General features: G+C 61.8%; 58 protein-coding genes and 1 tRNA gene (2 of these 59 cut by a window edge). 31 read left to right on the plus strand and 28 right to left on the minus strand.

The genetic code is table 11. The features are described 5' to 3' along the window. The 8 genes from HWE04_RS13005 to HWE04_RS13040 all read left to right on the plus strand — a co-directional run. Positions 1 to 125, plus strand: the 3' end of a protein-coding gene (locus HWE04_RS13005; protein ID WP_006462648.1) for a flagellin N-terminal helical domain-containing protein. 964 nt of this gene lie to the left of the window's left edge; the window shows 125 of its 1,089 coding nt (coding positions 965–1,089); the start codon falls outside the window, past its left edge; it ends in the stop codon at positions 123 to 125. A 78-nt stretch (positions 126 to 203) separates the two neighbouring features. Next, positions 204 to 563 (plus strand): flagellar protein FlaG, encoded by a 360-nt coding sequence (locus HWE04_RS13010; RefSeq protein ID WP_039874823.1) that lies wholly within the window; start codon positions 204 to 206, stop codon positions 561 to 563. A 229-nt stretch (positions 564 to 792) separates the two neighbouring features. Next, the gene (fliD, locus tag HWE04_RS13015) at positions 793 to 2,862 is read left to right on the plus strand and encodes a flagellar filament capping protein FliD (protein ID WP_241812651.1); all 2,070 of its coding nucleotides are present in this window, start codon (positions 793 to 795) and stop codon (positions 2,860 to 2,862) included. 29 nt (positions 2,863 to 2,891) lie between these two features. Further along, positions 2,892 to 3,350: a flagellar export chaperone FliS gene (fliS, locus tag HWE04_RS13020; RefSeq protein WP_077237057.1), complete on the plus strand. Its 459-nt coding sequence runs from the start codon at positions 2,892 to 2,894 to the stop codon at positions 3,348 to 3,350. A 5-nt stretch (positions 3,351 to 3,355) separates the two neighbouring features. Next, entirely contained in the window at positions 3,356 to 3,685 is a 330-nt protein-coding gene (locus tag HWE04_RS13025) for a flagellar protein FliT (RefSeq protein WP_077237056.1), read from the plus strand. Between the two features lie 2 nt (positions 3,686 to 3,687). Then, entirely contained in the window at positions 3,688 to 4,872 is a 1,185-nt protein-coding gene (gene fliK, locus HWE04_RS13030) for a flagellar hook-length control protein FliK (RefSeq protein ID WP_241812703.1), read from the plus strand. Continuing rightward, the gene (locus tag HWE04_RS13035) at positions 4,859 to 5,203 is read left to right on the plus strand and encodes an EscU/YscU/HrcU family type III secretion system export apparatus switch protein (protein ID WP_077237054.1); all 345 of its coding nucleotides are present in this window, start codon (positions 4,859 to 4,861) and stop codon (positions 5,201 to 5,203) included. Before fliK ends, HWE04_RS13035 begins: the two co-directional genes overlap by 14 nt. 36 nt (positions 5,204 to 5,239) lie before the next feature. Beyond that, complete coding sequence (locus HWE04_RS13040; RefSeq protein WP_006462654.1) at positions 5,240 to 5,995, plus strand: flagellar brake protein; 756 nt, start codon at positions 5,240 to 5,242, stop codon at positions 5,993 to 5,995. A 152-nt stretch (positions 5,996 to 6,147) separates the two neighbouring features. On the opposite strand, the gene fliE is transcribed toward HWE04_RS13040, so the two are convergent. Further along, entirely contained in the window at positions 6,148 to 6,504 is a 357-nt protein-coding gene (gene fliE / locus HWE04_RS13045; RefSeq protein WP_006462655.1) for a flagellar hook-basal body complex protein FliE, read from the minus strand. Between the two features lie 249 nt (positions 6,505 to 6,753). Between fliE and fliF the strand changes: the two genes are divergently transcribed. From fliF to HWE04_RS13125, 16 genes are all read left to right on the plus strand, one after another. Beyond that, entirely contained in the window at positions 6,754 to 8,538 is a 1,785-nt protein-coding gene (gene fliF, locus HWE04_RS13050; RefSeq protein ID WP_006462656.1) for a flagellar basal-body MS-ring/collar protein FliF, read from the plus strand. Continuing rightward, positions 8,531 to 9,526 carry a flagellar motor switch protein FliG gene (gene fliG, locus HWE04_RS13055; RefSeq protein WP_006462657.1) on the plus strand — a complete coding sequence of 332 codons (996 nt, stop codon included), beginning with the start codon at positions 8,531 to 8,533 and terminating at the stop codon, positions 9,524 to 9,526. Before fliF ends, fliG begins: the two co-directional genes overlap by 8 nt. A 62-nt stretch (positions 9,527 to 9,588) precedes the next feature. Continuing rightward, positions 9,589 to 10,290, plus strand: a complete 702-nt coding sequence (fliH, locus tag HWE04_RS13060; protein ID WP_102662967.1) for a flagellar assembly protein FliH — start codon at positions 9,589 to 9,591, stop codon at positions 10,288 to 10,290. A 38-nt stretch (positions 10,291 to 10,328) separates the two neighbouring features. Next, positions 10,329 to 11,735 carry a flagellar protein export ATPase FliI gene (gene fliI / locus HWE04_RS13065; protein WP_102662968.1) on the plus strand — a complete coding sequence of 469 codons (1,407 nt, stop codon included), beginning with the start codon at positions 10,329 to 10,331 and terminating at the stop codon, positions 11,733 to 11,735. A gap of 37 nt (positions 11,736 to 11,772) precedes the next feature. Next, complete coding sequence (gene fliJ, locus HWE04_RS13070; protein ID WP_077237051.1) at positions 11,773 to 12,213, plus strand: flagellar export protein FliJ; 441 nt, start codon at positions 11,773 to 11,775, stop codon at positions 12,211 to 12,213. Between the two features lie 93 nt (positions 12,214 to 12,306). Further along, positions 12,307 to 13,599, plus strand: coding sequence for a flagellar hook-length control protein FliK (locus HWE04_RS13075; protein ID WP_241812652.1), 1,293 nt, complete (start codon positions 12,307 to 12,309; stop codon positions 13,597 to 13,599). A 126-nt stretch (positions 13,600 to 13,725) separates the two neighbouring features. Beyond that, on the plus strand, positions 13,726 to 14,241 hold the full coding sequence (gene fliL, locus HWE04_RS13080) for a flagellar basal body-associated protein FliL (protein ID WP_241812653.1): 516 nt from the start codon (positions 13,726 to 13,728) through the stop codon (positions 14,239 to 14,241). 29 nt (positions 14,242 to 14,270) lie between these two features. Continuing rightward, entirely contained in the window at positions 14,271 to 15,275 is a 1,005-nt protein-coding gene (fliM, locus tag HWE04_RS13085; protein WP_241812654.1) for a flagellar motor switch protein FliM, read from the plus strand. Positions 15,276 to 15,277: 2 nt separating this feature from the next. Beyond that, positions 15,278 to 15,733, plus strand: coding sequence for a flagellar motor switch protein FliN (gene fliN / locus HWE04_RS13090; RefSeq protein ID WP_006462664.1), 456 nt, complete (start codon positions 15,278 to 15,280; stop codon positions 15,731 to 15,733). A gap of 100 nt (positions 15,734 to 15,833) precedes the next feature. Further along, entirely contained in the window at positions 15,834 to 16,370 is a 537-nt protein-coding gene (gene fliO / locus HWE04_RS13095; RefSeq protein ID WP_241812655.1) for a flagellar biosynthetic protein FliO, read from the plus strand. Continuing rightward, positions 16,354 to 17,151, plus strand: a complete 798-nt coding sequence (fliP, locus tag HWE04_RS13100; RefSeq protein ID WP_006462667.1) for a flagellar type III secretion system pore protein FliP — start codon at positions 16,354 to 16,356, stop codon at positions 17,149 to 17,151. Before fliO ends, fliP begins: the two co-directional genes overlap by 17 nt. A 19-nt stretch (positions 17,152 to 17,170) precedes the next feature. Next, entirely contained in the window at positions 17,171 to 17,440 is a 270-nt protein-coding gene (gene fliQ, locus HWE04_RS13105; protein WP_006462668.1) for a flagellar biosynthesis protein FliQ, read from the plus strand. A gap of 38 nt (positions 17,441 to 17,478) precedes the next feature. After that, positions 17,479 to 18,282 (plus strand): flagellar biosynthetic protein FliR, encoded by an 804-nt coding sequence (fliR, locus tag HWE04_RS13110; RefSeq protein ID WP_241812656.1) that lies wholly within the window; start codon positions 17,479 to 17,481, stop codon positions 18,280 to 18,282. A 136-nt stretch (positions 18,283 to 18,418) separates the two neighbouring features. Next, on the plus strand, positions 18,419 to 19,639 hold the full coding sequence (locus tag HWE04_RS13115) for an efflux RND transporter periplasmic adaptor subunit (RefSeq protein WP_241812657.1): 1,221 nt from the start codon (positions 18,419 to 18,421) through the stop codon (positions 19,637 to 19,639). A gap of 7 nt (positions 19,640 to 19,646) precedes the next feature. Further along, positions 19,647 to 21,626 (plus strand): MacB family efflux pump subunit, encoded by a 1,980-nt coding sequence (locus HWE04_RS13120; RefSeq protein WP_241812658.1) that lies wholly within the window; start codon positions 19,647 to 19,649, stop codon positions 21,624 to 21,626. 10 nt (positions 21,627 to 21,636) lie between these two features. Beyond that, positions 21,637 to 23,040 (plus strand): efflux transporter outer membrane subunit, encoded by a 1,404-nt coding sequence (locus tag HWE04_RS13125; RefSeq protein ID WP_241812659.1) that lies wholly within the window; start codon positions 21,637 to 21,639, stop codon positions 23,038 to 23,040. A gap of 106 nt (positions 23,041 to 23,146) precedes the next feature. Here HWE04_RS13125 and flgL read toward each other — a convergent pair whose 3' ends face one another. The 11 genes from flgL to flgB all read right to left on the minus strand — a co-directional run bounded on the left by flgL (position 23,147) and on the right by flgB (position 34,333). Beyond that, entirely contained in the window at positions 23,147 to 24,277 is a 1,131-nt protein-coding gene (gene flgL, locus HWE04_RS13130; protein WP_241812660.1) for a flagellar hook-associated protein FlgL, read from the minus strand. Positions 24,278 to 24,300: 23 nt separating this feature from the next. Then, the gene (gene flgK / locus HWE04_RS13135) at positions 24,301 to 26,643 is read right to left on the minus strand and encodes a flagellar hook-associated protein FlgK (protein WP_241812661.1); all 2,343 of its coding nucleotides are present in this window, start codon (positions 26,641 to 26,643) and stop codon (positions 24,301 to 24,303) included. Positions 26,644 to 26,802: 159 nt separating this feature from the next. After that, positions 26,803 to 27,777, minus strand: coding sequence for a flagellar assembly peptidoglycan hydrolase FlgJ (gene flgJ / locus HWE04_RS13140; protein ID WP_241812662.1), 975 nt, complete (start codon positions 27,775 to 27,777; stop codon positions 26,803 to 26,805). Positions 27,778 to 27,839: 62 nt separating this feature from the next. Next, positions 27,840 to 28,943, minus strand: a complete 1,104-nt coding sequence (locus HWE04_RS13145; protein ID WP_174616869.1) for a flagellar basal body P-ring protein FlgI — start codon at positions 28,941 to 28,943, stop codon at positions 27,840 to 27,842. A 71-nt stretch (positions 28,944 to 29,014) separates the two neighbouring features. Then, positions 29,015 to 29,674, minus strand: coding sequence for a flagellar basal body L-ring protein FlgH (locus HWE04_RS13150; RefSeq protein ID WP_006462677.1), 660 nt, complete (start codon positions 29,672 to 29,674; stop codon positions 29,015 to 29,017). 70 nt (positions 29,675 to 29,744) lie between these two features. Beyond that, on the minus strand, positions 29,745 to 30,527 hold the full coding sequence (gene flgG, locus HWE04_RS13155) for a flagellar basal-body rod protein FlgG (protein ID WP_006462678.1): 783 nt from the start codon (positions 30,525 to 30,527) through the stop codon (positions 29,745 to 29,747). A gap of 35 nt (positions 30,528 to 30,562) precedes the next feature. Next, positions 30,563 to 31,300, minus strand: coding sequence for a flagellar basal-body rod protein FlgF (flgF, locus tag HWE04_RS13160; RefSeq protein WP_006462679.1), 738 nt, complete (start codon positions 31,298 to 31,300; stop codon positions 30,563 to 30,565). A 111-nt stretch (positions 31,301 to 31,411) separates the two neighbouring features. Next, positions 31,412 to 32,713 carry a flagellar hook protein FlgE gene (flgE, locus tag HWE04_RS13165; protein WP_006462680.1) on the minus strand — a complete coding sequence of 434 codons (1,302 nt, stop codon included), beginning with the start codon at positions 32,711 to 32,713 and terminating at the stop codon, positions 31,412 to 31,414. A gap of 39 nt (positions 32,714 to 32,752) precedes the next feature. Next, on the minus strand, positions 32,753 to 33,475 hold the full coding sequence (locus HWE04_RS13170) for a flagellar hook assembly protein FlgD (protein ID WP_006462681.1): 723 nt from the start codon (positions 33,473 to 33,475) through the stop codon (positions 32,753 to 32,755). 18 nt (positions 33,476 to 33,493) lie between these two features. Beyond that, a complete protein-coding gene (flgC, locus tag HWE04_RS13175) occupies positions 33,494 to 33,898 on the minus strand; it encodes a flagellar basal body rod protein FlgC (protein WP_006462682.1) in 405 nt (134 codons plus the stop codon). 6 nt (positions 33,899 to 33,904) lie between these two features. Continuing rightward, entirely contained in the window at positions 33,905 to 34,333 is a 429-nt protein-coding gene (gene flgB, locus HWE04_RS13180) for a flagellar basal body rod protein FlgB (RefSeq protein ID WP_006462683.1), read from the minus strand. Positions 34,334 to 34,565: 232 nt separating this feature from the next. Here flgB and flgA point away from each other — a divergent pair, with 232 nt between their 5' ends. From flgA to HWE04_RS13195, 3 genes are all read left to right on the plus strand, one after another. After that, positions 34,566 to 35,312 (plus strand): flagellar basal body P-ring formation chaperone FlgA, encoded by a 747-nt coding sequence (flgA, locus tag HWE04_RS13185; protein ID WP_241812663.1) that lies wholly within the window; start codon positions 34,566 to 34,568, stop codon positions 35,310 to 35,312. Positions 35,313 to 35,495: 183 nt separating this feature from the next. Further along, a complete protein-coding gene (gene flgM / locus HWE04_RS13190) occupies positions 35,496 to 35,816 on the plus strand; it encodes a flagellar biosynthesis anti-sigma factor FlgM (protein ID WP_241812664.1) in 321 nt (106 codons plus the stop codon). Between the two features lie 30 nt (positions 35,817 to 35,846). Next, on the plus strand, positions 35,847 to 36,305 hold the full coding sequence (locus HWE04_RS13195; RefSeq protein ID WP_077237035.1) for a flagella synthesis protein FlgN: 459 nt from the start codon (positions 35,847 to 35,849) through the stop codon (positions 36,303 to 36,305). Positions 36,306 to 36,534: 229 nt separating this feature from the next. Here the strand turns inward: HWE04_RS13195 and HWE04_RS13200 are convergent, their stop codons facing one another. The 11 genes from HWE04_RS13200 to HWE04_RS13250 all read right to left on the minus strand — a co-directional run bounded on the left by HWE04_RS13200 (position 36,535) and on the right by HWE04_RS13250 (position 48,911). After that, entirely contained in the window at positions 36,535 to 37,272 is a 738-nt protein-coding gene (locus tag HWE04_RS13200; RefSeq protein ID WP_006462687.1) for an RNA polymerase sigma factor FliA, read from the minus strand. 5 nt (positions 37,273 to 37,277) lie between these two features. Further along, a complete protein-coding gene (locus tag HWE04_RS13205) occupies positions 37,278 to 38,078 on the minus strand; it encodes a MinD/ParA family ATP-binding protein (protein ID WP_077237254.1) in 801 nt (266 codons plus the stop codon). 34 nt (positions 38,079 to 38,112) lie between these two features. After that, positions 38,113 to 39,597 (minus strand): flagellar biosynthesis protein FlhF, encoded by a 1,485-nt coding sequence (gene flhF, locus HWE04_RS13210; protein WP_241812666.1) that lies wholly within the window; start codon positions 39,595 to 39,597, stop codon positions 38,113 to 38,115. Continuing rightward, on the minus strand, positions 39,594 to 41,702 hold the full coding sequence (flhA, locus tag HWE04_RS13215; protein WP_006712755.1) for a flagellar biosynthesis protein FlhA: 2,109 nt from the start codon (positions 41,700 to 41,702) through the stop codon (positions 39,594 to 39,596). Before flhA ends, flhF begins: the two co-directional genes overlap by 4 nt. Positions 41,703 to 41,704: 2 nt before the next feature. Continuing rightward, complete coding sequence (gene flhB / locus HWE04_RS13220) at positions 41,705 to 42,880, minus strand: flagellar biosynthesis protein FlhB (RefSeq protein ID WP_039876338.1); 1,176 nt, start codon at positions 42,878 to 42,880, stop codon at positions 41,705 to 41,707. Positions 42,881 to 43,243: 363 nt separating this feature from the next. Next, positions 43,244 to 43,903, minus strand: coding sequence for a protein phosphatase CheZ (cheZ, locus tag HWE04_RS13225; RefSeq protein ID WP_241812667.1), 660 nt, complete (start codon positions 43,901 to 43,903; stop codon positions 43,244 to 43,246). Next, positions 43,896 to 44,291 (minus strand): chemotaxis response regulator CheY, encoded by a 396-nt coding sequence (gene cheY, locus HWE04_RS13230; RefSeq protein WP_006712751.1) that lies wholly within the window; start codon positions 44,289 to 44,291, stop codon positions 43,896 to 43,898. The genes cheZ and cheY overlap by 8 nt, the downstream gene beginning before the upstream one ends. A gap of 177 nt (positions 44,292 to 44,468) precedes the next feature. Beyond that, positions 44,469 to 45,545 carry a protein-glutamate methylesterase/protein-glutamine glutaminase gene (locus HWE04_RS13235; RefSeq protein ID WP_039876336.1) on the minus strand — a complete coding sequence of 359 codons (1,077 nt, stop codon included), beginning with the start codon at positions 45,543 to 45,545 and terminating at the stop codon, positions 44,469 to 44,471. A 49-nt stretch (positions 45,546 to 45,594) separates the two neighbouring features. Beyond that, positions 45,595 to 46,200, minus strand: a complete 606-nt coding sequence (gene cheD / locus HWE04_RS13240) for a chemoreceptor glutamine deamidase CheD (protein ID WP_241812668.1) — start codon at positions 46,198 to 46,200, stop codon at positions 45,595 to 45,597. Then, positions 46,197 to 47,069 carry a CheR family methyltransferase gene (locus HWE04_RS13245; protein ID WP_241812669.1) on the minus strand — a complete coding sequence of 291 codons (873 nt, stop codon included), beginning with the start codon at positions 47,067 to 47,069 and terminating at the stop codon, positions 46,197 to 46,199. The genes cheD and HWE04_RS13245 overlap by 4 nt, the downstream gene beginning before the upstream one ends. Positions 47,070 to 47,264: 195 nt before the next feature. Beyond that, on the minus strand, positions 47,265 to 48,911 hold the full coding sequence (locus tag HWE04_RS13250) for a methyl-accepting chemotaxis protein (RefSeq protein ID WP_241812704.1): 1,647 nt from the start codon (positions 48,909 to 48,911) through the stop codon (positions 47,265 to 47,267). A gap of 331 nt (positions 48,912 to 49,242) precedes the next feature. Here HWE04_RS13250 and HWE04_RS13255 point away from each other — a divergent pair, with 331 nt between their 5' ends. Both HWE04_RS13255 and dmeF read left to right on the plus strand, forming a co-directional pair. Beyond that, on the plus strand, positions 49,243 to 49,518 hold the full coding sequence (locus HWE04_RS13255) for a metal/formaldehyde-sensitive transcriptional repressor (protein WP_006712746.1): 276 nt from the start codon (positions 49,243 to 49,245) through the stop codon (positions 49,516 to 49,518). Between the two features lie 9 nt (positions 49,519 to 49,527). After that, entirely contained in the window at positions 49,528 to 50,520 is a 993-nt protein-coding gene (dmeF, locus tag HWE04_RS13260) for a CDF family Co(II)/Ni(II) efflux transporter DmeF (RefSeq protein ID WP_241812670.1), read from the plus strand. Positions 50,521 to 50,633: 113 nt separating this feature from the next. On the opposite strand, the gene HWE04_RS13265 is transcribed toward dmeF, so the two are convergent. The 5 genes from HWE04_RS13265 to HWE04_RS13285 all read right to left on the minus strand — a co-directional run bounded on the left by HWE04_RS13265 (position 50,634) and on the right by HWE04_RS13285 (position 53,889). Then, positions 50,634 to 50,876, minus strand: coding sequence for a hypothetical protein (locus HWE04_RS13265; protein WP_241812671.1), 243 nt, complete (start codon positions 50,874 to 50,876; stop codon positions 50,634 to 50,636). A gap of 172 nt (positions 50,877 to 51,048) precedes the next feature. Beyond that, a complete protein-coding gene (locus HWE04_RS13270) occupies positions 51,049 to 52,146 on the minus strand; it encodes an acyltransferase family protein (protein WP_241812672.1) in 1,098 nt (365 codons plus the stop codon). A 218-nt stretch (positions 52,147 to 52,364) separates the two neighbouring features. After that, a tRNA-Pro gene (locus HWE04_RS13275) sits at positions 52,365 to 52,441 on the minus strand. Between the two features lie 155 nt (positions 52,442 to 52,596). Then, positions 52,597 to 53,451, minus strand: coding sequence for a hypothetical protein (locus HWE04_RS13280; protein ID WP_241812673.1), 855 nt, complete (start codon positions 53,449 to 53,451; stop codon positions 52,597 to 52,599). Positions 53,452 to 53,634: 183 nt separating this feature from the next. Continuing rightward, positions 53,635 to 53,889: a hypothetical protein gene (locus HWE04_RS13285; protein ID WP_077237027.1), complete on the minus strand. Its 255-nt coding sequence runs from the start codon at positions 53,887 to 53,889 to the stop codon at positions 53,635 to 53,637. A 312-nt stretch (positions 53,890 to 54,201) separates the two neighbouring features. Between HWE04_RS13285 and HWE04_RS13290 the strand changes: the two genes are divergently transcribed. Further along, a complete protein-coding gene (locus HWE04_RS13290) occupies positions 54,202 to 55,362 on the plus strand; it encodes a glycerate kinase (protein WP_241812674.1) in 1,161 nt (386 codons plus the stop codon). Positions 55,363 to 56,031: 669 nt separating this feature from the next. Beyond that, on the plus strand, positions 56,032 to 56,057 hold the start of the coding sequence (locus HWE04_RS13295) for an FxDxF family PEP-CTERM protein (RefSeq protein WP_006712738.1). It continues 529 nt past the right edge of the window; the window shows 26 of its 555 coding nt (coding positions 1–26); its start codon is at positions 56,032 to 56,034; the stop codon falls past the right edge of the window.

Raw genomic sequence — 56,057 nt, forward strand, 5'->3', positions numbered from 1 at the left:
TGGATACCGACTACGCTGCAGAAACTGCCAACCTGACCCGTGCGCAGATCCTGCAACAGGCTGGTAACGCGATGCTGTCGCAGGCCAACTCGGCACCGCAGCAAGTCCTGTCGCTGTTGAAATAAGCCTGATAGCTAGGTAGGATGACGTGCGGAGGATAGGCCTTATTCTCCGCACGTTCCTTTAAGGAAGGGAGTAGTAACATGTCGATTGCCCCACTTAATATCACAGCTGCTGGCGATTCCGGTACGGCGTATGCCTTGCCGCAAAGCGCTGTCAAGCCCGATCCCGTGGTATCGACCGTTGCCCCGGCAGCGACTTCGGAAGCACGTCGCGCGACGGAAAGCGATGTCAACGATGCCGTCGGCAAACTCAACGACTTCGCCAAGACCAGCGCCTCGGCACTGAACTTCTCCAAGGACGAAGAGACCGGCCGCACCATCGTCAAAGTCGTGGATACCGCGACCGACACCGTGATCCGCCAGATTCCCAGCGAAGAAGCGATCTCCATCGCCAAGTCCATCGACAAGATGCAAGGCCTGTTGATCAACCACAAGGTCTGATTTGAACTTGAGTCTGGTACGAACTGCAGTGGCTCGAAAGACCGCGTGCGCCCATGATCCTTCATGGCGCATGACGGGTTCGGCTACCCCAGTTCATAATGGATTCGCATAACACCCGCACAGCGTCCCTCCTGCACCGACGCCGTACTTGAGAGCCACTCTCCTGTTGACCGCGCGCGCAGCTCCCCCTTAAAGCGCTGTGCTTACGCAAAGATTCAGGAGTTGAACCATGGCCACTTCCACCGGCACTATCTCCACCTCGGCAGGCCCACTTGACGTTGCGACCCTGGTCAGCCAGCTGATCTCGGCGGAGAGCCAGTCTCAACTGACTCCGCTGACCACCCAGGCCAGCAGCTACAACACCCTGATCTCGGCGTACGGCAGCCTCAAGAGCGCGCTGTCGACCTATCAGTCGGCCATCAAGGGGCTCAGTGCAGCCAGCTTCAGCTCCCAGAAAAGCAGCGTCAGCAATGCCGGCACCGGTAGCAACCTGACCACCGATCCGTTCACCGCCGACGTCAATAGCGACGATTCGACCAAGATCCTGGCGCAGAAGATCAAATCCGAGGGCGTCACCAGCGGCACCACCTTCAGTGCTGGCGACTCGCTGGCGATCAAGATCGGCACCAACTCGCCCACCTTTATCACGCTCAAGGCCAACTCCACCCTGGCAGGCGTTCGCGACGCCATCAATGCCTCCAAGGCTGGCGTTACTGCCTCCATCGTCACCGATGGCAGCGGCGATCACCTGGTGCTGGAGTCGAATACCGGCGGCACTGCCAATACCATCAAGGTCACTGCCAACAACAGCCTGTCCCGCTTCGCCTACGATCCATCGAGCTCGACGCCCAGCACCACCACCCAGATCCAGGCGCCGCGCGATGCGACCAAGGCTGCCTCGGGCACCTATTCGGTTGGCGTGACGCAATTGGCGCAGACCGCCAAGCTCAGCTCGGCCAGCATCACCCCGGGCAGCACGTTTGAAAATGGTCTGCTGGCCATCAAGACCGGCACCGGCTCGACGACCATCATCAAGCCGTCCACCAATAGTCTGGCCGGCATTCGCGATGCCATCAACAGCAGCGATGCCGGCGTGAACGCCACCATCGTCAGCGACGGCACTAACGACCACCTGGTGCTCACCGCCAAGGACAGCGGCGCCACCAATACCATCAAGGTCACCGGCACAGCGGACTTTGCCGTATTCAATTCGGATCCGAGCGGTACGGTCACTACCCCCAATGTCAGCAATAGCCAGCTCTATACCACTGGTACGCTGAACCTGAAAGTGGGGGACAGCACCATCGCCATCAACCCGACGGCCAATGGCAGTGGCGACATCGACCTGACCCAGGTCATGACCGCCATCAATGGTGCGGGTGCCGGCGTGACCGCCTCCATCACCAACGACGGCACCAATAGCCGCCTGGTACTGACGCCGAACGCCGCGAACGCCACGGCTGCCATTTCCCTCGCGGGCAGTGGTGATTATTCGGGTCTCAGCGCCAGCGGCATGGGACAGTTGCTCAAGGCGCAGGACGCCAAGCTGTCCATCGACGGCGTGACTGTCACCAGTCCCAGCAACAAGGTAGAAAACGTGATTTCGGGTGTAACCCTGAATCTCTCCAAGGTCACCACCTCGGCAGACGATTTCACGCTCAACATCAGCAACGACACCACCGGCCTGACCAGTGCGGCCAACACTTTCGTCTCCGCCTACAATACCCTGGCCAAGGCGATCGCCAGCATGACCGCACAGACGCCTTCGACCACGCTGGGCCAGGCCAATACCTCGGCCCCCCTGGCCAGCGAGTCGTCCGTTCAGACCATCATGACCCAGTTGCGCAACACCCTGTTCTCCACGGTGGACGGTGGCAATGGCATCAACACGCTTTCCGACATCGGCATCGGGTTCCAGAAGGACGGCACGCTGGCACTGGACGCCACCAAATTGTCGACCGCGGCCACCAACAATTTTGCCGGCATCGCCAACCTGTTTGCCGGCACCGACCCGGATACGACCAACACCACGTCCTCCAAAAATGGTATCGTCACCAAGTTGACGACGCTGATGACGAACCTGTTGAGTGACACCGGCATCATCGCCACCAAGACCAACGGCCTGCAGGCCAGCCTGAAGATCAACCAGGATCGCCAGACCGCAGTGCAGACCCGTTTGTCCAACATGAAAGATGCCTACACCAATCAGTTCAACCAGCTCAACATCACGCTGGCCAGCATGCAATCCACGCAAAGCTACCTGACCCAGCAACTGGCCAGTCTGGCCAAGAGCAGTTGAGTCTGAGTCCGCGAACATAGGAGAACGTCATGTTCGGAAGCATGAAACGCGGGGCCAACGCCTACGCCAATATCGGGGTGGAAACCGGCGTGGTCGCCGCCAGCCCGCACAAGCTCATCACCATGCTCTTCGATGGCGCACTGGTTGCCATTGCGCTGGGCAAGAAGCACATGGGCGAAGGCAATATCAAGGACAAGGGTGAATCCATCACCAAGGCCATCCTGATCGTCGACAACGGTCTGCGTGCCAGCCTCAACAAGGAAGTCGGCGGCGAACTGGCGTTGAACCTGGATTCGCTGTACGAGTACATGAGCCGACGCCTGTTCGAAGCCAATGCCACCAACAATCCTGCCATCCTCGATGAGATCCACGGTTTGCTCAATGACATCCGTTCGGCATGGGAACAGATTGGCCCCAACGCCGTGCAGTCCGCACCGCAAATGGCAGTTGTCCAGGATCATTCCCAACCCAGCTTCGCAAAGGCCTGACTGATATGAACGGTGACGAAGTCATCGCCATTTACGAGTCGATTTCGCAATTGACTGACGAAATGCTGGCTGCCGCGCGGGCAGCAGACTGGGACCTGCTGGCCGGGCTGGAAGCGCAATGCGGCAAGCACATCGCCAACCTGCGCAATTGCGAGGACCATGTTGCCCTGCCTGAAGCCTTGCGCAACCGCAAGGTTGATATCATCAAGAAGATCCTCGAAGACGATCGCCACATCCGCAACCTGACCGAACCGGGATTGCGCAAACTGTCGGCGCTCATCCAAAGCAACCAGACCGAACAGAAGCTGCTCAATACCTACGGCATGGGTAGTTGAACATGCTGCCGCGGGCCGATATCGCCAGCGCCGTCCAGCCTGTCCATGCAGTTGACGCGGCTACCGCCGTTGTCTCGGTTGCCGATACCCGCCAGGAGGCCTTCAGCCGCCTGGCCCAGATTGCCATCGGCCAGCAGATGTCTGGCCGCATCCTCTCCAACTTCAGCGACGGCACTTTCCTGGTGCGCATTGCCAATACGGCCGCGCGCATGGTATTGCCCAACAACGCCAAGGTCGGCGATTCGCTGATCCTCACCCTGGTCTCGAAGGACCCTCGTCCCACGTTCTCGGTCAACGAAGGCAGTATCCGCTCCGACGAAGACAGTGCCTCGGTGGCGCTGAGCAATGCCGGCCGCGCCATGCAGAAGGACCTGAAGTCCTTGCAGTTCGTCACCCGCGACGAGAGCGGCGCCGGCCAGATCGGGCAGAACGAGGAAGTCCCCGTAGATGCCCGTGCCAAGGGCCCCGGCCAGGGCGATTCAGGCACCCCCTCCAGCACCACGACCACGCTCAGCAATGCCGGCCGCCTCATCGGCAGCCTGCTGCAGGCTTCCCAGCAAGGCGACATGGCCGATCACGTCAGTGCAGCTGCCCCGCTGCTGACCAAGCCCAATGTCCCCACTGAACAGATGGCAGGCGCCCTCAAGGACGCCATCGCCTACAGCGGCGTTTTCTACGAATCCCACGTCTCGGCATGGGCCGCCGGCCAGCGTCCCGCCGAAGAACTGATGAAGGAACCGCAGGCCCAGGTGGCTGCCCAGAAAGGCGGCGACATCAATCTGCTGAGCCAGAGTGATCCCGCCCAGAACCAACTCGGACAGTTGATCAACCTGCAACTCAACGCCCTGGAGCAGCAACGGGTCGTCTGGCATGGGCAAGTCTGGCCGGGGCAGCAGATGGAATGGGAAATCGGCCAGGAACATGACCAGTCCGCCCCTGGCGGACGCGACGACGACGCCTCGGCCCCGACCTGGCACAGCGTCGTGCGCTTCAACTTCGCCCAGCTGGGCAGCGTTTCCGCCTCGATCCGCCTGATCGGACAGCAGATCCACGTACAGGTCAAGGCCGACAACGAAGCTGCCGCGGCCGCCCTGCGTGGTCATAGCGGCCTGTTTGCCAATGCCATGGCAGCCGCAGGCACCTCCCTCGACTCCCTCACCGTCAAGCAAGCCGATGGAGAAACCTAATATCCCGCTGCAAAACGCCGTCGCGCTGGCCTACAATGCCAGCCAGGGGGCGCCCCAGGTCGTGGCCAAGGGCCGTGGCCTGGTGGCCGAAGCCATCATCGCGCGGGCCAAGGAAAGTGGCGTCTACGTGCACGAATCGAAGGAACTGGTTTCCCTGCTGATGCAGGTCGAACTCGACCAGCAAATCCCCCCCGTCCTCTACCGCACCGTGGCCGAACTGCTTGCGTGGCTATATCGTATTGAAAATATGCAATTAAGTGAGTCTGTGATGTATGATACTGGGTTAAATTATTCCAATAATTTCCCCGGGGAAAGCGAGCCCACTCGCTGATTTCAGACGCACAAGACGCAAAAGACGCACAGATAGATGGCTAATCACGACGAGATCGACGACGACAGTCCCTACCGGGTTCATTCACGGCGGGAAATCATCGCCCTGCTGACCAGCATGATGGAAAAGAACCAGCTCCTGAGCCTGCTGATCAAGGGTGGCTCCGAGTCCGTGATCACCTCCATCCTCGAAGTCGATGCCGATGATGATTCTCTGATCATCGATGCCGCGCCCAGCGCCATGCTCAATGAGAGCATCGTTTCCAGCAAGCGCATCAATTTCGAAGCCCTGTACAACAGCATCCGCATCACCTTCGCCGTCGACGGCGCCACCCAGATCGAATACCAGAATCGCCCTGCCCTCAAGGTCGACATCCCGGAAAGCCTGGTTCGCCTGCAACGTCGCGAGTATTTCCGTATCCCGACGCCGATCGCCAAGCCGCTGCGCTGCACCTTCCGCATCACCCAGGCCGATGGCTCCTTCGCCACGGTGATCACCCTGCTCAACAACATCAGCGCAGGTGGTGTGGGTATCACGGACGAAAAGAAGATCCTCCCCGCCACACCAGGCGTGATCTATGAAGATTGCCAACTGGAACTGGGCGACAACACCCTGGTCTCGGTAAAGCTGCAGGTGCGCGACTGCAAGGAATTCAAGATGACCAACGGCAAGGTGGTCAACCGCTTCGGCTGCCAGTTCGTGGACATTCCCCGCACCGTACTGGCGGCGATCCAGCGCTTCATCACCAAGCTGGAACGGGAACAGAACGCCAAGGCATCCGGCATGATGTAAGAACGGGCGGGGCTAACCCTCCCCTCCTGCCATCCCCGCACAAAACAGAACACCCCGAGACCGGATCGACCGGTTTCGGGGTGTTTTTGCATGCAGACCGTATTGCCACGGTGCGGTAGTCGCTGCGCCGTGGCACCATCAGCGCGAATCGATCACAACTGCATGGTCATGATGTCGCGGTAGGCCGAGACCAGCTTGTTGCGCACCTGAATACTTGTCTGGAAAGAAATGCTTGCCTTCTGTGAAGCAATCATCACGTCCGAAAGGTTCACACTATCATCGCCCATGGCGAAGGCTTGCGACATCTTGGCCGCCGTCTGCTGGGAACTGTTGACCTGATCGATCGCGCCCTTGAGCACATCGGCGAAATCGACGCGCTGCGCCGGCTTTTCCGCCTTCAGGCTGCTCTGGACCGGGTCGGTCACACCCTGCGCCCGCGCCGCGGCGGCCTTCAACTGGGCCACCATCGCCTCGATCTTGCTGGTATCAATCACGCTTTCGATTGCCATTTCCCACCCCTTGAGTTCATCTTGCAGGCCTTACGGGAGCGCAGCACGCACCCCTGCCATCTACAGCAGCACCTTAACACTGCTGCATTGACAAATCGCACTAATAAGCGGGGAATTTGCCATTCTGTTCGGGCGATCAAATTCCCGCTTCCAACGGACAATCCACACTGAGCAAAAAACCTCACAAAGGTAGGCAGTGAATAAAGTCTTTATCAAGCTGGCAATCGCGGGGACGCCAGAGGGGAAATCATGGCGGTAGCAGCCGACGGCACGATGACCGGCGAAACCAATACCACGGGCGACATCAGCAACGCTGAGGGCATGCCCCAGGGGCAACCCGCCCAGGGTGGCATGGTTGGCTATGCCCGCTCGCCGCAAGGCAAACGCATCCTGCTCATCATCGCCGCAGCTGCCACCCTGGCGCTGATGGCCGGTATCTGGCTGTGGAGCCAGAAGGTCGAGTATCGCGTCCTGTTCTCCAACTTCAATGACCGCGACGGCGGCGCCATCGTGGCCTCGCTGCAGCAGATGAACGTGCCCTACAAGTATTCCGAGGGCGGCACGGCCATTCTGGTGCCCGAGAACATGGTGCACGACGCCCGCCTGAAGCTGGCCGCACAAGGCCTGCCCAAGGGCGGCAATGTCGGCTTCGAACTGATGGAAAACCAGAAGCTGGGCATCTCCCAGTTCCTGGAACAGGTCAACTTCCAGCGCGCCCTCGAAGGCGAATTGGCGCGCTCGGTACAATCCCTGTCATCGGTACAGACTGCCCGCGTGCACCTGGCCTTGCCCAAGGCTTCGGTCTTCGTGCGCGACCAGCAGAAACCCACTGCCTCCGTAGTGCTGAGCCTCTATCCCGGCCGCTACCTCGACCAGCAACAGGTCAGCGCCATCGTCCACCTGGTGGCCAGCAGCGTCCCTGAACTGTCTCCCAAGTCGGTCACCATCGTCGACCAGAACGGCAACCTGCTCTCCGACACCACCAAGCAAACGCAGACCAATACCCTGGACCCGACGCAGCTGAAGTATGTCCAGGACCTGCAGCAGGACATCGTCAAGCGCGTCGAGTCGATCATCGCGCCCATCGTCGGCAATGGCAACGTGCGTGCCGAAGCGACCGCCGATGTCGACTTCTCCCGCACCGAACAGGCTTCCGAAGCCTACAAGCCCAACCAGACCAAGGATACCGCCGCCGTTCGCAGCAAACAGAGCAGCGAAGCCAATAGCGCGACCTCCGGCACCTCCGGCGTCCCCGGCGCACTCACCAACCAGCCGCCGGCCCCGGCCACCGCGCCTATCGTCAATCCGGCGGTTGCCAATGGTGCTGCCAACCAGAACGGTACCGCCGCCACGCCCAATGGCGCAGCACCCACCCCCACGGCCAGCGGCAATTCGCGCAAGGACGAGACCATCAACTACGAGGTCGACAAGACCGTGCGCTACACCCAGCAACCCATGGGTGGCGTGCGTCGCCTGACGGTGGCCGTGGTGGTGAACTACAAGCGCACCATGGACAACACCGGCAAGATCGTGATGCGTCCGCTGACCGAAGCCGAACGCAACCAGATCACCGACCTGGTCCGTGAAGCCATGGGCTACAACAAGGATCGCGGCGACTCGCTCAACGTGGTCAACACCCAGTTCAGCACCGACATGGAACCGGAAGTGCCGCTCTGGAAGCAGCCGGGCATGATCGAGCTGGCCAAGGAAATCGGCAAGTACGTGCTGGTGGCTGCAGTCCTGCTGTTCCTCTACTTCCGCGTACTGCGCCCCATCGTCTGGAAGCTCTCCGGCCGCGAAGAGCGCGAACGCCTGGCCAAGGAAAAGGCCGAGGCCGAAGCCGCCGCAGCCGCTGCCGCCGTGGCCGCCGGCTTCGACCCGGACGATCCGGATGCCATCGTCAACCTCTCGGGCGAACCCGAGGTCGACGAACGCGCGGCCTACAAGGCCAACCTCGAAACCGCCAAGCAGTGGGCCAAGAACGATCCGAAACTGGTGGCAAGCATCATCAAGTCATGGGTGAACAATGAGTAACGACGGCGTTCAGAAAGGTGCCATCCTCATGCTCGCCCTGGGCGAGGATGAGGCCGCCGAAGTCATGAAGTACCTGGGCCCGAAAGAGGTCCAGAAGCTGGGCGCGGCCATGTCGGCCCTGCGCAACGTCAGCTTCGAGGAAATCAATGAAGTGCTGGAAGCCTTCGTGGCCGAGACCGGCCAGGCCTCTTCGCTGGGCCTGGATTCGGACGAGTACATCCGCAGCGTCCTGACCAAGGCCCTGGGCGACGACAAGGCCACCTCCCTGCTCAACCGCATCCTGGGTGGCCGCGACGCATCCGGTATCGAAAGCCTCAAGTGGATGGACGCCCAGTCGGTCGCCGAACTCATCCGCAACGAGCACCCGCAGATCATCGCCACCATCCTGGTTCACCTGGAGCGCGACCATGCCTGCGGCATCATCAACAATTTCACGGAACGTTTGCGCAACGATGTCATCCTTCGTATTGCAACCCTGGACGGCGTGCAGCCGGCTGCGTTGCGCGAACTCAATGATGTGCTGACCAAGCTGCTGACCGGCAACGAAAGCCTGAAGAAGCAACAGATGGGCGGTATCCGTACCGCGGCCGAGATCCTCAACTTCATGTCCGGCGAGAACGAGACCTCGGTGATGAACAACCTGCGCTCCTACGACGAGGACATGGCGCAGAAGATCATGGACGAAATGTTCGTCTTCGAGAATATCATCGACATCGACGGCCGCGGCATCCAGCTGCTGCTGCGCGAAGTCCAGTCCGAGTCGCTGATCGTGGCCCTGAAGGGTGCCTCGCAAGGCCTGCGCGACAAGATCTTCGCCAACATGTCGCAACGTGCGGCCGAGATGATGAAGGAAGACCTGGAATCCAAGGGGCCGGTACGCCTGTCCGAAGTGGATGCTCAGCAAAAGGCCATCCTGCAGATCGTGCGTCGCCTGGCCGACGAAGGCCAGATCGTCCTGGGCGCCAAGGGCGAGGACGCGTTCATCTGATGCGCTTGATGCCCATCGTGCAGTTTGCTGTCGGCATGCCGGCCTGAGGAGTCAAAGAAGCCATGCGTGCAAAGATCATTCCCAAGGAAGAGATGACGCCTTACCAGCGCTGGGAGCTGGCGTCCTTCCACGACGAACCCGAACCGGAGCCCGAACCGCTGCCGGTAGAGGAAGAATTCCTCGAAGAACCGCCGCCGGTGCCGCAACTGACGGCCGAACAGCTCGACGCCATCCGCGAAGCAGCGCGCCAGGAAGGCTTCGCCGAAGGTCGCCAGCACGGCCTGCAGGCGGGGCGCTCGGAAGGCTACATGGCCGGTCTGCAGCAAGGTCAGCAGGAAATCAACGAAGTCATCCAGCATTTCCGCCAGATCGCGGTCAACTTCAGCACCGAAGTCTCCCAGTGCAGCGAACGCATGGCCCCCGAAATGCTGGACCTGGCGCTGGACCTGGCCAAGTCCATGCTCAAGACCGCCCTGCGCGCACGCCCGGAGCTGGTCCTGCCCACCGTCAGCGCTGCCATCCACGCCCTGCCGGTGCTGCAACTGCCGGCCAGCCTGACCCTGCACCCGGAAGACGCCGCCCTGGTGCGCGAGCACATGGGTGCCGAGCTGGCCCAGCAAGGCTGGAAGATCGACGAAGATGCCCAGATGGACCGCGGCGGTTGCCGCGTCGAAACCCGCACCAACCAGATCGATGCCACCACCGAGACCCGCTGGAAGCGCCTGGGCGAATCACTGTCCAAGCAGCTCGACTGGCTGGAATGACGTTTTACAAGTGATACCGACCTGAACGGGAGCCCCGCATGAACTCCCCGATGCCATCCCATAGCAGCCTGTGGCAAGCCTATCTGCACAACTGTCGCAGCCTGGTTGCCATGGCTGAGCCGACCATGACCGCCGGCCGCATCACCCGCGTCGCCGGGCTGGTGATGGAAGCGGTCGGACTGAAGCTGCCCGTGGGCAGCCCCTGCAACGTGCCCCTGCCCAATGGCACCATGATCGAAGCAGAAGTCGTCGGATTCCAGGACGATCGCCTCTTCCTGATGCCGCAGAGTGACGTCGAAGGCATCGTTCCGGGCACCCGCGTCTACCCCGTCGAACCCGTACGCCCGCCGCCGCGCACCGGCCCCATCAGCTTTACCCCGCGCCGCATCGATGAACACAGCCGGCGCCTGCCGGTCGGCGACGAACTGCTGGGTCGCGTGCTCGATGGTGCCGGCCGCCCGCTGGACAACCTCGGCCCGCTGCATACCGAAAGCTCGGCACCCCTGGGCGTACGTGCCGCCAATCCGCTGGGACGCGCGCCCATCCGCGACATCCTCGACACCGGCATTCGCGCCATCAACACCATGCTCACCGTCGGCCGTGGCCAGCGCATGGGCCTGTTCGCCGGCTCAGGCGTGGGCAAGAGCGTGCTGCTGGGCATGATGGCGCGCTACACCAGCGCCGACGTGATCGTGGTCGGCCTGATCGGAGAACGTGGTCGTGAGGTCAAGGAATTCATCGAACAGATCCTGGGACCGGAAGGCCTGGCGCGCTCGGTAGTGGTGGCCGCTCCCGCCGATACCCCACCCCTGATGCGCCTGCAGGGCGCGGCCTATTGCACCTCGATTGCCGAGTATTTCCGCGACCAGGGCAAGGATGTGCTGCTGATCATGGATTCGCTCACCCGCTATGCCATGGCCCAGCGCGAGATCGCCCTGGCCATCGGCGAGCCGCCTGCCACCAAGGGCTATCCACCTTCCGTGTTCGCCAAGCTGCCGGCACTGGTGGAACGCGCCGGCAATGGCGACGAAGGTGGCGGCTCCATCACCGCCTTCTACACCGTGCTGACCGAAGGCGATGACCAGCAGGACCCCATCGCCGACGCCGCCCGCGCCATCCTGGACGGCCACATCGTGCTCAACCGCCAATTGGCCGAAGCCGGCCATTACCCGGCCATCGATATCGAGCAATCCATCAGCCGTGCCATGCACAGCATCACCGATGCCGATCACCAGCGCCGCTCCCGCCACTTGAAGCAGTTGTACTCACGCTTCCAGCGTAACCGCGACCTCATCAGCGTGGGCGCCTACGCGGCCGGCAGCGACCCCATTCTGGACGAAGCCATTGCCTTATTGCCAAGAATGGAAGCCTTTTTGCAGCAAGGCATCCACGAACAGGCCGATGTATCAGAGAGCTTGAGGCAACTTACCGCTCTATTCGGGTGATTGAGCGGGCAGGGCCAAAAATATAATCGGAGCGATCATGGCTACTCCCTCCGCACTTGATACGCTGATTGAATTGGCGACCAAAGAGACCGACGATGCGACCAAACGCCTCGGCCGGGCTATTCGCGTGAGTGAAGAAGCACAGCAGAAGCTGGGCATCCTGCAGCAGTACCGCGACGACTACGCGGCCCGTTTCCAGGAAACCCTGACCAATGGCTTGACCGCGCTGGCCTATCGGAACTTCCAGTTGTTCCTGGAGAAGATCGACAACGCCATCGACGGCCAGCAGGACGTGGTGCGCAGCAGCCAGCAACGCGTGGCCGAGGCGCGTGCCGCCTGGCAGGCCTGCGAGCGCAAGCGCATGTCCTACGACACCCTGGCCACGCGTGCCCGGGACAAGGAAATGCGCAAGGAAAGCAAGCGCGACCAGAAGTCCATGGATGAGCACGCCGCACGCATCAGCTTCTACAAGCGCTGATCGAACGGATGACAGGCAAGCAATACCCGACGACGACCGCAACGCAAAGAGCACGCAGAGCACCGAGTAGCAAGTAACCGACAGGCCACCACCATGAATACTTCCCTGCCGCTGTTGAACGTCATTACCGGCTCGCAAGCCGCCACCGGTTCGCGTTCCGGCAATCCTGCCGACAGCTTCACGGCCGACGCCCCCTTCAACCAGGTGCTCAACAGCCAGGTGAACTCGCGCAATCAGGAACAGCAGTCGCAAGCCAAGCCGCAAGCTCCGCAGCCACCGGCCGCGACCAACCAGGCTGCACAGAATGATGCTGCCAAGCAGGCAGCGGCCACCAAGGCCGAATCAAAGCAGGACGTTGCCGACCAGAGCAAGGAAAAGGACGAGGACAGCGACGACACCACCACTGCCGCCTCCGCCGAGCTGCTGGCGCTGGTGGCCAACATCGCCCAGAACGCCGTCAAGCCGGTCGGCGAAGGCAAGAGCGAAAACACCGAGGCCGATCTGCTGGCCCAATCCAGGCGTGGCGGCGCCACGCTGTCACTGGCCGACCAGCAAGCCCTGATGGCGGACGGCAAGCAAGGCAAGATCGACCTGGCCGGCCTGCAGGACGCCATGGCTGCCAACAAGCTGAAACAGGAAGGCCGCGACCTGAGCCGCAATGCCAGCGGAACCGAAGCCAATCCCTTGGGCCAGGAAAGCGCCAACAATGGCAAGAGCGACAAGCCGGCCCTGGACCTAGGCGCCGACACCAAGGCGGCTACCAAGGAAGATGCCAGTGCCTTGGCCGCTGCCCGCGCCCAGACTGGCAAGGTCACCGCCGAAGCCGTGGCGACCGCCAAGCAGGACCTGCCGCAAACGACACCGGCCCCAATCGTCGTGCCTGCCATCCAGCAGACCCTGGCCGCCAGCCAGCCGCAAGCCGTCTTCGCCAGCTATACCGACAAGGTGCAGCCCAATGTCGGCAGCGCCGGCTGGGACCAGGCCGTCGGCAGCAAGATCACGTGGATGGTCAGCGCCGGTATGCAAAGCGCCTCCCTGAGCCTGAATCCGCCCGACCTGGGCCCCATGCAGGTGGTGCTGAACGTACACAACCAGCAGGCTGACGCCACCTTCATCACTGCCCAGCCCGAAGTGAAGCAGGCGCTGGAAGCGGCCATGCCCAAGCTGCGCGAAATGATGGACCAGGCTGGCATCCAGCTGGGTCAGGCGACCGTCAATACCGGCATGCCCAATCAGCAGCAGGGCAACACCGGCCAGCAGCAGGGCCGCTCTGCATCCGCCTCGGGCAGCTTCGGCAAGGATCAGGAAGGCGAACTGGCCGTCAACGCCACCACCACCACGACCGCCACCACCAGCGGCCTGGGCCTGGTAGACACCTTCGCCTGAGGCACGCCGCTTCGGTCACGCTTACAAAAAATGCAATTTCGTCCGCGCAGGGCTCAACAATGGGATTTCCTTGCCGATAAGCAGATATCCTCGCATTGTGCGCAGACGAACTGAAAGGACTAGTAGATGGCAACAAAAGGAAAAGCACCTGCCAAGGGCGCTGAAGCAGACGCAGCACCGGCCAAATCCAGCAAGAAGATGCTGTTCATCATCATCGGTGCCGTGCTGGTACTGGTCATCGGTGGTGCCGGCGCCTTCTTCATGATGGGTGGCAAGGGCAAAAAAGGCGAGGAGCATGCCGAGGAAAAGACCGAGGCCAAGGCACCGACCTTCGTGGTCATCGAACCCTTCGTGGTCAACCTGCAGCAGGAAAGCGGCGACCAGTATCTGCAAGTGGCGATGACCCTGCAGGTGCCGGACGGCCAGACCGCCGAAGCCCTGAAGCTTTACATGCCCCAAGTGCGCAGCCGGCTGCTGATGGTACTGTCCAGCAAGAAGGCTTCCGAACTGCTCACCAGTGAAGGCAAGCGCAAGCTCACCGACGAGATCATCGACCAACTGGGCGAACCGTTCTCCGGCAAGGGCAAGGGTCCGCAGATCACCGACGTGTTCTACACCTCGTTCGTGATCCAACAGCAGTAACACCGCATCGCAGTCAGAGATTTTCGACCATGGCCGAGCATTTTCTATCACAGGAAGAAGTCGATGCCCTTTTGAAGGGTGTGACGGGAGACGAAGACGAAGAAAAGATCGTCGAAGAAGCTCCTGGTACGGTACGTACCTACAACCTGGCCACGCAGGAACGCATCGTGCGCGGGCGTATGCCCACGCTCGAAATCATCAACGAGCGCTTCGCCCGGCTGTTCCGCATCGGCTTGTTCAACTTCATCCACCGTACCGCCGAGATTTCGGTCGGTCCGGTGAAGGTGTCCAAGTACAGCGAATTCATCCGCAACCTGGTGGTGCCGACCAACCTGAACCTGGTCCACATCAAGCCCTTCCGGGGCATCGGTCTGGTGGTGTTCGACCCGCAGTTCGTGTTCATGCTGGTGGACAACATGTTCGGTGGCGATGGCCGCTTCCATACCCGCATCGAAGGTCGCGAATTCACGCCCACCGAGCAACGCATCATCATGCGCGTGCTGGAGATCACCTTCGAGACCTACGCCAAGTCGTGGGAACCGATCTATCCGATCGAGTTCGAGTTCATCCGATCGGAAATGAACACCCAGTTCGCCAACATCGCCACCCCCAACGAAGTGGTGGTTTCCACCACCTTCACCGTTGAACTGGGGCCGGTGTCGGGCGAAATTCATATCTGCACGCCCTACTCGATGATCGAGCCGGTGCGTGACCGCCTCACCAGCAGCATGCAGGGTGAGGCACTGGAAGTCGACAAGCGCTGGATCCGCCTGATGAAGCAGCAGATCCAGACCGCCGAAGTCGAACTGATCGTCAATTTTGGCACCGCCCGCGTCAACTTTACCGACCTGCTCAACATGCAGGTGGGTGACGTGATCCCGCTGCAGACCAACGAGACCGTCGAGGCGCAGGTCGATGGCGTGCCGGTGATGGAATGCAGCTATGGCCAGTTCAATGGTCAATACGCCTTGCGCGTGGAAAAACTGCTGTCCATCACCCATCAAGAAACACCGGAAAGCTTTCAAGGAGATTAGTAATGGCTGATGAGAACGTAGCAGGCGCTGGCGCGGCGGAAGACGATCCGTGGGGCGCGGCCATGGCCGAGCAGACCCAGGCCGAAGAAGAACAGAAAAAAGGTCAGATGGAAGACGAGAAGGGCATCACGGCCGCACCGGCTGCCGCCACCGTCTTCAAGGACCTGAGTGCCCAGGACATCAAGACCAACACCCCCAACGATATCGACTTCATCCTCGATATCCCGGTGCAGTTGACCGTGGAACTGGGTCGCACCAAGATCGCCATCAAGAACCTGCTGCAACTGGCACAGGGCTCGGTGGTGGAACTGGACGGCATGGCCGGCGAACCGATGGACGTGCTGGTCAACGGCTGCCTGATCGCCCAGGGCGAAGTGGTGGTGGTGAACGACAAGTTCGGTATCCGCCTGACCGACATCATCACGCCCGCCGAACGCATCCGCAAGCTCAACCGCTAGGCAGGACGGCTTGAGTTTGATGAAACGCATTTCCGCTGCATCCCCCGCCTCACCTGCCACACGCTCGTCGGGCAGATTGCATCAGCACCGGGTGGGCCTTGTGTCCGCCCGGCTTCTCATCGGTGGCACGCTTGTCGCCTGCGCCCAGGCCTGGGCTGACAACGCCCCCGCCGCTGCCACTGCGACCAGCACCGCTCCCGTCGCAAGCGCTCCTGCTGCCACCATCCCTGCCGTCACCGGCAGCGCCCTGCCCTCGTCCGGTGGCAGCATCTTCACGATGCTCTTCGGCCTGGTGGCAGTCCTGGCTGTGATGGCAGGCATTGCCTGGCTCCTGAAACGCTTCGGACTGAGCCAAAACCTGAGCGGTAATGCCGCCGCCAAGGTAGTCGGTGGTGTCTCCGTGGGGAGCCGCGAACGCGTGATGGTCATCGAAGTCGGCGAACAGTGGATCGTGGTCGGCGTGGCGCCGGGACGCGTGAACGCCCTGGCCACCCTGCCGCGCCAGGAACTGACGGCACAGCAAAGCAGCCAGGCCAGTGCACCGGCCTTCGCCACCTGGCTCAAGCACACCATGGACAAACGAAATGGCGGCGCCGGCAACGGCAGCCGCCCGGGTAATGATGGCAGCACAAGCTAAGCCGCAAGGCCTCCTCCGTATCCTGGCCGCGCGCGCGGCCACGCTGCTGCGCAGCCGCTACTGGTGGCTGGCACTGATCTGCCTGCCGCTGGCCGCCTCGGCCCAGCAAGGCATCCCCGCATTGAACAGCATGCCCGCGCCGGGCGGTGGCACGAATTATTCGCTGCCGATCCAGACCATGCTGTTGCTCACTTCGCTGTCGTTCATTCCGGCGGCGTTGCTGATGATGACCTGCTTCACGCGCATCGTGATCGTGCTGTCGCTGCTGCGCCAGGCGCTGGGCACGCAATCGACGCCACCCACCCAGGTGCTGATCGGCCTGTCGCTGTTCCTGACCTTCTTCGTCATGAGCCCGGTGTTCGACCGTATCTACACCGAGGCCTACCAGCCCTTCGCGGAAAACCGGATCCAGATGATGGAGGCGCTCGACAAGGGTGCTGCCCCGCTCAAGGAATTCATGCTCAAGCAGACCCGCCAGTCCGACCTGGCGCTGTACGTCAAGCTCTCGCGCGGCCCGGCCCTGCAGGGACCGGAAGACGTGCCGCTGCGCCTGCTGGTGCCGGCCTTCGTCACCAGCGAATTGAAGACGGCCTTCCAGATCGGTTTTGCCATCTTCATCCCCTTCCTCATCATCGACATGGTGGTGGCCAGTATCCTGATGTCGATGGGCATGATGATGATGTCGCCGGCCATCGTCTCGTTGCCCTTCAAGCTGATGCTGTTCGTGCTGGTGGATGGATGGCAGTTGTTGATCGGGTCTCTGGCCCAGAGTTTCTACTAGCCGCCGGCGAGGACCGACAATGACTCCCGAAACCGTCATGACCATGGGCCGCCAGGCCATCGAAGTCACCCTCCTGATCGCCGCGCCGATGCTGCTCACGGCACTGGCCATCGGGCTGCTGGTGAGCATCTTCCAGGCCGCCACCCAGATCAACGAACAGACCCTGGCCTTCATTCCCAAGCTGGTGGGCGTGTTCCTGGCCATGATCATCGCCGGTCCCTGGATGCTGAGCATCATCATGGACTACATGCACAACATGCTCACCGGCATTCCCGCCATGGTCCAGTAGCGCGCTTGCAGGACCGCGTGTCCGGCAACTCCTGATTCATGCTCACCTTCTCCAGCCAGCAACTCTACGCCTGGGTCGCCATGTTCATCTGGCCGACCACCCGCATCCTCGGGCTGCTGTCCATTGCACCGCCTTTCGGCAGCGCCAGCGTGCCGATGCTGGTGAAGGTCCTGCTGGGTATCGCCATCGGCGCGGTGCTGGCACCGGACGTGCCGGTGCCACCGGCGATCGACCCGATGTCGATGACCGGCCTCCTGATCCTGCTGCAGCAGTTGCTGATCGGCCTGTCCATGGGCCTTGCCATGCGGGTGGTGTTTGCCGCCGTCGAAGCGGCCGGCGAACTGACCAGTTCCACCATGGGCCTGTCCTTTGCCGCCTTCTTCGATCCGCAAAGCCAGGGCCGCACGGCCGTCATCAGCCAGGTCCTGTCACTGCTGGCCACCATGGTCTTCCTGAGCCTGAACGGCCACCTGCTGTTGCTGCAGGTGATGGCCGAAAGCTTCCACACCCTGCCCATCACCGGCCAGCCGATCACCACCGAGGGCTTCCACCAGCTTGTCCTTTGGGGTGCCAAGGTGTTCAGCATGGGAGTGCAATTGTCGCTGCCGCTGCTGATCGCCCTGCTGATCACCAACTTCGCGCTAGGCATCCTGACCCGCGCCGCGCCTCAATTGAACCTGTTCGGGATCGGTTTTTCGATTACCATGCTGTCCGGTTTCATCCTGATCGCCTTTGCCCTGCCCTACATGCTCACCCCCCTGCAACGTTTTCTCTCGGATGGCATCGAGATGGTGCGCCTGCTGGGTAGTGTGCCGCCGGTCAATGCATTGCCAAAACCGTGAGCAGGCAAGTTTGCTTCGAGCGGGGTGATCGCCAGCGCGCGATGGCTCCACATTTACTTCTTCTGACGATCCGGCAGCCCGCCTTGCGACACACTGGCGGCTATCCGGTACTGACTACAGCGCGCCCATTTTTCGCATGAATATTGCCTCCCTTCGCCGTCCCAAGATCATCGTCCTGGCACTCGCCGTCCTGCTCGTGGGCGGCTACGTCGTCCATCGCATGCTCACACCGCCGCCACCGCCCACCTACCTGAGCGCCACTGCCACCGTGGCCGATATCCAGGACGTAGTACTGGCCAGCGGCACCGTCAAGGCCTACAAGCAGGTCAGCGTGGGTGCCCAGGTCTCGGGCCAGATCAAATCGCTCAAGGTGGTGCTGGGCGAGCGCGTCAAGAAGGGCCAGCTGGTCGCCGAGATCGATTCCATGACCCAGGCCAATACCCTGGCCAGCAGCGAATTCACGCTACAAAACCTGCAGGCCCAGTTGCGCTCCAAGGAAGCCACCCTGAAGCAGGCGCAACTGGCCTACGAGCGCCAGAAGACGATGCTGGCCGGTGACGCCAGTTCGCGCGAGAACTTCGAGACCGCCGAAGCCACCCTCAATGCCACCCGCGCCGACATCACCGGCCTGCAGGCGCAGATCAGGGATGGCGCCATCAAGGTGGACAATGCCCGCGTCAACCTGGGCTATACCCGCATCACCGCCCCCATCGACGGCGAAGTGGTGGCCATCGTGGCGCAGGAAGGACAGACCGTGAACGCCAACCAGTCCACGCCGACCATCATCAAGGTGGCGCGCATGGATACGGTCACCGTCAAGGCGCAGATCTCCGAAGCCGACGTGGTCCGCGTCAAGCCGGGCCTGCCGGTCTACTTCACCATCCTGGGCGACCCCGATCACCGCTACCGCACCACCCTGCGTGCCATCGAGCCGGCACCGGACTCCATCCTGCAGGACGAGACCTCCGCCAGCAGTCTGAGCACCAGCAGCTCCAGCGCCACGTCCACGGCGATCTACTACAACGGCTTGCTGGACGTGCCCAATCCCGAAGGCAAGTTGCGCATCTCCATGACCACCCAGGTCAACATCGTCCTGTCCGAAGCCAAGAACGCCGTGCTGGTACCCTCGACCGCACTGGGCGAGAAGGATGCCCAGGGCAGCTACCTCGTGCGCGTACTCGATGAACAGGGCCTGGCGCATGATCGGCGCGTCAAGATCGGCATCAACACCAATGCCCAGGTACAGATCACCGAGGGCCTGAAGGCCGGTGAGCGTGTCGTGACCGGCACCGCCGTGGCCGGCGCCACCGACAGCAGCAACAGCAGCGAACGCCGCGGTCCGCCGCCGCGCATGTAAGGCCGCCATGACCACAGCCCTGCTGCAGCTGCGCGGCCTGCGCCGCGATTTCCCGGCCGGTGACGACAGCATCACCGTGCTCAATGACGTCAACCTCGACATCGAGGCCGGCGAGCTGGTGGCCATCGTCGGCGCCTCCGGCTCCGGCAAGTCGACCCTGATGAACATCCTCGGCTGCCTGGACAAGCCCAGTGCCGGCAGCTACCTGGTGGCCGGGCGCGAGACCGGCAAGCTCGATGCCGACGAACTGGCGCAATTGCGTCGCGAACATTTCGGCTTCATCTTCCAGCGCTACCACCTGCTCTCGGACCTGGACGCCACCTCCAACGTTGAAGTGCCCTCGGTCTATGCCGGTCTGGACCCGGCGCAACGACGCCAGCGTGCCGCACAACTGCTCGCCCGCCTGGGCCTGGCCGAACGCAGCCACCACAAGCCGGGGCAATTGTCGGGTGGTCAGCAGCAGCGCGTGTCCATCGCGCGCGCCTTGATGAATGGCGGCGACGTCATCCTCGCCGACGAACCCACCGGCGCCCTGGACAGCCACAGCGGTCACGAGGTGATGAACATCCTCAAGGAACTGCATGCCGAAGGCCACACCATCATCATCGTCACCCACGATATGCAGGTGGCCAGCAATGCCCAGCGCATCATCGAGATCAAGGATGGCGTGATCATCGCCGACCGCCGCAATCTGCCGGCCGGGACCGATGCCACCACCCCCACGGGCAGCGGCAACCCCTCCCGCCAACGCAGCGACCGCCAGCAGCAGGCCAGCCCCTGGCGCGCCACGCTGGACCGTCTGGGCGAGGCGCTGCGCATGTCACTGCTGGCCATGAACGCTCACCGCCTGCGCAGCTTCCTGACCATGCTGGGCATCATCATCGGCATTGCCTCGGTGGTCTCGGTGGTGGCACTGGGCAGTGGCTCGCGCGAGCAGATCCTCTCCGACATCAGTGCCATGGGCACCAATACCATCGACATCTTCCCCGGCACCGACTTCGGCGACATGAAGTCGGCCGCCATCCGCACCCTCACCCCGGCCGATGCCGCCGCCCTGGCCGAGCAGAACTTCGTCGACAGCGTCACTCCCAGCGTGGCCACGGCCTCCTCGGCGCGCTACGGCAACATCTCGGTGACCGCCACCATCAACGGCGTGGGCGAGCAGTATTTCCGCGTGCGCGGCCTGAAGATGGCGCAGGGCATGGGCTTCAACGACGAGAGCATCCGCCGCTATGCGCAGGAAGTGGTGATCGATGCCAATACCTACAAGAAGCTCTTCCCCAACGGTGGCAATGCCCTGGGCGAAGTGATCTTCCTGGGCAGCGTGCCCTGCCGCGTGATCGGCGTAACGCAAAAGCGCGAGAACGGGTTCGGCAACAACAGTGCGCTCAACGTCTGGGTGCCCTACACCACGGCGATGAGCCGGGTGATCGGGCAACGCTATCTGAGCGGCATCACCGTGCGGGTGAGCGACAACGTCCCCAGCGCCGCCGCCGAGGAAGGCATCACGCGGCTGATGACGCTGCGTCACCGGACCAAGGACTTCTACATCTTCAACACCGACAGCATCCGCCAGACCATCGAAAAGGCCACTGCCACCCTCACCCTGCTGGTGTCGATGATCGCGCTGATCTCGCTGGTGGTGGGCGGCATCGGGGTGATGAACATCATGCTGGTGTCGGTCACCGAGCGCACCCGCGAGATCGGCGTGCGCATGGCGGTGGGCGCGCGCCAGAGCGACATCATGCAGCAGTTCCTGATCGAGGCGGTGCTGGTTTGCCTGGCCGGCGGGCTGCTGGGCGTGTTGCTGGCACTATCCTTCGGCGCCATCTTCGCGCACTTCGTCAGTAGCTTCCGGATGATCTATTCCACCGCCTCCATCGTCAGCGCCTTTGCCTGCTCCACCCTGATCGGCGTGGTCTTCGGCTTCCTGCCGGCGCGCAATGCAGCGCGCCTGAACCCGGTGGATGCCCTTGCACGCGAATGATTCCATAGCCATGTCCAAGCCTCTTCTCTCCCCACTTCCGCTGCTGCTGGCACTGGCCCTGCTGGGCGGCTGCAGTTCCCTGACGCGCACACCCTACGCGCCGCCGGTGACCCAGGCGCCGCCGGCCTGGCAACAGGCGCCTGCGGCCGGCACGGTCGATGCCCAGCGCTGGTGGCAAGGTTTCGGCGACGCCGAACTGACCCGCCTGATCGATGAAGTTCTGCGCAAGAACAATAATCTGGCTGCCGCCACCATCAAGGTAAGACGCGCCCAACTGGTGGCCGGACTGGCGGACGATGCCTTCGTCCCGGCGCTTGGTGGCCAGCTCGGCACCAGCGCCAGCAAGCCCCTGAGCGGCAACCGCTCGACCACGCGCCAAAGCCAGAATTCGATCACCCTGTCTTATGAAGTGGATCTCTGGGGCCGCCTGGGCGCCAACTATGACGCAGCCCGCTGGGAGGCCCTGGCGACCGAACAGGATCGCGCCGCCACCGCGCTGACCATGGTCGGCACCACCGCGAGCCTTTACTGGACCGGCGCCTTCCTGAACCAGCGCATCCGCACCGCCGAGCAGAGCATAGCTTACGCCCGCAAGACGCTGGAACTGGTCAACACGCAATACGGTGCCGGCGCCGTCTCTTCGCTGGAAGTGCTGACGGCGCAGCAGAACCTGCTGAGCCAGCAGTCCAGCTATACCGACCTGATACGGCAGCGGGTGGAAAACGACAACGCCCTGGCGATTCTTTTCGACAGCCCGCCGGGCCAGGCCTTCACGCTACCACCCAGCCTGCCTGAGCAGCCACTGCCGGCGCTTGAAGCCGGCCTGCCGGCCGACCTGCTGGGGCGCCGCCCGGACCTGCGCGCGGCCGAACTGCGCCTGCGCGGCTCGCTGGCCAATGTCGACCTCACACGACTGGGCTTCTATCCGCAACTGAACCTCACCGGCACGCTCGGTACCAGCAGTGACGCCCTGCTGCGTCTGGTACAGAATCCCTTGGCCACGCTGGGCGCCCAACTGACCCTGCCCTTCCTGCAGCAGACGCAGATGAAGCTCAAGGTCGGCGTCTCGCAGGCCGACTATGACACCGCCGTCACCAACTTCCGTCAGACCCTGTATTCGGCCTTCAGCGAGGTCGAAAATGCCCTCGCGGCACGCCAGCAATATGCCAACCAGCAAGCCCTGCTGGTACGTAACCTGGAAGTGGCGCAGGCCGCCGAGCGACTGTTCGAGCTGCGTTACCGCGCCGGTTCGGTCACCTTGCAGGCCTGGCTGGATCAGCAGGACAAACGGCGTACCGCCGAGACTTCACTGGCCCAGACGCGGCTGAACCAGCTCAAGAACCAGATGACGCTATACCAGGCTCTGGGCGGCGACGCCAGGGCAACCCCACCCGCCATGCCGCCAGCGCAGTAGCAAGCGCAATAGCAAGCGCAGTGCCAAAGCAAAAAAGGCGAACCCGCGGGTTCGCCTTTCTTTTGGCTGGCGACCGCTGCCGAAAGCAGACGGTCTGCATCAGAAATTACTTCAGATAGTTCAGCAGGGTCAGGCCGCTGGTGGTGACGAACACCTTCTGCGCCGCCGACAGGTAGGTCTGCTTGAGCGTCAGGTCACTGATGAGCTCGCTGGTGTCGGACAGGTTGCGGCCCAGCAGATTGTTGATGGTCTGGGTGTAGTTTTCCTTGTTGACTTCACCGGCGGCATCGAGATTGTCCAGTTCATTCTGGCGTGCACCGATGGAGGCCTTGGCAGTGGACACGCTGCTGGAAATGGAATCGATCTGGGTATTGAACGCGGCCAGGTTGCGGTTCAGCGCGGCCTGGCTGCCCGGGATCGGCGTACGGGCAGCATCGGCGGCGTCGGCCTTGAGCTTGGCGGCGGCCGTGGCAGTGAACTGGGCCTGGTAGCCCGGATCGTCGGGCTTCATGCCATCCAGGGTCGCCTGTTGTGTCTTGTAGTCCTGGATCGGAAACTGACCCGCGGTAGGATACGCAAAGTTATTGGCTGCGATTTCGTCGGCCTTGTTGGCTGCCTCGGTCACCGGCACCGACAAGGTGTTGATCAGGTTGGTCATGGTCTTGAAGATATCCTGACCACCGCCCTGGAAGATCGCCTGTCCGGACGCGCTGATGTCCATCTGGCGGGTCGAATCGACCTGCAGGGTGATGGCGCCCTGATCACCGTTGTAGGTCACGCCACCGCTGCCGTCCAGGGTGAACGGCTGGGTCGTGCTCTTGAAGCCGGCGAAGATGTAGTTGCCCTGGCCGTCCTGGGCGTTGGCATAGCCCATCACTTCGTTCAGATTGCCCTTGATCTCGGAAGCCATGTTGCTGCGTTCGGCATTGGAGTAGGAGGCATTGCCGGCTGCGATCACGTTGGACTTCAGCTTGGTCAGCATGTTGGTCAGGCTGTCCAGGGTACCCTGCACGCTCGACAGTGCGCTATTGGCGTTCTGCCGATTGGTCTTGTACTGATCGTTCAGCGCCGACGTCTGGGCCATGTCCAGGGCGCGAGCGGCGGCCACCGGATCGTCCGACGGCAGCAAGACCTTCTGCTGCGCCGTCACCTGCTGGTTCAGCTTGAGGATCTGGCTTTGCAAAGCGGTCAGATCGTTGTTGCTCGTCTGATAGAGCATCTGGGTGCTAATACGCATATCGTCTTCCTCTATCTAACTGTTCAACCGCCCAGGGTGAGCAGCACATTGATCATGTCGCTGGCGGCCTGGATGATCTTGGCAGCCGCCTGGTATTGCTGCTGGTTGCGGATCATCTGCGCCAGTTCCTCATCCTGGTTGACCCCGGACTCGGATTGCTGCTGGGTCTGGATCGCCGTCAGCCTTGCCTTCTCGGCGGTGTTGGTGACATTGATCTCATTGGTCTTGTTGCCGATGGTGGCCACCAACTGCGAGTACGAACCCTGGAAGTTGGTGCCGTTGATGGTCTTGGCCGTCTGCAGGTTGCCCATGGCCAGCATGTTGCGATTGTCCGAGGCGGCATTGGTATTGGCCGCGATGGTGAACTGGTCGCCATCAGAAGGCTGCCCGGAAATCTGGAACGATACCCCGCTGATCTCGTAGGTATCCCCCGCCGTGTAAGGCAGAACCGTGACACCGGCACCGATGGTGGTGGTGGTGCCATCCTTGTGGGTGATGGTACCGCCACCGGCCGGAACCGCCGGAGAAATCGAAAAGTTCGGCGGCGTGGCGGTAGCGTCGTACTCCAGCGTGGTCGGCTTGGTCAGCGGCGTGGTCGTGGTCAGATAGGCTGGGGTGACCGATCCGGTGCTGATGGTGGCGGTACCCTTGTTGGCCGCGACCGGCGCGAAGTTGAACTTGTCACCGGCCCCCGACGTGCTGGGCGTGCCGGTCAGCGTGAAGGACACGCCACCGCTGGTGATGGTCATGCCCGACTGGTAAGGGAATGCCGCGCCGCCGGCGACGGTGCCGCCGGTGCCATCCGGATTGGAATAGGTCACGTCCGGAACCGGAGTCGCATTGCTCCAGGCGCCCGTCAACTGCAACACTGGCGGCACTGCCGCGCTCATCGAAGCAGTGAACGACACCGACGAACCCTGCTGGAACTTGGTCCCATCCAGCGAGGTGCTGGAGATGAGGGCATTGCCGGTATTGGCGGCCCCCGTGCTGGCGTTGACGTTGTTGGTGGCGTTGATCGACGTCGAGATCGGCGCTGCCGTGGCCAGCAGCTGGGTGTTGTTCAGTGCCAGCGAGAACCCGGCTGCGCCATTGGCGGTCGGCTGAATCTTGTAGATATTGCCGTTCGGGATGGCCGGTGCGTAAGGACCGGGCGCGGCCGCACCGTTGGAGTAGGTCACCCCATCCAGCGTCACCGGGAAATCGCCCGCCGCCTTGACGGTCTTGGTATTGTCCGACAGGCGGGTGAAGGTGTAATTGGTGCCGTCGTAGGTCAGCGTGTAGTCGCTGGTGCTCAAGGCCGACGGATCGGTAATCGTCGCCTTCAGGTCAGTCGTGCCGGTATTGGTCGGATAACCGATCAGGTTGGGCGAGCTGACATTGAACATGTTGGTGCCGGGATTGCCGTTCTGGTCCAGGCCCAGCTGTTGCTGCTGGTTGAAGGCGGTACCCAGGGCAATGGCGATACGGCCCAGCGCGTTTTGGGTCGGATCCAGGGTTTCACTGCGGTACTTCAGCAGGCCACCAAGGCTGCCGCCGTCGTAGAAGAAGCTGTCCGGAATGGTCGAGGTGGTGCCACCGTTGACCTGGCCGATCTGCAGGCGCGATACGTCGGTGGGTGAATTGGTCACTGCCAGCTGGGTCACGTTCTCGCCCGTCACCAGCGCCTGGCCCGTACCAATGAACACGCTCACGGCACCGGTATCCTGTGGCACGGTGGTGATCTTGACGTACTTGTTGAGCTCGGCCACCAACTGGTCACGCTGGTCCAGCAAGTCGTTGGGCTGCTGACCGCCACCGGTACCGATGGCATTGACGATGGCCTTGTTGAGCTGCGCCAGTTGCTGCGCGTAGGAGTTGATCGTGGTGACGGTAGATGTGATCTGGCTATTGACGCTGGCGCTGCTGGCCGAGAGCTGATCGTTGATGCTGGTCACCCGTGCCACCAGGGTCGAGGCCTGCGACAGTACCGACTGGCGCGAGGCCTGGGTGTTCGGATTGGAGGCCAGGTTCTGGATCGCCGCAAAGAAATCCTGCAAGGACGGCGACAAGCCAGCCTTGGTGTCGGCCACCATGTTGTTGATCTGCGAGATCTCGGAGTAGTACGCATCCAGCGAGCTGGCCGAGGTCTGCGAGGCCAGTGCCTGCTTGGTCAGGAAGTCGTTGTAGACACGCTTGATCTCGGTGACCTGGGTCCCCTGGCCGACGAAGCCGTAGCCGTAGTTGATGCCGCCGGCCGAGCTCTGCACGACTTCCTGGCGGTTGTAGCCGGGCGTGGTGGCGTTGGAGATGTTGTGGCTGGTGGTGGCCTGTGCCGCCATGGCCGCCTGCAACGCGGATTGCCCGATACTGAAGATGTTAGTTGCCATGCTAGGTTGTCGTCCCTGAAAGCTTTTAGCGGAATAACCAAGTCAACGGCAGGATTGACCAAAACTTTAGATGACTGCGATCGAATTTGTTTCCGACCGGCACCGATGAGCTTGCCGCCGGGAAATCGCTCGCGGCCCAGGTCATGACCAGCGGGAAACCTATGCCGAGAGCGACTGGCGAATGATGCGCGACAGTTTCTCGGCGTAATGTGGATCGGTGGCGTAACCGGCACGCTGCAGGCCGTAGGCGAAACCGTGCGCATCCTGGGCGCTGGCCAGTACCTTCTCGTAGCGCGGATTGCTGCGCAGCAAGTTGGCGTAATCCTTGAAGGCGTCCGCATAGGAATCATACGCGCGGAATTTCTCCACCCGCTTTTGCGGCTTGCCGTTGATGTATTCGATGGTGGTGGCCTCGACCACCTTGCCGGTCCAGTTACCGGTGGCCTTGATGCCAAACAGGTTGTGCGCTGAACGGCCATCGCGGGCGATGATTTCCTTCTTGCCCCACCCGGTTTCGAGCGCGGCCTGGGCCAGCATGAACTTGGCCGGGATGCCGGTCATCTTGCTGGCAATCTCGGCATCGGCCTGCAGGCGGTTCTGGAAGGCCTCGACATGGGCCGGCTTGTTGGAGTTGCGGCGCTGCTTGCCGTTGCGACCATCCTGGTCGGTACTCTCGGCCTGCTGTTGGCTGGCGAAACTCTGGATGAACTTGGCACGATCGGCATCGCTCATTTCCTTGACCAGCGGAATACCCATGGGCAAGCCCTCCTCGCCCGGCATGGTCGTACCCTCCAGGTCCTGCGCATCCGGCAGCTTCTTGGGCAGCGAGGCCGACAACTGGCGGGTCAGCACATCGGCCAGCCCGACGCCGCGCTGTGCCAGGCTCTGGCTCAAGTGCTGGTCCAGCATGGAGGTAAACATCTTGGTCTGCTCGTTATCGAACGGGCCATTTTGCGGCGTCGCGTCGCGCATGCTCTTCATCACCATGTTCAGGAACAGCGCCTCGAACTGCTTGGCTGCACCCTTGATGGCCTCCGGCGAGTTCTGCCGGGCTGCTTCGCGCAGGCCATTCAGCCCATTCGCATCGACGGCCAGATTCTCGGTCGGATTGGATGGGTTGATCTTGTTGAGCATGGGTTACCTTGGATGAAAGCGTTTGTAATGGAATCGGCCATGCCGTCCCGCTACCGTTACCGTTAGATCACTTCGAGTTCGGCGCGCAAGGAACCTGCCGCCTTCATCGCCTGCAGGATCGCCAGCAAGTCCTGGGGCGTGGCACCGATGGCATTGAGCGCCTTGACCACATCGGACAGCGAGGCGCCACCCTTCAACAGCATGACCTTGCCCGGCTCCTTGTTGATCGAGACCTGCGCATTCTGCACCCCGGCCGTCTGGCCACCGGCCAGCGCATTGGGCTGGCTCACGGCATTGTCAGCCTGGATCACCACCGACAGATTGCCGTGCGAGACGGCGCAGGTATCGAGCATCACACTCTGGTTCATCACCACCGAACCGGTACGCGCATTGAGGATGACCTTGGCCGCCAGCTTGCCGGGCGTCACGTCGACGTTTTCCAGCGCTCCCAGGAAGGCCACCCGGTCGCCGCTGGAGATCGGTGCGCGCACGCGGATCACGCGGCCGTCCTGCGCCACGGCAGTATCGGTACCAAAGCGCTTGTTGAGCGCATCCACCACCCGGGCCGCGGTGGAGAAATCGTTGTCGTTCAGTTCCAGCACGACCATGTCGCCGCCACCCAGCGAACTGGGCACTGCACGTTCGACCGTGGCACCGCCGGAAATGCGGCCGGCCGACAGCTGGTTGATGGTGGTGCTGCTGCCGGCGGCCGAAGCACCGGCACCACCGACCACGATGTTGCCCTGGGCGATGGCATAGATCTGGCCGTCGGCGCCCTTGAGCGGCGCCATCAGCAAGGTGCCGCCGCGGATGCTCTTGGCATTGCCGATGGACGACACGGTCACGTCGATCAGCTGGCCGGGCTGTGCGAAGGCCGGCAGGTTGGCCGTCACCATGGCCGCAGCCACGTTCTTCAACTGCATGTTGCTGCTGGTACCGGACGGCACGTTCACGCCCAGTTGCTGCAACATGCTGATCACGCTCTGCACGGTGAAGGGGGTCTGGGTAGTCTGGTCACCACTGCCGTCCAGACCGACCACCAGGCCGTAACCGACCAACTGGTTCTGACGCACGCCCTGGATGCTGGCCAGGTCCTTGAGTCGCTCGGCCTGGGCCGGAAGCGCCACGCCCAGGCACAGGGTGGCCACGGCCGCGGCGGCCACCATGGCCAGCCTGCTACCTGATCTGAAGATATCCATTGCGAAAAATCCTTTCCGGCTCATTGCACTACTCCACATCAGAAAGGAGAAACGCTGAAGAAGAATCGGCCCAGCGAGGACATGAAGTCAGCCATGTCCACGCGGGTATTGGTACGGTATTCGACCTTGGCATCGGCCACCAGGGTCGAGGAGACGGTATTGCCGGTCTGGATGTTGTCCGGGCTGATGGTGCCGGAGAAGCGCACGTACTCCACGCCCTTGTCCAGCGCCACCTGCTTTTCGCCCGAGACCACCAGGTTACCGTTGGGCAGCACCTCCACCACCGTCACGCCGATGGTGCCGGTGAAGGTATTGCTGGAATTGGTAGCGCCCTTGTCCTCGAACTTGGCCGAAGAGCTGCCGGAGGCCGACAGTTCCTTGATCGAGGTGCCGAAGATGGTCGGCGCGGGCGACGCCACCGCGCCGGTCTTGCTGGCCGAGCTGCCGGCGGACTTGCCGGCACTGGTCTTTTCGTTGATGACGATGGTGATGGTGTCACCCACCAGGCGCGCGCGGCGGTCTTCCAGCAGCGGACGGTAGACCGCCGACTGGAAGATCGCACCCGAGGTCGGGGGCGCATAGGAAGCCGGCTGCGGACGCGCCGTCTTGGGACCCGTCACGATGCTGTCAGGCACGGTGGTGCAACCGGCCACAGCCAATACGCCCGCAATGGAAACCAATTTCAGCAAGTTCTTCATATCTGCCTCGTCCTTCTTTCTACTGCCGACTACCTTGTTCAACAACGCCACCCCGGCTCGCCGCCAGGTCTTACAGCTGCGACAGCTTGGCCAGCATCTGGTCGGATGTGGTGATGGCCTTGCTGTTGATTTCGTAGGCGCGCTGGGTCTGGATCATGTTGACCAGCTCTTCCACCACGTTCACGTTGGAGGTTTCCACATAGCCCTGCCACAAGGCACCGGCACCGTTGGTTCCCGGGGTATTCGGGTTGGGAGTGCCGGAAGCGGCGGTTTCCACATACAGGTTTTCGCCACGGCTTTCCAGGCCAGCCGGGTTGATGAAGGTGGCGACCTGGATGGTGCCGATCTGCGTGGTCGCGGTCGAACCGGCCTGCATGATCGAGACGGTACCGTCACGGCCCACGCTGAGCTTGGTGGTGTTGAGCGGAATGGTGATCGGCGGCTGCAGGGTGTAGCCGCTGGAGGTCACCAGCTGACCCTGGCTGTCGGTCTGGAAGGCGCCATCGCGGGTGTAGGCGGTGGTACCGTCGGGCAGCAGGATCTGGAAGAAACCATTGCCCTGGATCGCCAGATCCTTGTCATTGTTGGTCTGGTTGACGTTGCCCTGGCTGAAGATGCGCTCGGTGGCGACCGGACGCACGCCGGTACCGATCTGCAGGCCCGAGGGCAGTTGTGTCTGTTGCGAGGACTGGGCGCCGGGTTGACGCACGGTCTGGTACAGCAGGTCTTCGAACACGGCGCGCGAACGCTTGAAGCCGTTGGTGCTGACGTTGGCCAGGTTGTTGGAAATCACGTCCAGTTGCGTCTGTTGCGCATCCAGGCCGGTCTTGGAAATCCACAGGGAACGAATCATTTATTTCTCCGGTAATCAGTGCAGGGGCTGTGCTATCAGGACAAGGACAGAATCTGGGTCGCCTTGGTCGCATCGCTTTCGGCGGTCTGGATCACCTTCATGTTCATCTCGAACTGGCGCGACAGGTTGATCATGTTGACCATCGCCTCCACCACGTTTACGTTGCTGCCTTCGACGGCACCGCTGGCCAGGCGCACGTTGGCGTCCGGCTGGGCGGCACCGGTGATGGTGCGGAACAGGCCATCATCACCGCGCTTCATGTTCTTTTCGTCCGGATTGACCAGCTTGATGCGGCCCAGCACGTTGACCGCATTGGGAATGCCATTGGTCGGGATCGACGACACCGTGCCATCGGCGGCGATGGCCACCGTGGTATCGGGCGGAATGGTGATCGGACCGCCGTCGCCCTGCACCGACTGACCATTCTGGGTCTGCAGGATGCCGTTCTCGTTGATCTTGAAGCTGCCATTGCGGGTATAGGCTTCGCCGCCATCGGCGGTCTGCACCGCGATCCAGCCGCGCCCCTGAACGGCCACGTCCAGCGCACGCCCGGTGTCCTGGATCGGTCCCTGCGAAAAATCGCTGCCCGCGGTCGAGTCGACCACGAAGGCCCGCGTGGGCAAGCCATCGCCCACCACCGGTGCCGAGCGGAAGGTATTCAATTGGGCGCGAAAACCCGTGGTCGTGGCGTTGGCCAGATTGTTGCTGGCAGTCGCTTGCTGCTCCAGCGTATGCTTGGCCCCCGACATCGCTGTATAGACCAGACGATCCATAAAACCCCTTTTTTGCGGCACCATCCCCCGGCGCCAGCGGTTGAAACCGGCCGCCGGCGACGCCGGCGACCTTGCAGCACGCGCGCCGCAAGGCGCGCGATCAAGCCTTTATCAGCGCAGGCTGACCAGGGTCTGCAGCACGGTGTCCTGCACCTTGATGGTCTGCGAGTTGGCCTGGTAGACGCGCTGCGCCACGATCATGTTGACCAGTTCAGCGGTCAGGTCGACGTTGGAGTCTTCCACCGCGCGCGCCTGCAGGCTACCGAACGTGCCGGTGGAGGGCTTGCCCACCAGCGGGCTGCCGGCCGCACCGGTGGCCGCATACAGGTTGTTGCCCAGCGGCTGCAGGCCATTCGGGTTGGCGAAGTTCACCAGCACTACGGTACCCAGGTTCTTGGTCTGCTGGTTGCTGTAGGAACCGACGATGGTGCCATCCTTGTCGATCGAGAAGCTCGACAGGGTACCCGGCGGCATGCCGTTCTGGTTTTGCGCCAGGTTGACGAAAGCCGAACCGGTCTGGGTCGAACCTGCATAGGAGAAGTTGATCGGCGCAGCGAAGTTGCCGCCGCCCTTGACGATGCTCGGATCATTCAATTGCGCGGCCGTCAGGGTCATGACGCTGGTGGCCGTCACCGGCGCACCGTTGATCTGGGTCAGGGTACCGGTCGAGTCATAGGTCATGGTACCCAGCGCAACGGGGGCCGGTGGGGTGGCGCCGTCGTTCAGGGTGGTGTTGTCGATCTTGGCGTAGACGGTCCAGGTAGTCGTCGGCGGCACACCGGTCGGCGCTGCCTTCACGTAGTAAGTCTGCATGCTGTACGGGTTACCCAGGCTGTCATACAGGGTAACGCCGGTGGAGTTGTTGTAGCTGTTCGGATCGGCAGCGTTGAAAGGCGTGACCGTCGGCACGGCCAGGCGAGAATCCAGGTTGACCTTGGTGGACACCGAAGTGGTTGGGGTGGCCGGGATCGACGAAGTATCGATCTGCAGCTGCACCGGATCGCCACCGGACGCACCGGCGGCCCAACCCATCAGGAAGGCGCCGTTCATGCTGGGGTTGATGATGTAGCCATTCTTGTCCAGCTGGAACTGGCCGTTGCGACCATACATCGGCGACAGATCGGATGCGCTGGCCGACATCTGGAAAAAGCCGTCGCCATTGATGGCGATGTCCAGCGGATTGTTGGACGAGCTGACGTTACCCTGGGTGAATTGCTGCGAGACATTGGCCACGGTCACGCCGATGCCCACCGGCGAATTGCCGGAGCGGTTCATCGAGTTGGCGTACATGTCGGCAAACTGGGTCTGCGACTGCTTGAAACCGACCGTGCTGGCGTTGGCCACGTTATTACCGATGACGTCCAGGCTCTTGGCTGCGCCGTTCAGTCCGCTCAGACCTTGCTGAAAACTCATGAGATATCCCCTTGTTCCGAATGATGTCGGTAATAACGATTAAAGAATTTGTACGATGTCGCTGGACTTGATGGTGCCAACGTTGGTGACATTGAGCTTGACGCCGTCCGTGCCGGTGGACACGCTGGCCACCGTACCGAAGGCCAGCGCCGTCACCGCGACCGGGGTGCCATTGTTGGATGCGGTGGCGGTGAAGGTGTACTTGCCGTCAGCCGCCTTGCCGCCGGCGTCATTGGTACCATCCCAGATCACAGGCACGGCACCGGCAGCCTGGGTACCCAGGTCCATGGTGCGCACCACTGCGCCGGTGGAGTCCTTGACGGTGACGATGACCGAGGAAGCCGTGCTGGGCAGGTTCACACCGAACACCGCCTTCTGGCTGGTGACTTCGTTGCCGTCGGCATCCTTGGTCGTGTCCGAAGTGAGCTGGATGCCATTGCCCGGGGCCAGCACGCTATGACCGATCATGCTGGCCGTGGACAACGCCTGCGAAGAACTGAGATTGCCCATCAGCGTACCCAGCGAATCGTTCAACTGGCTGATGCCGGAGACGGTCGACAGCTGGGCCATCTGTGTAGTCAGCTGCGAGTTGTCCATCGGGTTGCTGGGGTCCTGGTTCTTCATCTGCGCAATCAGCAGCGTCAGGAAACGATTCTGGATCGCATCCGGGCTGTTGTCGTTCAGACTGGCCGAGTTGTTGGTCGACGAGCTGCTGCTCGTGCCATTCATTGCATTGAGCAGGTCATTGGAGACGATTGCCATGATTTAAGGTCCTGTTTCCTATTGTCCGATGGTAAGGGTCTTGACCAGCATGGCCTTGGCCGTATTCATCGTTTCCACATTGGTCTGGTAAGAGCGGGAAGCCGAGATCATGTTGACCATTTCCTCGACCGGGTTGACGTTGGGCATGGCGACATAACCATTGCCATCGGCCATGGGATGCTTGGGGTCGTAGACCAGCTTGGGCGGCGCCTGGTCTTCCACCACGGCGGCCACTTTCACGCCGCTATCCTTGACATCGCCCACGGGGATGGACTCGAAGACCACCTGCTTGGCCTTGTAGGGCCGGCCGTCCGGGCCGGTGGCGCTATCGGCGTTGGCGATATTGCTGGCCGTGGCATTGAGGCGCTGGGCCTGCGCACTCATGGCCGAACCGGCAACGTTGAAGATGTTGGAAAGGGACATGGTTTATCAACCCGGTTGGATGGCGTTAATCATGGCCTTGATCTGGCCGTTCACAGCGGTGACACCGGCTTCGTAGCGGATGCCGTTGTCGACGAATTCATTGCGCTCCACGTCCAGGTCGACGGTGTTGCCGTCCACGCTACCCTGGGTCACCGTGCGGTACTGCAGGGGCGAACCGCCGATGCTGCCCGGGCCGTTGTCAGGCGCGGTCCCGGCCACGTGCGAGGCGGCGGTGCGGGCCAGTTGCAGCGGCGGCATAGCGCCGCCCTTGTTGTCGAGGGCGTTTTTCAGCGCATCGGCAAAATTGACGTCCCGCGCCTTGTAGTTGGGCGTATCGGCGTTGGCGATATTGGAGGCCAGCACCTGTTGGCGCTGTGCCCGCAGGTTCAGCGCCATCTCATTGAAGCGGAAGAAATCGTCGAGCTTTGAGACCATCGGGTCCTCCGGAAATACCGGCGCCGCTGCCGCCCTGCCTGGGACGATCGCACACTACGCCGATGATGGAATTACGTAGGCTTGATCATACGTTTCCACCCGGGACTTTAAGGGGCGATAAAGAGATAAAAGCCTCCCCTGTTTGCGCTTTTGACCTCGCGCGCGCGACGTACCATTGCTGCCAAGATTCGCCAATGTCTGGCCAATGTCTGCTGCAGGCAAGTTGCACAAAATGAAACATTCTTTTCGCCCCATGCGCCTACTGCGCCGCGCCATCGCCGCCCTGGCCTTGCTGGCCGGCGCATTGACGACTGCCTCGCCAGTCGCTGCGCAAAATACCCCCGACGGTCCGCAAAAGCAGAACTTGCAAGTTCTGCAACAGGTTGCCGAGCAATTCCTGGCCAGCCAGACCTCCGGCCTGCCGGGCAGTGTCACGATCACCATCGATCCCGCCGACCCGCGCCTGACGCTGGCCTCCTGCCTCGAACCGCAAGCCTTCATGCCCAACGGCGGACGCCTGTGGGGCCGCACCACGGTGGGCGTCAAGTGCGTGGCACCCTCCCCCTGGACGATTTATCTGCGCGCCAATGTCCAGGTCATTTCCGACTACCTGGTGGCCGCCGTGCCGCTGGCGCAGGGCCAGACCATCAGCGCCAGCGACATCACCCGCATCCGCGGTGACATGTCCAGCCTGCCCAGTGGGGTGATCACCGAAGAAGCCCAGGTGGTGGGCCGGGTCGCCAACATGTCCTTGCGCGCAGGAACCCCGCTGCGCATGGACGCCATCCGCAACCAGCGGGTGGTACAACAAGGACAGTCGGTACGGGTCGTCTCGATCGGCCCGGGCTTCCAGATTTCCACGGAAGCGCGCGCCATGACCAACGCCAATGAAGGCCAGATGGCGCAGGCACGGACCGCCGCCGGGCAAGTGGTCAGCGGCATCGCCAAGGCGGGCGGCATTCTGGAAATCAACTATTGATAGAGGGCAATCCTGAAGAAAGGACTGTCTAGCCGGGATCTGCAGCCGGGCGTCGGAAATGTGAAGAAAATTTCTCCCATTTCGTCATTTTGGCGCCCTGGATGTTAAAGTTTGCGCAGAACTGGTCGATAATCCATACGACAGGCGGGTGCGATGCGCCCCCACCCTACAAGGAATACTGCCGTGAACGTTAACGACGCCCTCAAATCCGCTGCCCTCAACAGCGAGCAGACCCAGGCCCAGCCTCGCAACAACGCCCCCGCCGGCGCTGCTGCCAGCAATGGTGCCGCGGCCACTGCAGCCACTTCCGATAGCGTGCGCCTGTCCAGCACCTATCAGTCGCTGGAAACCAAGGTCAACAGCAACAGCAGCAGTTTCGATGCCAAGAAAGTGGCCGAAATCAAGGCTGCCATCGCCAACGGCACCTTCCAGATCGATCCGGAAAAAGTGGCCAATGGCCTGATCGACACCGTCAAGACCCTGATCAGCGCCCGTCCGGCCTGATCGTCACTGCCTTCGCACAGGATGACCCGCATGAATCCGGCCAGCAACCTGCCTCTGGAACACGCTGCCCTGTCCCGCCTGGTCGAAAAACTGAATCAGGAACAGGCCTTGCTGGCTGAAGCCACCGCCGAAGGCCTGACCGACATCATTTCCGAAAAAGCCACCATCGTTTCCGACATGGCCACGCTGGCCGGTAACCGCCACAGCCTGCTGGGCAGCCTGGGTTACAGCGAAGACGAGGCCGGCATGCAGCAGTGGATGAACGAACATGGCAGCGACGCCGACAAGGACGTCTGGGCCGGCCTGTTCGAACTGGCCCAGGATGCCAAGGAGCTCAACCGCGTCAATGGTTTGCTGATCGGCAAGAAGCTTTCGATCAACCAGAGCGCACTCACCATCCTGCAGGGCAAGACCGGCACCGGTAACTTCTATGGACCGGATGGACAGAACAGCATCAAATCTTCCGGCCGCAGGCTTGGCGTGGTCTGACCACCCTCCAAGCCGAGCGCCACGAGCGCAATCGCCGCAGATTCAAAGACCCCGAGTGCCATGCCTCGGGGTCTTTTTTTGTGCCGTGCAGGTGCCTCAAGCTTTACCTGCTCAGCGCAAGCTGGGTCAGACCCAAGGCGGCACGCAAGAGCTCGATGGAATTAAAAACGGCTCCCGAAGGAGCCGTCAGAGCATGCCGGAGCGCGTCCTCCCGGACGCAAATCACTTCTCAGGCCACCCCACTCCACGAATGCTCCCGCAGATAGGAACGCATGCGTGAGATCGCCTGGCTGTGCAGCTGGCACACGCGAGATTCGGACACGCCCATGACGGCGCCGATCTCCTTGAGGTTCATTTCCTGCTCGTAGTAGAGGGCCATCAGGATCTGCTCGCGCTCGGGCAGGGCCTTGATGGAGTCCACCACGGCTTCGCGGAAGCCGCCATTGATCAGGTTCTGCAACGGGTCGTCGTCGGACTCGGCGGTCTGGTAGCGGTCCAGGAAATGTTCATGGCCACCATCGTCGTCGTGGAAATCCTCGTAGTAGATCAGCTGGTGCCCACCGCATTCGCTGAGCAGCGACTGATACTCGGTGAGGCTGATCTTGAGGTGCTGCGCCACTTCGGTTTCCTGCGGCTGGCGACCGAGCTGCTGCAGCAAGGCCTGCATGGCTTCGTCCACCTTGCGGGCGTTCTGACGGATGCTGCGCGGCAGCCAGTCGCTGCTGCGCAGTTCGTCGAGCATGGCGCCACGAATGCGTTGTACGGCATAGGTCTCGAACTGCGCGCCATGGGTCTCTTCGTAGCGGTTGACGGCGTCGAGCAAGCCCATCATGCCGGCCTGGATCAGGTCGTCCACCTCTACGCTAGGGGGCAATTTGGCCTTGAGCTGATGCGCCAGTTTCTTGACCAGCGGCGCATGCTGCTCCAGCACATCGTTCTTGCCCTTTTTTCCCTTGACGTTATACATGCACGTCACACTCCCAGGCTTGCACCATCGGTTGCCATTCCGTAAGTGCTGCGGGCCGTATCGGCCGCCGTGAATTGCTTGGACAGGCGCTGGAAAGCCAGCGCCGCACCGGCAAAGGGAAACACATCCATCACCGCCCGCCCCTGGCCGGTAGCGCGGCGGATATGGTCGTCGGCCGGGATGGCGCCGAGGAAATTCAACTGCGCTGCCAGATAGCGGCTGGCGGCCTGGGCCATGTTGGCGTAGACGGTGCGCGCCTCGGCCTCGGTGGCGTCATTGACGATCAGGCTGAAGGGACGGCGTCCGATACGGTCGCTCAGGCTCTTCAGGAGCACATAGGCGGCCTTGATCGAGGTGGCCGTGGTCGAGACCTGGATCACGATCTCGCCCATTTCCATGGTCGGCACCGGCAAGGACTGATCGCTGGCCAGCACGCCATTGACGAGGGTGATCTCGGCCTGCTCAATGAGGCTGTCGAAAATCTCGGCCAGACGGCCGGCCTGGGGATCGCTGGCCGCCGGCACGGTACGGCGGGCGATGCGGGCCATGGCAAAACCTTCGGGCAGCATGCGGGTGGCCTCGCGCAAGGGGCGTTCGGCACGCGCCACTTCCTGCAAGGTGGCGACGTCGTGGCGCAGGCCGATGCGGGTCAGCAGGCCGGTACTGGCCACGTCGCCATCGACAACCAGCACGTTATGCTTGGCCTGCGACAGGGAGGCGGCAATATTGATAAGCATGGCGCTCTTCTCTTCTTCACCCAGCACCGAGAAGAAAGTGAACAGTCGGGGGACCGGACGCTCCAGCATCCGGCGCAGTCCGGCCGCCTGGTCGATATCGTAACTAGCCAAAGCTCACCTCGCGCAAACCTTTGTCGTTCATGGACATCGCGGTGGGGCCGATCACGCCGGGCAGTTCGCCTTCCTGGAATTCAAAAGGGGCGGTCTCGCGTTTCTGCTTGAAAGCACGGTCTGCCAGGTACAGCTTGTTGGCCACGTGCAGGTCTTCCGGCACGCGCTGGCCGTTGGCGACGTAGTGCAGGTTGAGCTTGTGGCGGATCACCACGTCTAGCACGTTGCCGATGGTGGCAGCTTCATCAAGCTTGGTGATGATGCAGCCGGCCAGACCGGAGCTGGAGTAGGCATGCACCACTTCATTGAGAGTGCCACCAGTGGCGGTGGCGTTCAGGCACAGCAGGCGCTTGATGTCCACGCCGGCACCGGCCAGCATGGCGTCCTGCTCGGCCACCATCTGGTCGCGCTGGCCTACCCCTGCGGTATCGATGAGCACGGTGTGCTTGCCCTTGAGTTCTTCCAGGGCGATGCGCAGGTCGGTCTCGTCCTTGACCGAGTGCACCATCACACCCAGGATCTTGCCGTAGATGCGCAATTGTTCGTAGCCGCCGATACGGTAGCCGTCGGTGGTGATCAAGGCCAGCTTGCCGGACCCGTGGCGCATGACGCAGCGTGCGGCCAGCTTGGCAGTGGTAGTGGTCTTGCCCACGCCGGTGGGGCCGACCAGGGCGAAGACGCCGCCGTTTTCCAGCAGTTCGTTCTCGTTGGCCAGGGTGTTGAGATTGCGCGCCAAGACCGACTTGACCCAGAACATGATGTCCTGCGACTTGGAGTTGGACGGCAGGTTTTCGGTGATCAGGCGGGACAGGCTGGCCGAGAAGCCGGCGGCCAGCATTTCCTTCAGGACGATGCCCTTGAGCGGCTCACGCTTTTGCGCGCCACCCCAGGAAATCTCGGCCAGCTGAGTTTCCAGCACGCCACGCATGGAGCGGATTTCGCTCATCACCTCGGACAGGATCTCGTCGTAGTCCTTGCCGTCGAATTCAGGCAGCGCCGAACGCGGACGTTGATCCTGTTCGGCAGCATCAGCAGCCCCGGCCGCTGGCGGCTGGGCCGCGGCACTGCCGGCACGACGGCTGCGCCAGACGCGCGCATCGGGGCCGGGTGCTGCTTCTGCTGCGCGGGCGGGTGCGCGGCCCTGGGCCGGCTGGTCCAGCAGGGGCGCCTGCTCGGTACGCTGGGCGCGGGCCGGCTGCTGCGCCAGCGGCGAAGACAGCAGTGCGGGACGCTTGGGCTGCTGCGCCGGCGGCAGGCCGGATTGCTGCTGCAGCGAGGCCGCCTGCGGGCGAGCCCCAGCTTCGCGCGCACCGCTGGGCGCCACCAGGGTGGTCATATCCTCGTTGGCCATGGCCAGGATCTCCACCCCGTCGGGAATATTGCGGTTGGAGAGAATGACGGCATCCGGGCCAAGCGCCTCGCGGACCTGACGCCAGGCCTCGCGAGAAGAATTGGCGATAAATTTCTTGACGTTCATGCTTGCCCTCCAACTAGGCTGGTAACTTTAATCGTTTTCGATTCTGGCACTTCAGCGTGCGACAACACGCGCAACTGCGGCATGGCACGACGCAGGAAGCGCGCCATCAGCGTGCGCAGCGGCGCCCCCACCAGCAGTACCGGCGCGTAGCCAAGCTGCTCCTGGCGCTGCGCCGCGATTTCGGTCTGCTGTACCAGCGAATCGGCCAGACCCGGCTCGATACCGCCGGTGTCGCCGCTGGCCTGCAGCGCCTGCATGAGCAGACGTTCGAGCTTGGAGTCCAGCGCCATGACCGGCAACTCGCTCTCGCCCGGGAAAATCTGTTGCACGATGGCCCGACCCAGCGCGATGCGGACGATGGCCGTGAGATCGGTCGGGTCCTGGATGCGCGCGGCGTGCTCGGCCAAGGTTTCGATGATAGTGCGCATATCGCGAATGTGCACGCCTTCGGTGAGCAGGTTCTGCAACACTTTCTGCAAGGTACCCAGGGGCAACATCTTCGGCACCAGATCTTCCACCAGCTTGGGCGCTTCCTTGGCCAGGTGGTCCAGCAGGCTCTGCACTTCCTGGCGGCCCAGCAGCTCGGAAGCATGGGTGGTGATCAGGTGGTTCAAGTGGGTGGCGACGACGGTGCCGGCGTCGACCACGGTATAGCCCATGGTCGAGGCCTGTTCGCGCAGGCTGTTGTCGATCCAGACGGCCGGCAGACCGAAGGCCGGGTCGGAAGTCATCATGCCCGGCAAGGGGCCGGTCACCATGCCCGGGTTGATCGCCAGATATTGGCCGGCATGGGCCTCGCCATTGCCCACTTCCACGCCTTTGAGGGTGATGCGGTAGGCCGAGGGTTTCAATTCCAGATTGTCGCGGATATGGATGGGCGGTGACAGGAAGCCGACTTCCTGGGCGAATTTCTTGCGGATGCCCTTGATGCGCTTGAGCAGTTCGCCGCCCTGCCCCTTGTCCACCAGCGGGATGAGGCGGTAGCCCACTTCCAGGCCCAGGGTATCGACCGGCATGACGTCGTTCCAGCTGGCCTCCTCGCCTTCGGCGGGCGCGGCCGCAGCTGCTGCGGCTTGCGGCGTGGCGGCAGCACTTTCGGCCTTGGCGGTCTGGACGCGCTTGCTGATGGCATACGCACCACCGCCCATGGCAGCCGCCAGCAGCAGGAAGGCGATATGCGGCATGCCCGGGATCAGGCCCATGCCGCCGATGATGACGGCGGTGATGTAGAGCACTTCCGGCTTGGCGAAGAGCTGGTTGATCAGTTGGCCGCCCACGTCCTGGTCGTTGGCCACGCGCGAGACCACCACACCGGCGGCCGTCGAAATGATCAGCGAGGGAATCTGCGCCACCAGGCCATCACCGATGGCCAGCAGCGTGTAGTTCTTCAGTGCGGCGTCGAAGGCCAGGTCGTGCTGGACCATCCCCACCACCAGACCGCCGACGATGTTGACCACGGTCACGATGATGCCGGCGATGGCGTCGCCGCGCACGTACTTGGAGGCACCGTCCATGGCACCGTAGAACTCCGACTCCTGTGCCACTTCCTTGCGGCGGGCGCGGGCCTCGGGCTCACCGATCAGGCCGGCGTTGAGGTCGGCGTCGATCGCCATCTGCTTGCCCGGCATCGCATCCAGGGTGAAGCGCGCGCCCACTTCGGCGATACGGCCGGCACCCTTGGTCACCACCATGAAGTTGATGATGGTCAGGATCACGAACACCACGATACCGACCGTGTAGTTGCCGCCGATCAGGAAGTGACCGAAGGCTTCGATCACCTTGCCGGCGGCGTCCGGGCCGGTATGGCCCTCGGTCAGCACGACCCGGGTCGAGGCCACGTTCAGTGACAGGCGCAGCATAGTCGACACCAGCAGCACCGCCGGGAAGGCGATGAAATCCAGCGGCTTGACAGTATAGAGCGCCGTCATCAGCACAATCACCGAGAGCGAGATGTTGAAGCTGAACAGCAGGTCCAGCATGAAGGCTGGCAGCGGCAGCACCATCATCGCCAGCATCATGACGATCAGGATCGGCGCGGCGAAGGCCTTGCCGCTCTTGATCGGCACCCAGGCCGGAATTTTCATCGTATTGAGTTTGGTCGCCATCGTTACTGCCTGCTTCTATTCTTGGGGCCGCGTGTCTTGGGAGGGGCAGTGGCCGGATCGAGGTCCTTGGGCACGGCCAGGTCGGTCGGTTCCACCGGACGGTCGCCACCGAACTTGCCAAAGGTGCGCAACTGGAACACGTAGGCCAGCACCTCGGCCACGGCGGTATAAAGGGCTTCGGGGATCTCGTCGCCGATCTCGGTATGGGTGTGCAAGGCGCGCGCCAGGGGCGGTGCTTCCAGCAGCGGCACCTTGTGCTCGCGCGCCAGTTCGCGGATCTTGGCGGCGATGTCGTCGGCACCCTTGGCCACCACCTTGGGTGCACCCATCTTGCCTTCGGTATATTTCAGCGCGACCGCATAGTGGGTCGGGTTGGTCACCACCACGTCGGCGGTAGGCACCTCGGCCATCATGCGGCGGCGTGCCATGGCGCGCTGCATTGCGCGGATCTTGCCCTTGACGTGAGGATCGCCTTCGGATTCCTTGTGCTCCTGCTTGACCTCTTCACGCGTCATGCGCAGCTTGCGGCCGTAGTTCCAGATCTGATAAGGGACGTCCAGTACGGCAATGAGGATCAGCGCCGACACGATGGTGATGAAGCTCACCCATAGCAGATACGCCGAATGGGCGCCGGCGGTCTTGAGCGATTCCACGCCCAGCCCCAGCACGGCATCAATCTGGCCGCGAATGGCCAACCAGGCAACGGTCCCCACCAGCAGCGTCTTGAGGACAGCCTTGCCCAGCTCGACCAGGGAGTTGACCGAGAACATGTTGCCAAAACCGCTGATGGGATTGAGCTTGCTGAACTTGGGGGCCAGTGATTCGACGTTGAACAGCCAGCCTCCCAGCATCAGGGGCGCGGCCATGGCAGCCAGGGTCATCATGAAGGCGATGGGGATCATGGCAATGGCCACATCCAGCAGATGGGCGCTGAGCATGTTGAACAGCACCACCGGATCGAAGGCCGCGGCACGCTCCATGCTCAGGGTAGCGACCATGATGCGGTCCAGGCTGGTCACGACCGGGCCGCTGAAGGCCCAGACGCAACTACCGCCCACCAGCAGCATCAGGCAAGTGGCCAGCTCGCGCGAGCGCGGCACATCACCCTGCTCACGAGCACGCTCAATGCGTTTACTCGTGGCGGGTTCTGTCCGCTCCATATCGCTGTCTTCGGCCATCCGCCGTATCCCCCTGCAAAACTGCTTGCCCCCCGGCGTCGCGTGCGCTGGACGGATTTCTAGAACAATAGGCTAGGATTATTGGCGACCGGGAGGCGCCATCATCACGGGAATAGGGGCGAAAACGTCCCCCATTTCGGACTAGGCAAAAGCCCCAGGCTCTGCCTTGGACAGAACGGCGCGTCTCGAAGGCGGTGTGCCGCACGCTTCTTCCGGCATAGGAGACACAGGGCAAAGTCAGATTTGCATGTTGAATGTGATACGTGGCATTTCCACGACATGCTAAACCAGCAACAATGACGAAGGCCTTGCATATTGCCCATCAGACAATATGCAAGGCCTTCGATGAAGATACCCGCAGGATCAGAAGCCCAGGCTCTCCAGCAGATCGTCCACCTGCCCCTGGTTGGCAATGACATCCTTGCCGGCCGGGTCGATCTGGGGGCCATTGAGCAGGCCCGTGTCTTCACGCTTGGTTTCCGAGGGCGAGTAATCGACCAGCAGTTGCACCAGTTGCGACTCCAGGTCGTGTGCCAGCTTGGTGACGCGCTTGATGACCTGACCCGTCAGGTCCTGGAAATCCTGCGCCATCATGATGTCCAGCAGTTGCTGCTTGGTCACGCTGCTGTCTTCGCCAGCCTGCGCCAGGAAGGCCGAGGTGCGGGCACCCAGTTCGCGGTACTGGGCTTCCGAGAAGCTGCCGGCGGTAGCCGCTTCCCACTGCGCCTTGAGCTCGCCGGCACCGTCGTGGATGCGCTCCTGCAAGGGGCTGGCCAGTTCAGTGGCATTGAGCACACGCTGGGCGGCCTGTTCGGTCATGCGGGCCACGTATTCCAGGCGGTCACGCGCGTCGGGCATGTCGCTGGCGGCGCGCTCCAGCAGGCGGTCGAAGCCCAGACCGCGCAAGCTGTCGTGCAGGTTGCGCGTCATGTGGCCGATACGGACCAATACCTCTTCGCTGACCGCGGCACCATCGGTGGACGCGGTACGGGCGGGATTGAGGCCGCCTTCCACCTCAGCCACCTGCAGCCATCTTTTCGAAGATCTTGCCCAGCTTCTCATCCAGCGTGGCCGCGGTGAAAGGCTTGACCACGTAGCCGTTGGCACCCGCCTGGGCAGCAGCGACGATGTTTTCCTTCTTGGCTTCGGCGGTGACCATCAGCACGGGCAGCTTGGACAGGGCCGGGTCCTTGCGGATTTCCTGCAGCATGGTCAGGCCATCCATGTTGGGCATGTTCCAGTCGGAGACGACGAAATCGAACTGGTCGCTACGCAGCTTTTGCAGCGCCTGCACGCCATCTTCGGCCTCGTCCACATTGGTGTAGCCCAATTCCTTGAGCAGATTGCGCACGATGCGGCGCATGGTCGAGAAATCGTCGACGACTAAGAACTTGGTATTGGGACCCGACATGCTAAGACTCCATCTGAACAATTGAATTCGTGGATAACGGCAAGTGCCTACGCTCACTTGAACCGAATCCTTCTTATCTTCCCAGCTTGAGGTGAACCCTCAGGCTGCCTCTCATATGCAACGCATTGTAGTGCAGCAATAGCAAATTTGGCAGAACAATAAGCGTATCGTGCAGCTTCAGACCCGCAGGGCACGGCTTCCGTGTTCCGCCAGCCACGCCAGCACCCTGCCCGGCATGGCCTGCAGCGAAAGAACCTCATGCGCCGCACCAATGGCGATGGCTTCGCGGGGCATGCCGAAGACCACGCAGGAGGCCTCGTCCTGGGCAAAGTTGTAGGCGCCGGCATTGCGCATTTCCAGCATGCCCTGTGCGCCGTCCTTGCCCATACCGGTCAGGATCACGCCCACGGCGTTCTTGCCGGCGCAGGTCGCCGCCGACTGGAACAGCACATCCACCGAGGGCCGGTGGCGGTTTACCGGCGGGCCCTGGTCGAGCTGGGTCATGTAGTTGGCGCCGCTGCGCACCAGCTTCAGGTGGGAATGGCCGGGTGCAATATAGGCGTGCCCCGGGAGCACGCGCTCGTTGCCGGCCGATTCCACCACTGAAATCTTGCACAGGTTGTTCAGGCGCTGAGCGAAGGAACGGGTGAATCCTTCGGGCATATGCTGGGTGATCAGGATGCCGGGGCAGTCGGAAGGCATGCGGATCAGGAATTCCTTGATGGCCTCGGTGCCGCCGGTGGAAGCACCGATGATGATCAGCTTTTCGCTACTGGTGAGCGGATTGCGGATCTGCGGCAAGGCCTCGCCGGGGGTGGCAGCCTGCTCGGCCGCACGTGACGGGCGAGCGCGCACGCGGGCCTTGGCGGCGGCGCGGATCTTGTCGGCGATCATGTCGGCATATTCCTGCATGCCGCTCTGGATCGAGATCTTGGGCTTGGTGACGAAATCGATGGCGCCCAGTTCCAGCGCCCGCAGGGTGATTTCGGAACCACGCTCGGTCAGCGAAGACACCATCACCACCGGCATGGGGCGCAGGCGCATCAGCTTTTCCAGGAAATCCAGGCCGTCCATGCGCGGCATTTCCACGTCCAGCGTCAGCACGTCCGGGTTGGTCTGCTTGATCAGCTCGCGGGCGATGATCGGGTCGGGCGCCACGCCCACCACTTCCATGTCCGGCTGGCTGCCGATGATTTCGCGCATGACACTGCGGATCAGTGCGGAGTCGTCGACGATAAGAACTTTAATTTTCATCACTCAATCACTCTAATTTCGGAATCACCCTGCTGACTGATCATGGCCGTCAGAACAGGTCCACCTCGCCGCCCACCGGCTTGGTGACCAGCTTGCTGGCGTAGGCTTTTTCGCGGTCCACCAGGGTATTGTTGTGCATCTGTTTCAGCTTTTTCACCAGCACCTTGCCGGTACGGGGGAAGAAATACACCTTGCGGGGATAGATATCGTTCAGGTCCTCGGCCACCACACGGATGTTTTCTGCCTTGAGGTAGCGCCGTACGAATTCGGCATTGCGCTCGCCCACGTTGATGGCCGAAAAGCCGCGTAGCACGTTGCCGCCGCCGAATACCTTGGCTTCCAGGTTTTCGCGCCGGCCCCCGGCCTTGAGCACTTCGTTGATCAGCACTTCCATGGCATAGGTGCCATAACGGGCCGAGGCCGAGATCGGACTGCCATCGTCACCACCCCCGTCGGGCAACATGAAATGGTTCATGCCACCAATGCCGGAGACACGATCCCGGATACAGGCCGAGACGCAGGAGCCCAGCACGGTGACGATCATCATGTCCTTGCCGGTGAAGTAATACTCGCCCGGCAGGATCTTGGCGGCGTCGCAATCGAAGGTGCGGTCGTAGTAGAGATTGGTGGCAATCTGCTCGGACGCCTGACTCATGGCTTGGTCCTTGCGCCACGCTGCGTTGCGTTGAGTTCATAGACCGTCTTGCCTTTGAGCTTGAGGGCATCGGAGACATACAGGAAGTTCTCCGAATGGCCGGCGAACAGCAAGGCATGAGGCTTCATCAATGGAACGAATCGGGACAGGATCTTGCTCTGGGTAGGTTTATCGAAATAGATCATCACGTTGCGACAGAAGATCACATCGAACTGACCGTTGATGGGCCAGCCATCGGCCAGCAGGTTCAGTTGCTTGAAGGTGATCAGCTTGCGCAATTCCGGGCGCACGCGCACGTAACCCTCATGGTTACCCTTGCCGCGCAGGAAAAACTTCTTGACCCGTTCGGGCGACATCTTTTCGATGCGCTCCATGGGATAGACGCCATTGGCGCCGGTGGCCAGGACATTGGTATCGATGTCGGTGGCCACGATCTGCACCGGTGGCGTCATCGAGCCATAGGCCTCGCAGGCGGTCATGGCGATGGTATAGGGCTCTTCCCCGGTAGAAGCCGCCGAGCACCAGATGGTGGCCGGCTCCTTCAGGGTCTTGAGGAAATCCGCCAGGATGGGGAAATGGTGAGCCTCGCGGAAGAACGAGGTCAGGTTGGTGGTCAGGGCGTTGGTGAAGGCTTCCCACTCGTCGGAGTCGTGGGTGCGTTCGAGCATGTCGAGATACTGCTGGAAGGAAGTGATGCCGGTGGCCCGAAGGCGCCGCGCCAGGCGGCTGTACACCATCTCCTGCTTGCTGTCGGCCAGGGCGATCCCGGCCCGCTGGTAGATCAGGCCACGCACGCGCTCGAAATCACGGCTATTGAAATCGAACTCCTTGCCGGATGATTCGCCCTTGCTTGGCACCGTAGGCTTCACTGTCTTTCCTTCCCTCGCGCAGCCCGCTCGCAGGCCGGCCACTTGCTGTCTATCGCCCGTCCCATGCGGGCGAGCGTCCCCTCGTCGAATAATCTAACAGGCGCCGGACGGGGTCAAGCGAATCAGCCTCGGAAATGAAATGGTTTTACCCCCCTATTGCGACAAGTCAATCCGACACGGGCATGCATACCCTTCTCAAACCTTGGAAATCCTCACCGGCCTTGCCCCGCGCGGGGCGGCCGACGCCCGTACTGCAGTGGACGGCGCCAGGGTGGCAGACGTAGTAGTCGAGACCACCGGTACCGCCGCAGGCGCAGCCGCATGGCTGGACCGATAGCCGACCCGGAAGCCGCCCCAGTGCTTGCCATTGACATAGATCGGCACCGACAGGTCGTGCATCACCTCACCGGTATCACGCTTGTAGGTCTGCAGCAGGAAAGGCTTGGTATTGGCCCCGCAGCGCTTGCCGGTGCGGTCACTGAAGATGCGCTTGGTACGATTGTTGACCAGGTCGACATCATAATTGCCGGTCAACGGCTGGGAAAACTTCTTGTTGTGAGTAGGAAAGTAGCCGTTGTTGTCCACCGCACCGGCATAGGCCAGTTGCGGCATGCGCTCCAGCAGCGCCTCTTGCAGTGCGGGCAATACGCGGTCGGTAAAGCCGTCGAACTGGCTGGAGTGTTTTTGTGGCGAGGTATTGGCAATCGGCTTGTAAGTGCGATCGAAGAGCGCCGCCTCGGAAATCTGCCCGACGCGGATCGCCTTTTCGAACAGGCTCCCCACAGCCTGCGCGGCTTCTGAGGCGGCCTCGCGGATCTCATCATGACCGCTGCGCGCACCGCCATCGACGATGGCCTCGAACACCGCCTCCGCCCGCTCTGACAGCAGCATCGCCGACGCCGCCACGCGGGGCAGCTCACCGTCGGTCTGCAGCATGCCGTTGCGGATGTCGGTGATGGCCTCGGCGATTTCCTGAGTCGTCTGGACATGTTCGCGCGAGGCCACAGCGATTTCCTCGATCTGCTCCTGCGACTGGCTGGACGAACGCTCGATGCTGTTGAGCAGCGTATGCACCTTTTCCACGTTCTGGGCCGCTTCCAGCACCCTGCTGCTCAGGGAGTTCATGCCCGAGGCTGCCCGCTCGGCCTCTTCAGTGATGGCGCGCACCATGACGCCGATGTCGTCGGTGGCTTCCTTGGTGCGCTGGGCCAGTTGCCGCACCTCCCCTGCCACCACCGCAAACCCGCGCCCCTGCTCGCCGGCGCGCGCGGCCTCGATGGCCGCGTTCAATGCCAGCAGATTGGTACGGGCGGCGATTTCACTGATGACCTCGGTAATGCCATGGATGCGGCGCGACTTTTCCTGCAGCTGCGCCATCATCGACGATGCCGACAGGGCGTCGGTGCGCGCCTGCCCGATCTGCTGCAGGCCGCGATCGACCTCGGCCCGGCCGCTGACGCTCTCGGTACGCACTTCGGCGGCGATCGCCGAGGCGCGCTCCGCATTGGCGGCAATCTGCTCGGTGGTGGCCGCATTCTGCTCGGCGCTGGCAGCAATCCGATCGGCCGCTCCCACGTCCTTGCTGATCTTGTTCTTGATGGTATCGACGAAGAACGAGGTTTCAGCGGCACCGATCATGATGTGATCAATTTCGCCGCTGATCCTGTCGACCATCGCATCGCCACGAGGCTGCCCACGGCCGCGCGCCAGCGCAAAACCGACCAGGCCCAGCAGCACGGCCACGCAACTGACCAAAGGTGCCGCCAGCCAGCGCCCTGCCCCCATGGCATCCAACGCCAGCGCCGCACCGCCACCGAGTACCAGCCCGGCCAACCAGGGCAATGCCACCTGCCAGGCCTGCGACGTCACCCCGGCGCCGGCCGCCCGCGCACTTTTGTTCTTCGCCATCGATGTCTCCTTGCGGGTAGCCCCGCTTCTTTTATTTCCGCCCTGGGCAGAGTTGGCTGCGGACGAAACATGACGCAACACGCCGCATTGTCCCGAGGCTATAGCGCAGAGCTTACGTATAACTGAATAAAACTGCACATGGGCAAGTATTTTTTCACAGCATGGGAATGTATGCAGTGTCCCGGATTGCGGCAAAACGCCCCTCACCTCATGCAGCCCTGGACAGCTTATAATGGCGGCTTTATAGGATAGGGGGGTATGGTATATGGCACACCTGAAGCAAGACAAGGATGCCCTGCTCAACCGTGTGCGACGCATCGGCGGCCAGGTCCAGGCCCTGGAACGTGCACTGGAAGGTGACGCCGAGTGTGGCCGCACCCTGCACCTGGCCGCCGCCATCCGCGGCGCGGTGCACGGCCTGATGGACGAATTGATCGAAGCCCATGCCCGCGAACATGTGGCCCGCCCCGGGCTGACCGACGAGGAACGCAAGCAGGGACTGGAAGAAGTCCTGGAAGCCATCCGCCGCTACGCCAAATAAGGAAACGACATGCCAAGCACCTCCCCCTTGCGCCATGACCACGTCTATCTTGGCGTCAACCACGACCGCAATACCCGCCGCACCCTGTGGGTGGTCGCCCTCACCGCCGTGATGATGGTGGCCGAAATCGCTGCAGGCTACCTGACCGGATCGATGGCACTGCTGGCCGACGGCTTTCACATGGCGACCCACACTGGCGCGCTGGCCATTGCCGCCGGCGCCTATGTATTCGCCCGCCGCCATGCTCATGATGGGCGCTTCAGCTTCGGCACCGGCAAGGTCGGCGACCTGGCCGGCTTCGCCTCCGCGCTGGTACTGGCGGTGATTGCCATCGGCATCGGCGGCGAATCCCTGTGGCGCCTGGCCAGCCCGAGTACGGTCGATTTTAGCGAAGCCATCCCGATCGCCGTGGTCGGACTGATCGTCAACATCGCCAGCGCCTGGCTGCTAATGGAGGGGCATCATGGGCATCATGGGGATCACGACCATCACGGTCATCCGGGTCATCACGATCATGATCACGGGCATGCGCATGAACACCATGCCCATCCTCAGGACGGGCATGGACACGGCCACCATCACCATGGACACGACAACAATCTGCGCTCGGCCTATCTGCACGTCGTGGCCGACGCCCTGACCTCGGTGCTGGCCATTGCTGCCCTGCTGGCTGGCCTCTATCTGGGCTGGACCTGGCTGGATCCCTTGATGGGGGTGGTGGGTGCCGTGGTCATTGCACGCTGGTCGTATAGCCTGCTGCGCTCCAGTGCGGCGGTGCTGCTCGACGTGACCGACGCCCAGGTCGCTGCCCGCATAGAGCAGGCGCTGGCCGGCGCGGAGGTACAGATCGATGACCTGCATGTCTGGCGCATTGGACCGACTGCGCGGGCGGCAATTGTGAGCGTATCCGCCGCGAAGGCGACTTCTGAAGACCTGCTTCGCCAGAAATTGTCGGAAGTGGACGGTCTGCGACATCTCACGCTGGAATTGCGACTGCGCTGATACCGTCGTGGTGAGCCCCCCCCCACACACAGAAATGAAAAACAGCGGCCGAGGCCGCTGTTTTCGCGTTATGTGCCGCTTTTCTTACACCTGCATGCATCATTCGGCATCAATCAGCGCCAGCCGCGATGCCAGCCATAGTGCGGATGATGCCAGCCCCAGCCGTAATAGGAATGGTATTCCCAGACCCAGCCGGGTCCGGGCGAAGCGTAGGTCGGCTGCACGTAGACCACACCCGGGGGCGCAACGTAGGTCGGCTGTGCCACGTAGGCGGGCCGTACGCTGGGTGGTGCGACCACGCAGCCGCTCAGGGCCGTGACCACGGCCACGGCCGGAATCAATAGTAGGGATTTCATGCTTGCGCTCCTGATCTTGTTTGGCGGAATGTGCCGGCTAGGGTTGGCCGGCTGCCACTTATAAGTGGTGATCAGATAACGGATGGGGTTAAGCACGGGCGGACGCGGAATTGTGTGTTTATGTAACCTCGCCCCCCCGTTCCCGCCAGGTTCAAGCCCCACGCGAAATCGATCACGCCAATGAAGAGCTCGCGCGGGTCGAACCTGATGGAATCTTTCGCCCCATGAAAGCAGCCAATGGGCGTTCGAAGTACCGGTTGATCAGGTAGGCAAAAGCGATCATCGTGGCGCAAACCAGCGCCAACAACAGCCACTTGTCCAGCCTGTTACCGATCAGGTTGTAGAGCACCAGCCCGACGTTCAAGTGGATCAGATAGATCGGGTAGGACAGACTGCCTAGCAGGCGTGAAACACCTGCATAGGTGGCAGAGGTCGATCGACGGGTGATGACCACGACAAACAGCAGGTAGAACGCCGTGCAAATGACGACAACCGTTTCATTGTAGTAGGCAAGGCCCGTGTAATGGGCGGCCCGCCGCACCAGGTCCAGAAGCTCATAGTGGATGCCCACGGGTAGGGTCAATACCAGTAGCGCGAGCCGGAACCACGTAACACCTCGCTTGGAAATGCGATAGAAGAGACAACCGGCGATGAAAAAGCTGGCGAAATTGGTAATGAAATACTTTTCCACCAGCTCGCTCTTCAAAAAGATCTGCAGGATCGACAACAATAACCAAGCGGCCAAGACCCATTCAATCCTCGCCATCTGCCCCAGGAGCAGGACGAAAAGAACCAGAAGATAGAACTTCAATTCCACGAGCAACGTCCAGTAGACCCCATCGACAAAACCAATGCCGAAGAATCCGTTGAGCATGGTCATGTTCAACACATATCGCGGCACGGTGAGATGAAAGATATGGTTGATGAAGATATAGGTGAGAACGAAGCTGACTGTGCAGCAGAACCAGTAGGCAGGATACAGACGCAGCACCCGCGAGCGCAGGAAGACACGAGGCGTGACGTTCTCCGAACTCATCAAGATGACGAAACCGGAAATCATGAAAAACAGATTGACTGCCAGGTAGTTGTACTTGACGAAGTTGGCAACTTCGCCATAGAACACTGGAGAGTAATCATCCCCCTGTGCAAAACCGCGGACCAGATAATGCAGCAGCATGACACCGACTGCGGCGCAAAAACGAAGGATGTCAACGTCGTGATAGCGCCGATGGGCTTGGGTAGATTGCCCGGGCTGATTTGACTGGTTCATCGCGAGGTCACTCCGCAAATTCTGTAGAGACCTCGCGCAAGGCGATGCGGTTGCAGTAATTCGGAGTTTTTTCTCGCACAGCACAAAGCGCCATGCCCTATTCGGGCCGAACCGGGGGCATCAAAAGTGAGGCAGCAAAGAAAAACAGCACTGGAATCAAGCTCTCGCCTAATCACAGTGCTGTTTATGCGTGACTTTCGTCACGCTTTCAAATTGATTGGTCGGGACGGTGTGATTCGAACACACGACCCCTTGCACCCCATGCAAGTACGCTACCAGGCTGCGCTACGCCCCGACTGAAGACAAAGATTATAGCAGCGAATATGCTATTAATTCAACTGTTTCTCAAAAACATTTTTAAATTTTTCGGGCAGCTTCGCGAGGGCATCATTCCGGATCGCACGAACACACTGTTCAACCGCGATCCCGCAGCGTCGCCGCCGTATTCGTTCAGCGACCGCCAAAGAATTCGTTGAGCAAGAAATTCTGCAAGCCCTTGGTGTCTTCCGGCCGGGCAGAAAGTGTCACCACTCTACCCAGTCGCTGCGAGTCGAAATTGAAATCGCCTTGATAGTAACGGCGGATGAGCGCAATCATGTTGTCGACCACAGCCAGCTGCACATTGCCGCCAAAGCCTGCATCCACTTCGATCAACTGATTCTGGCTCCGGCGCTGATCCGTGGTCCAGCCGCGGAAACTGTATTGCGCTACCCGCGGCCCCATGCTGATGATCTGGAAGACGCCGTTCGTGCCGCGTCCCCGTTTATCCTGGAAGGCGATGTTGGCACGGGCAATGTCATTGGCCGAAGGGTTTTCGGCAGCTCGCGCCGCCGCATTCTCCTGCGCCGCCGCCTGCTCTGCTTCTTCACGCCTTTGGCGATTGCGATTGGCGAAAGTCATGAAGTCTTCGGCAGGTGCCGCCTGAACCGACGCGGACGCATTGCTGCTGGGCGTGGGCGCCGTTGGGAGCTGCGACGCCTGACGCGCAGGTGTCGGACTGTGCCGGGGTGCCGACCTGGTCACCGGCTTCTTGGGGGGAGGCTGGACTTTCTTGGGTTCCGGTACAGCCTTGGGTGGCTCCGGTTGCTCCACGCGCACCGGGGCTGGCGGACGTACGAAGCTGACCTGCAAGGGGGCATCGGGTCGACCTGGAGACTCCAGCTTGAGCGGCGCCTCATTGAGCTTGGCCCGCACAAACATGAATACCGCCGCATGGACAAGTACGGACGACACGATGCCCAGCATCGTGCGACGCTGGGAGCGGGAAATAATATCTGATCGGGTCGACGAAACGTTAAAACTCATACCATGTGGCGACAGCAGTGGGCGGCCGATCTGCGGTCGATGCCATTACGCTACGGATGGAGCGCCCATGCACCCCAACCTACACCCACCCCATCAGGCCCATCTATCAAGGAAGGCAACATTCTAGCCGGTTTTGCCATGGACACAGCGAGTTCAAGCCACGGGTACTGCTTACCAGGCAGCTCAACGCCAGCGCCCTCGCCCACCCCAGCCATTGCTGTAGCCAAAGTAGAAGGAAGACGACGGATAGCTGTACGCCGGATACGCGGGATAGGATGGATAAGCGTAATAGGGGGAATAAACCGGTTGGGCGGGATAGACGGCAGCACCATTGTATGGACTGACGGGCACAGCCACGCAGCCGCCCAGCAACAAGGAGGCAGGCAAGGCGGCCAGCAGAAGACCGCGATAGAGCGGTACACGGACAGAGGGCTTCATAGGCATTACTCCTTGGGCGCAGTTTGCCAACATCGCACTATCGCTTAGTCGCTTCCGACCAGCCACCCTCCTTACCTTTTGTTACGCGCTTCAGCTTCAATTGACAGTCTACGAAGAAATCTTCAGCCCCGCGGCTTTTGCCACCGTTGCTACTGTCTATACCTGCAAGGCCATAATCAAACCGGACCCGGCTTATATAATCACGCCAAAGCCAGCAGCAGCAACGCCGGCTGTCCGCTGCACAAAGCATCACGAGACCTTTCCAACACGCCTGACGCCGCAATGCGCATGGCCTGAGCCTACGAACCCACCATGACCTCTGCCCGCCCCTCCTTGCCCAAACCCATCATCGTCATCGCGCCCGATTCGTTTAAGGGCTCTCTCTCGGCTGAAGAAGTCGCCGCGGCCATCGGCGCCGGGATCTCGGCCGCAATTCCTGATGCCCAAGTCCGGCTTTGTCCCATCGCCGACGGTGGCGAAGGCACGCTCGACGCGCTCATGCATGCGGGCGGCGAACGCTTCACCATCAATTGCCGCAATGCCGCCGGACAAGACGCGAACGCACCCGTGGGCATCCTCAAGGATGGCAGTGCCGTCGTGGAATCGGCTGCCATCGTCGGACTGACCGACCCGACAGGAACAGGCGTAGCTGTGCAATTGCGCACCACCCTAGGCGTAGGCGACGCGATCAAGAGCCTCCTGGATCGCGGCGCGCGCCGATTCCTGGTGGCGCTGGGCGGCAGCAGCACCAATGACGGCGGCGCCGGCCTGCTCGTGGCCCTGGGCGCGGTATTGCGGGATGGTGCCGGCGAGGCGATACCACCGCAACCCGCGCAGCTACACCGGGTAGTCAGCATTGATGTGTCCGCGTTGGACCCACGCATCAAGGAAGCCCATTTCGTGGCCATGTCCGACGTCGATAATCCCCTGTGCGGCGAAGAGGGCGCAACGGCGGTCTTCGGACCGCAAAAAGGCGTGGCGGCCGATCAGGTTGCGGTAATAGACAGCGCCTTGCGACATTTCGCCAGCGTCCTTGAGCCGGCACTCGGCCGCCGGGCCTCGGATCAACCGGGCGCGGGGGCCGCGGGTGGTCTGGGGTATGCACTGCTGATGCTGGGTGCGCAATTCCGCTCGGGCGCAGAAACGGTGGCCGACCATATCGGACTGGATGATGCGCTGGCAGGTGCCGACTGGCTCATCACGGGCGAAGGTCGCAGCGACGCCCAGACTTTGCACGGCAAGGCCCCCTTCATCGCAAGCCAGCGCGCGCGCCGCGCGGGCGTCCCCACAACTCTGCTCTCCGGAGGCATTGATAGAACGTCGCTGGAAAAGCTGCAGACCGGGTTTTCCGGCTGCTTTTCCATCAGCTTCGGCCCCATGAGCCTGCAAGACGCCATTGCACAGGCGCCGGGATTGCTACGCGACAGCGGCGAGCAGTTGGCGCGCCTGTGGCAAGCCGGCCGTAGCTGCTGACATCCCCCACCCCGCAGATTCCTGCGGGATCAGCTTCCATCACCCAGCCCCCTTCCACCGAAGCAACCTGATGCGGCATGGCATTGCGCATCAGGTCGTTTGTCTTTTTCTCGACCCGTATCCGCAACATTTTTCGGACAAGACAGCGGGTCACAATGTGTCAATAAACTCACGCCAATTTTTACCGCCAGGCAAATGTAAAGTGCGGCAATTTAAAATTGCAAAAAATGTAATTTAATTTCGCGAGAAAAATTATCTTTTTATCTATTTTTAGGCGATTTTAGTTATTAATTCGACAAATAAATTGCCCCGTGGATTTGTTCGTTACCGCACCGCAATAAAGCTCATCAATTCCCTGGCAGAAACTCTCGTAATCCTTTACTGGAGCGGGTTTCAGGCGATAAGAAAATTCAAAAAAAAGCTGATTTCGGGCTGATTTTTATTGCTCAGCCAGTGAACGCAATGTTATATTTCCGACATCAACACATTATTTGTTAAATCCTGTCAGTTTTTGTCAGGATGAGATGATTTTTTGGCAACAAAAAGATTGACTGCGACGAAGCTGTCCCAGGGCAATCCAGCATCAAAGTGAGTTGATTTGCTTTTGAATGGAGAGCGCCACGCGCAATCCTCGTCATAAATAAGATGTGAACCTAAAGGATTGATCCCATGAAAAAACTTCTCGCCGCTTCCGC

Origin of the sequence: Herbaspirillum sp. C7C2 (genome assembly GCF_022627865.1) — a bacterium.
Lineage (GTDB): Bacteria > Pseudomonadota > Gammaproteobacteria > Burkholderiales > Burkholderiaceae_D > Herbaspirillum > Herbaspirillum frisingense.

Excerpts from the sequence above, each read along its gene's own strand:
- HWE04_RS13010 (WP_039874823.1), top strand. The coding sequence starts at position 204 with ATGTCGATTGCCCCACTTAATATCACAGCTGCTGGCGATTCCGGTACG.
- fliD (WP_241812651.1), top strand. The coding sequence starts at position 793 with ATGGCCACTTCCACCGGCACTATCTCCACCTCGGCAGGCCCACTTGAC.
- fliS (WP_077237057.1), top strand. The coding sequence starts at position 2,892 with ATGTTCGGAAGCATGAAACGCGGGGCCAACGCCTACGCCAATATCGGG.
- HWE04_RS13025 (WP_077237056.1), top strand. The coding sequence starts at position 3,356 with ATGAACGGTGACGAAGTCATCGCCATTTACGAGTCGATTTCGCAATTG.
- fliK (WP_241812703.1), top strand. The coding sequence starts at position 3,688 with ATGCTGCCGCGGGCCGATATCGCCAGCGCCGTCCAGCCTGTCCATGCA.
- HWE04_RS13035 (WP_077237054.1), top strand. The coding sequence starts at position 4,859 with ATGGAGAAACCTAATATCCCGCTGCAAAACGCCGTCGCGCTGGCCTAC.
- HWE04_RS13040 (WP_006462654.1), top strand. The coding sequence starts at position 5,240 with ATGGCTAATCACGACGAGATCGACGACGACAGTCCCTACCGGGTTCAT.
- fliE (WP_006462655.1), bottom strand. The coding sequence starts at position 6,504 with ATGGCAATCGAAAGCGTGATTGATACCAGCAAGATCGAGGCGATGGTG.
- fliF (WP_006462656.1), top strand. The coding sequence starts at position 6,754 with ATGGCGGTAGCAGCCGACGGCACGATGACCGGCGAAACCAATACCACG.
- fliG (WP_006462657.1), top strand. The coding sequence starts at position 8,531 with ATGAGTAACGACGGCGTTCAGAAAGGTGCCATCCTCATGCTCGCCCTG.
- fliH (WP_102662967.1), top strand. The coding sequence starts at position 9,589 with ATGCGTGCAAAGATCATTCCCAAGGAAGAGATGACGCCTTACCAGCGC.
- fliI (WP_102662968.1), top strand. The coding sequence starts at position 10,329 with ATGAACTCCCCGATGCCATCCCATAGCAGCCTGTGGCAAGCCTATCTG.
- fliJ (WP_077237051.1), top strand. The coding sequence starts at position 11,773 with ATGGCTACTCCCTCCGCACTTGATACGCTGATTGAATTGGCGACCAAA.
- HWE04_RS13075 (WP_241812652.1), top strand. The coding sequence starts at position 12,307 with ATGAATACTTCCCTGCCGCTGTTGAACGTCATTACCGGCTCGCAAGCC.
- fliL (WP_241812653.1), top strand. The coding sequence starts at position 13,726 with ATGGCAACAAAAGGAAAAGCACCTGCCAAGGGCGCTGAAGCAGACGCA.
- fliM (WP_241812654.1), top strand. The coding sequence starts at position 14,271 with ATGGCCGAGCATTTTCTATCACAGGAAGAAGTCGATGCCCTTTTGAAG.
- fliN (WP_006462664.1), top strand. The coding sequence starts at position 15,278 with ATGGCTGATGAGAACGTAGCAGGCGCTGGCGCGGCGGAAGACGATCCG.
- fliP (WP_006462667.1), top strand. The coding sequence starts at position 16,354 with ATGGCAGCACAAGCTAAGCCGCAAGGCCTCCTCCGTATCCTGGCCGCG.
- fliQ (WP_006462668.1), top strand. The coding sequence starts at position 17,171 with ATGACTCCCGAAACCGTCATGACCATGGGCCGCCAGGCCATCGAAGTC.
- fliR (WP_241812656.1), top strand. The coding sequence starts at position 17,479 with ATGCTCACCTTCTCCAGCCAGCAACTCTACGCCTGGGTCGCCATGTTC.
- HWE04_RS13115 (WP_241812657.1), top strand. The coding sequence starts at position 18,419 with ATGAATATTGCCTCCCTTCGCCGTCCCAAGATCATCGTCCTGGCACTC.
- HWE04_RS13120 (WP_241812658.1), top strand. The coding sequence starts at position 19,647 with ATGACCACAGCCCTGCTGCAGCTGCGCGGCCTGCGCCGCGATTTCCCG.
- HWE04_RS13125 (WP_241812659.1), top strand. The coding sequence starts at position 21,637 with ATGTCCAAGCCTCTTCTCTCCCCACTTCCGCTGCTGCTGGCACTGGCC.
- flgL (WP_241812660.1), bottom strand. The coding sequence starts at position 24,277 with ATGCGTATTAGCACCCAGATGCTCTATCAGACGAGCAACAACGATCTG.
- flgK (WP_241812661.1), bottom strand. The coding sequence starts at position 26,643 with ATGGCAACTAACATCTTCAGTATCGGGCAATCCGCGTTGCAGGCGGCC.
- flgJ (WP_241812662.1), bottom strand. The coding sequence starts at position 27,777 with ATGCTCAACAAGATCAACCCATCCAATCCGACCGAGAATCTGGCCGTC.
- HWE04_RS13145 (WP_174616869.1), bottom strand. The coding sequence starts at position 28,943 with ATGGTGGCCGCCGCGGCCGTGGCCACCCTGTGCCTGGGCGTGGCGCTT.
- HWE04_RS13150 (WP_006462677.1), bottom strand. The coding sequence starts at position 29,674 with ATGAAGAACTTGCTGAAATTGGTTTCCATTGCGGGCGTATTGGCTGTG.
- flgG (WP_006462678.1), bottom strand. The coding sequence starts at position 30,527 with ATGATTCGTTCCCTGTGGATTTCCAAGACCGGCCTGGATGCGCAACAG.
- flgF (WP_006462679.1), bottom strand. The coding sequence starts at position 31,300 with ATGGATCGTCTGGTCTATACAGCGATGTCGGGGGCCAAGCATACGCTG.
- flgE (WP_006462680.1), bottom strand. The coding sequence starts at position 32,713 with ATGAGTTTTCAGCAAGGTCTGAGCGGACTGAACGGCGCAGCCAAGAGC.
- HWE04_RS13170 (WP_006462681.1), bottom strand. The coding sequence starts at position 33,475 with ATGGCAATCGTCTCCAATGACCTGCTCAATGCAATGAATGGCACGAGC.
- flgC (WP_006462682.1), bottom strand. The coding sequence starts at position 33,898 with ATGTCCCTTTCCAACATCTTCAACGTTGCCGGTTCGGCCATGAGTGCG.
- flgB (WP_006462683.1), bottom strand. The coding sequence starts at position 34,333 with ATGGTCTCAAAGCTCGACGATTTCTTCCGCTTCAATGAGATGGCGCTG.
- flgA (WP_241812663.1), top strand. The coding sequence starts at position 34,566 with ATGAAACATTCTTTTCGCCCCATGCGCCTACTGCGCCGCGCCATCGCC.
- HWE04_RS13195 (WP_077237035.1), top strand. The coding sequence starts at position 35,847 with ATGAATCCGGCCAGCAACCTGCCTCTGGAACACGCTGCCCTGTCCCGC.
- HWE04_RS13200 (WP_006462687.1), bottom strand. The coding sequence starts at position 37,272 with ATGTATAACGTCAAGGGAAAAAAGGGCAAGAACGATGTGCTGGAGCAG.
- HWE04_RS13205 (WP_077237254.1), bottom strand. The coding sequence starts at position 38,078 with ATGCTGGAGCGTCCGGTCCCCCGACTGTTCACTTTCTTCTCGGTGCTG.
- flhF (WP_241812666.1), bottom strand. The coding sequence starts at position 39,597 with ATGAACGTCAAGAAATTTATCGCCAATTCTTCTCGCGAGGCCTGGCGT.
- flhA (WP_006712755.1), bottom strand. The coding sequence starts at position 41,702 with ATGGCGACCAAACTCAATACGATGAAAATTCCGGCCTGGGTGCCGATC.
- flhB (WP_039876338.1), bottom strand. The coding sequence starts at position 42,880 with ATGGCCGAAGACAGCGATATGGAGCGGACAGAACCCGCCACGAGTAAA.
- cheY (WP_006712751.1), bottom strand. The coding sequence starts at position 44,291 with ATGTCGGGTCCCAATACCAAGTTCTTAGTCGTCGACGATTTCTCGACC.
- HWE04_RS13235 (WP_039876336.1), bottom strand. The coding sequence starts at position 45,545 with ATGAAAATTAAAGTTCTTATCGTCGACGACTCCGCACTGATCCGCAGT.
- cheD (WP_241812668.1), bottom strand. The coding sequence starts at position 46,200 with ATGAGTCAGGCGTCCGAGCAGATTGCCACCAATCTCTACTACGACCGC.
- HWE04_RS13255 (WP_006712746.1), top strand. The coding sequence starts at position 49,243 with ATGGCACACCTGAAGCAAGACAAGGATGCCCTGCTCAACCGTGTGCGA.
- dmeF (WP_241812670.1), top strand. The coding sequence starts at position 49,528 with ATGCCAAGCACCTCCCCCTTGCGCCATGACCACGTCTATCTTGGCGTC.
- HWE04_RS13265 (WP_241812671.1), bottom strand. The coding sequence starts at position 50,876 with ATGAAATCCCTACTATTGATTCCGGCCGTGGCCGTGGTCACGGCCCTG.
- HWE04_RS13270 (WP_241812672.1), bottom strand. The coding sequence starts at position 52,146 with ATGAACCAGTCAAATCAGCCCGGGCAATCTACCCAAGCCCATCGGCGC.
- HWE04_RS13280 (WP_241812673.1), bottom strand. The coding sequence starts at position 53,451 with ATGAGTTTTAACGTTTCGTCGACCCGATCAGATATTATTTCCCGCTCC.
- HWE04_RS13285 (WP_077237027.1), bottom strand. The coding sequence starts at position 53,889 with ATGAAGCCCTCTGTCCGTGTACCGCTCTATCGCGGTCTTCTGCTGGCC.
- HWE04_RS13290 (WP_241812674.1), top strand. The coding sequence starts at position 54,202 with ATGACCTCTGCCCGCCCCTCCTTGCCCAAACCCATCATCGTCATCGCG.